The sequence below is a fragment of the Streptomyces sp. N35 genome, from assembly GCF_016464295.1.
Taxonomy (GTDB): domain Bacteria; phylum Actinomycetota; class Actinomycetes; order Streptomycetales; family Streptomycetaceae; genus Streptomyces.
Genome location: NZ_JAEIMH010000028.1, coordinates 38,675 through 96,095, shown reverse-complemented (window position 1 = coordinate 96,095; position 57,421 = coordinate 38,675). Strand labels below are relative to the sequence as shown.

General features: G+C 69.3%; 45 protein-coding genes and 2 pseudogenes. 31 read left to right on the top strand and 16 right to left on the bottom strand.

Translation table 11 applies throughout. The features are described from left to right. Positions 1 to 108 precede the first annotated feature (108 nt). Positions 109 to 297 (bottom strand): DUF5703 family protein, encoded by a 189-nt coding sequence (locus tag JAO81_RS17700; RefSeq protein ID WP_165330904.1) that lies wholly within the window; start codon positions 295 to 297, stop codon positions 109 to 111. A 47-nt stretch (positions 298 to 344) separates the two neighbouring features. Between JAO81_RS17700 and JAO81_RS17695 the strand changes: the two genes are divergently transcribed. Continuing rightward, entirely contained in the window at positions 345 to 1,037 is a 693-nt protein-coding gene (locus JAO81_RS17695; protein ID WP_199548825.1) for a hypothetical protein, read from the top strand. A 92-nt stretch (positions 1,038 to 1,129) separates the two neighbouring features. On the opposite strand, the gene JAO81_RS17690 is transcribed toward JAO81_RS17695, so the two are convergent. Then, positions 1,130 to 3,436, bottom strand: a complete 2,307-nt coding sequence (locus JAO81_RS17690) for a helix-hairpin-helix domain-containing protein (RefSeq protein ID WP_374194310.1) — start codon at positions 3,434 to 3,436, stop codon at positions 1,130 to 1,132. Next, positions 3,433 to 4,416 (bottom strand): aldo/keto reductase, encoded by a 984-nt coding sequence (locus JAO81_RS17685; protein WP_199548824.1) that lies wholly within the window; start codon positions 4,414 to 4,416, stop codon positions 3,433 to 3,435. The genes JAO81_RS17690 and JAO81_RS17685 overlap by 4 nt, the downstream gene beginning before the upstream one ends. Positions 4,417 to 4,614: 198 nt before the next feature. Between JAO81_RS17685 and JAO81_RS17680 the strand changes: the two genes are divergently transcribed. Then, positions 4,615 to 5,670, top strand: coding sequence for an LLM class F420-dependent oxidoreductase (locus JAO81_RS17680; RefSeq protein WP_199548823.1), 1,056 nt, complete (start codon positions 4,615 to 4,617; stop codon positions 5,668 to 5,670). Between the two features lie 251 nt (positions 5,671 to 5,921). Next, positions 5,922 to 6,710, top strand: a complete 789-nt coding sequence (locus JAO81_RS17675) for a ferritin-like domain-containing protein (RefSeq protein ID WP_199548822.1) — start codon at positions 5,922 to 5,924, stop codon at positions 6,708 to 6,710. Between the two features lie 12 nt (positions 6,711 to 6,722). Here the strand turns inward: JAO81_RS17675 and corA are convergent, their stop codons facing one another. Next, on the bottom strand, positions 6,723 to 7,715 hold the full coding sequence (gene corA / locus JAO81_RS17670; RefSeq protein WP_199548821.1) for a magnesium/cobalt transporter CorA: 993 nt from the start codon (positions 7,713 to 7,715) through the stop codon (positions 6,723 to 6,725). Between the two features lie 62 nt (positions 7,716 to 7,777). On the opposite strand from corA, the gene JAO81_RS17665 reads away from it, so the two are divergent. From JAO81_RS17665 to JAO81_RS17645, 5 genes are all read left to right on the top strand, one after another. Further along, positions 7,778 to 8,473: a histidine phosphatase family protein gene (locus JAO81_RS17665; RefSeq protein WP_199548820.1), complete on the top strand. Its 696-nt coding sequence runs from the start codon at positions 7,778 to 7,780 to the stop codon at positions 8,471 to 8,473. 88 nt (positions 8,474 to 8,561) lie between these two features. Then, entirely contained in the window at positions 8,562 to 9,152 is a 591-nt protein-coding gene (locus JAO81_RS17660; RefSeq protein WP_199548819.1) for a DUF3090 domain-containing protein, read from the top strand. Continuing rightward, a complete protein-coding gene (locus JAO81_RS17655) occupies positions 9,116 to 9,952 on the top strand; it encodes an SCO1664 family protein (protein WP_199548818.1) in 837 nt (278 codons plus the stop codon). Before JAO81_RS17660 ends, JAO81_RS17655 begins: the two co-directional genes overlap by 37 nt. A 287-nt stretch (positions 9,953 to 10,239) precedes the next feature. After that, positions 10,240 to 11,469 (top strand): cysteine--1-D-myo-inosityl 2-amino-2-deoxy-alpha-D-glucopyranoside ligase, encoded by a 1,230-nt coding sequence (mshC, locus tag JAO81_RS17650; protein ID WP_199548817.1) that lies wholly within the window; start codon positions 10,240 to 10,242, stop codon positions 11,467 to 11,469. A gap of 106 nt (positions 11,470 to 11,575) precedes the next feature. After that, a complete protein-coding gene (locus JAO81_RS17645; RefSeq protein WP_199548816.1) occupies positions 11,576 to 14,635 on the top strand; it encodes an NPCBM/NEW2 domain-containing protein in 3,060 nt (1,019 codons plus the stop codon). A 63-nt stretch (positions 14,636 to 14,698) separates the two neighbouring features. On the opposite strand, the gene JAO81_RS17640 is transcribed toward JAO81_RS17645, so the two are convergent. Continuing rightward, positions 14,699 to 15,391 carry a hypothetical protein gene (locus tag JAO81_RS17640; protein WP_199548815.1) on the bottom strand — a complete coding sequence of 231 codons (693 nt, stop codon included), beginning with the start codon at positions 15,389 to 15,391 and terminating at the stop codon, positions 14,699 to 14,701. Between the two features lie 84 nt (positions 15,392 to 15,475). Continuing rightward, positions 15,476 to 17,221, bottom strand: a complete 1,746-nt coding sequence (locus tag JAO81_RS17635; protein WP_199548814.1) for a S8 family peptidase — start codon at positions 17,219 to 17,221, stop codon at positions 15,476 to 15,478. A 277-nt stretch (positions 17,222 to 17,498) separates the two neighbouring features. Here JAO81_RS17635 and JAO81_RS17630 point away from each other — a divergent pair, with 277 nt between their 5' ends. Continuing rightward, on the top strand, positions 17,499 to 18,479 hold the full coding sequence (locus JAO81_RS17630) for an SMP-30/gluconolactonase/LRE family protein (protein WP_199548813.1): 981 nt from the start codon (positions 17,499 to 17,501) through the stop codon (positions 18,477 to 18,479). Positions 18,480 to 18,659: 180 nt separating this feature from the next. Here JAO81_RS17630 and JAO81_RS17625 read toward each other — a convergent pair whose 3' ends face one another. After that, entirely contained in the window at positions 18,660 to 19,670 is a 1,011-nt protein-coding gene (locus JAO81_RS17625) for a PAC2 family protein (RefSeq protein ID WP_199548812.1), read from the bottom strand. 271 nt (positions 19,671 to 19,941) lie between these two features. On the opposite strand from JAO81_RS17625, the gene JAO81_RS17620 reads away from it, so the two are divergent. Genes JAO81_RS17620 through JAO81_RS17605 form a run of 4 tightly spaced genes read left to right on the top strand, consistent with a single transcriptional unit; the run spans position 19,942 to position 24,909 of the window. Next, a complete protein-coding gene (locus tag JAO81_RS17620) occupies positions 19,942 to 21,255 on the top strand; it encodes an enolase C-terminal domain-like protein (RefSeq protein ID WP_199548811.1) in 1,314 nt (437 codons plus the stop codon). Continuing rightward, positions 21,252 to 22,292 carry a sugar ABC transporter substrate-binding protein gene (locus JAO81_RS17615; RefSeq protein ID WP_199548810.1) on the top strand — a complete coding sequence of 347 codons (1,041 nt, stop codon included), beginning with the start codon at positions 21,252 to 21,254 and terminating at the stop codon, positions 22,290 to 22,292. The genes JAO81_RS17620 and JAO81_RS17615 overlap by 4 nt, the downstream gene beginning before the upstream one ends. A gap of 5 nt (positions 22,293 to 22,297) precedes the next feature. After that, positions 22,298 to 23,881 carry a sugar ABC transporter ATP-binding protein gene (locus JAO81_RS17610; protein WP_199548809.1) on the top strand — a complete coding sequence of 528 codons (1,584 nt, stop codon included), beginning with the start codon at positions 22,298 to 22,300 and terminating at the stop codon, positions 23,879 to 23,881. Next, positions 23,878 to 24,909, top strand: coding sequence for an ABC transporter permease (locus tag JAO81_RS17605; RefSeq protein ID WP_199548808.1), 1,032 nt, complete (start codon positions 23,878 to 23,880; stop codon positions 24,907 to 24,909). Before JAO81_RS17610 ends, JAO81_RS17605 begins: the two co-directional genes overlap by 4 nt. An 18-nt stretch (positions 24,910 to 24,927) precedes the next feature. Here JAO81_RS17605 and JAO81_RS17600 read toward each other — a convergent pair whose 3' ends face one another. From JAO81_RS17600 to JAO81_RS17580, 5 genes are all read right to left on the bottom strand, one after another. Beyond that, on the bottom strand, positions 24,928 to 25,599 hold the full coding sequence (locus tag JAO81_RS17600) for a FadR/GntR family transcriptional regulator (RefSeq protein WP_199548807.1): 672 nt from the start codon (positions 25,597 to 25,599) through the stop codon (positions 24,928 to 24,930). 212 nt (positions 25,600 to 25,811) lie between these two features. Then, positions 25,812 to 27,428 carry a glycerol-3-phosphate dehydrogenase/oxidase gene (locus JAO81_RS17595; RefSeq protein WP_199548806.1) on the bottom strand — a complete coding sequence of 539 codons (1,617 nt, stop codon included), beginning with the start codon at positions 27,426 to 27,428 and terminating at the stop codon, positions 25,812 to 25,814. Positions 27,429 to 27,510: 82 nt separating this feature from the next. Next, positions 27,511 to 29,064: a glycerol kinase GlpK gene (glpK, locus tag JAO81_RS17590; protein ID WP_199548805.1), complete on the bottom strand. Its 1,554-nt coding sequence runs from the start codon at positions 29,062 to 29,064 to the stop codon at positions 27,511 to 27,513. A gap of 56 nt (positions 29,065 to 29,120) precedes the next feature. Next, positions 29,121 to 29,909 carry an MIP/aquaporin family protein gene (locus tag JAO81_RS17585; RefSeq protein WP_199548804.1) on the bottom strand — a complete coding sequence of 263 codons (789 nt, stop codon included), beginning with the start codon at positions 29,907 to 29,909 and terminating at the stop codon, positions 29,121 to 29,123. A gap of 250 nt (positions 29,910 to 30,159) precedes the next feature. Then, positions 30,160 to 30,924, bottom strand: coding sequence for an IclR family transcriptional regulator (locus JAO81_RS17580; RefSeq protein WP_199548803.1), 765 nt, complete (start codon positions 30,922 to 30,924; stop codon positions 30,160 to 30,162). A gap of 257 nt (positions 30,925 to 31,181) precedes the next feature. On the opposite strand from JAO81_RS17580, the gene metH reads away from it, so the two are divergent. The 4 genes and pseudogenes from metH to JAO81_RS17560 form a co-directional block, all read left to right on the top strand. Further along, on the top strand, positions 31,182 to 34,712 hold the full coding sequence (gene metH, locus JAO81_RS17575) for a methionine synthase (protein WP_199548802.1): 3,531 nt from the start codon (positions 31,182 to 31,184) through the stop codon (positions 34,710 to 34,712). 161 nt (positions 34,713 to 34,873) lie between these two features. Next, the gene (locus tag JAO81_RS17570; protein ID WP_199548801.1) at positions 34,874 to 35,569 is read left to right on the top strand and encodes an HAD family phosphatase; all 696 of its coding nucleotides are present in this window, start codon (positions 34,874 to 34,876) and stop codon (positions 35,567 to 35,569) included. A gap of 528 nt (positions 35,570 to 36,097) precedes the next feature. Then, complete coding sequence (locus JAO81_RS17565; protein WP_199548800.1) at positions 36,098 to 37,732, top strand: ABC transporter substrate-binding protein; 1,635 nt, start codon at positions 36,098 to 36,100, stop codon at positions 37,730 to 37,732. A gap of 86 nt (positions 37,733 to 37,818) precedes the next feature. Continuing rightward, positions 37,819 to 39,396: pseudogene (locus JAO81_RS17560) on the top strand (ABC transporter substrate-binding protein); the annotation flags it as partial. A gap of 122 nt (positions 39,397 to 39,518) precedes the next feature. On the opposite strand, the gene JAO81_RS17555 reads toward JAO81_RS17560, so the two are convergent. Beyond that, the gene (locus tag JAO81_RS17555; protein WP_165330877.1) at positions 39,519 to 40,190 is read right to left on the bottom strand and encodes a response regulator transcription factor; all 672 of its coding nucleotides are present in this window, start codon (positions 40,188 to 40,190) and stop codon (positions 39,519 to 39,521) included. Positions 40,191 to 40,235: 45 nt separating this feature from the next. Further along, positions 40,236 to 41,162 carry a RecB family exonuclease gene (locus JAO81_RS17550; RefSeq protein WP_199548799.1) on the bottom strand — a complete coding sequence of 309 codons (927 nt, stop codon included), beginning with the start codon at positions 41,160 to 41,162 and terminating at the stop codon, positions 40,236 to 40,238. A gap of 218 nt (positions 41,163 to 41,380) precedes the next feature. Between JAO81_RS17550 and JAO81_RS17545 the strand changes: the two genes are divergently transcribed. From JAO81_RS17545 to JAO81_RS17535, 3 genes are all read left to right on the top strand, one after another. Continuing rightward, positions 41,381 to 42,868 (top strand): site-2 protease family protein, encoded by a 1,488-nt coding sequence (locus JAO81_RS17545; protein WP_199548798.1) that lies wholly within the window; start codon positions 41,381 to 41,383, stop codon positions 42,866 to 42,868. 61 nt (positions 42,869 to 42,929) lie between these two features. Then, complete coding sequence (locus tag JAO81_RS17540; protein WP_165330874.1) at positions 42,930 to 43,835, top strand: tRNA (adenine-N1)-methyltransferase; 906 nt, start codon at positions 42,930 to 42,932, stop codon at positions 43,833 to 43,835. Between the two features lie 250 nt (positions 43,836 to 44,085). Next, complete coding sequence (locus JAO81_RS17535; RefSeq protein WP_199548797.1) at positions 44,086 to 44,649, top strand: hypothetical protein; 564 nt, start codon at positions 44,086 to 44,088, stop codon at positions 44,647 to 44,649. 138 nt (positions 44,650 to 44,787) lie between these two features. Here the strand turns inward: JAO81_RS17535 and JAO81_RS17530 are convergent, their stop codons facing one another. After that, positions 44,788 to 45,099: a ferredoxin gene (locus JAO81_RS17530; RefSeq protein ID WP_199548796.1), complete on the bottom strand. Its 312-nt coding sequence runs from the start codon at positions 45,097 to 45,099 to the stop codon at positions 44,788 to 44,790. A gap of 253 nt (positions 45,100 to 45,352) precedes the next feature. On the opposite strand from JAO81_RS17530, the gene arc reads away from it, so the two are divergent. The 6 genes from arc to prcA all read left to right on the top strand — a co-directional run bounded on the left by arc (position 45,353) and on the right by prcA (position 51,438). Next, the gene (gene arc, locus JAO81_RS17525) at positions 45,353 to 47,119 is read left to right on the top strand and encodes a proteasome ATPase (RefSeq protein ID WP_199548795.1); all 1,767 of its coding nucleotides are present in this window, start codon (positions 45,353 to 45,355) and stop codon (positions 47,117 to 47,119) included. A gap of 247 nt (positions 47,120 to 47,366) precedes the next feature. Further along, on the top strand, positions 47,367 to 48,878 hold the full coding sequence (dop, locus tag JAO81_RS17520) for a depupylase/deamidase Dop (RefSeq protein ID WP_374194309.1): 1,512 nt from the start codon (positions 47,367 to 47,369) through the stop codon (positions 48,876 to 48,878). A gap of 128 nt (positions 48,879 to 49,006) precedes the next feature. Then, positions 49,007 to 49,225 (top strand): ubiquitin-like protein Pup, encoded by a 219-nt coding sequence (locus JAO81_RS17515; protein ID WP_093608684.1) that lies wholly within the window; start codon positions 49,007 to 49,009, stop codon positions 49,223 to 49,225. A gap of 5 nt (positions 49,226 to 49,230) precedes the next feature. Further along, positions 49,231 to 49,833 (top strand): endonuclease VII domain-containing protein, encoded by a 603-nt coding sequence (locus JAO81_RS17510; RefSeq protein ID WP_199548794.1) that lies wholly within the window; start codon positions 49,231 to 49,233, stop codon positions 49,831 to 49,833. Beyond that, a complete protein-coding gene (gene prcB / locus JAO81_RS17505) occupies positions 49,785 to 50,630 on the top strand; it encodes a proteasome subunit beta (protein ID WP_199548793.1) in 846 nt (281 codons plus the stop codon). The genes JAO81_RS17510 and prcB overlap by 49 nt, the downstream gene beginning before the upstream one ends. Before the next feature lie 52 nt (positions 50,631 to 50,682). Beyond that, positions 50,683 to 51,438 carry a proteasome subunit alpha gene (gene prcA / locus JAO81_RS17500; protein ID WP_165330870.1) on the top strand — a complete coding sequence of 252 codons (756 nt, stop codon included), beginning with the start codon at positions 50,683 to 50,685 and terminating at the stop codon, positions 51,436 to 51,438. A gap of 116 nt (positions 51,439 to 51,554) precedes the next feature. On the opposite strand, the gene JAO81_RS17495 is transcribed toward prcA, so the two are convergent. After that, positions 51,555 to 52,556 carry a LacI family DNA-binding transcriptional regulator gene (locus JAO81_RS17495; RefSeq protein ID WP_199548792.1) on the bottom strand — a complete coding sequence of 334 codons (1,002 nt, stop codon included), beginning with the start codon at positions 52,554 to 52,556 and terminating at the stop codon, positions 51,555 to 51,557. A gap of 192 nt (positions 52,557 to 52,748) precedes the next feature. On the opposite strand from JAO81_RS17495, the gene JAO81_RS17490 reads away from it, so the two are divergent. From JAO81_RS17490 to JAO81_RS17470, 5 genes and pseudogenes are all read left to right on the top strand, one after another. Further along, positions 52,749 to 54,008, top strand: coding sequence for an MFS transporter (locus JAO81_RS17490; RefSeq protein ID WP_199548791.1), 1,260 nt, complete (start codon positions 52,749 to 52,751; stop codon positions 54,006 to 54,008). Positions 54,009 to 54,017: 9 nt separating this feature from the next. Next, positions 54,018 to 55,379: a Pup--protein ligase gene (gene pafA, locus JAO81_RS17485; RefSeq protein WP_052577620.1), complete on the top strand. Its 1,362-nt coding sequence runs from the start codon at positions 54,018 to 54,020 to the stop codon at positions 55,377 to 55,379. Positions 55,380 to 55,513: 134 nt separating this feature from the next. Further along, a complete protein-coding gene (locus JAO81_RS17480) occupies positions 55,514 to 56,479 on the top strand; it encodes an FKBP-type peptidyl-prolyl cis-trans isomerase (protein ID WP_199548790.1) in 966 nt (321 codons plus the stop codon). Positions 56,480 to 56,522: 43 nt separating this feature from the next. Beyond that, positions 56,523 to 56,894: an FKBP-type peptidyl-prolyl cis-trans isomerase gene (locus tag JAO81_RS17475; RefSeq protein WP_199548789.1), complete on the top strand. Its 372-nt coding sequence runs from the start codon at positions 56,523 to 56,525 to the stop codon at positions 56,892 to 56,894. Positions 56,895 to 57,076: 182 nt separating this feature from the next. Next, a pseudogene (locus tag JAO81_RS17470) lies at positions 57,077 to 57,421 on the top strand (WYL domain-containing protein); the annotation flags it as partial.

The window sequence follows — 57,421 nt, the reverse complement described above, 5'->3', positions numbered from 1 at the left end:
GGGGGGGGGGCGGGGGGGGCCGGCCCGGGGCGGGGATGCAGAGGGGGGGGGGCCCCGCGGGTGGGGGGCCCCCACTCCGTTGTCACCAGGTCCTTGCGGTGGGATACGTCACCACGTCGCACGCACTTGACGGATGATCCGTCGGCGCAGCCGCACCCGGCGGCTTCCGTCGCGGCGCAGGGTCAGTCGGTGCAACTCCCAGTGTCCGTACTCGGCATGCTCGGTCAACAAGCGAGTCGTGTCCTTGCGAGAGATCCCGCGCGGCACGTACACGTCGAGAAATTCGTATTCGGCCATCGCATCTATTGTGCGGGCAACGGCCTGGTACGGATAGCGTCTGCACTATGTCTGATGCTGCGCAGGTCACCGCTGCCGAGGTACGTGCCGCCGCCGAGGCGGTCAAGACCGCACTCGACCGCCACCTTGCCGCGGTCGAGGGACGGTCGGGCGAGGACGACCCGGGGGTCTACGAAGCGTTCAACGAGCTTGCGTCGGCGGCCGAGGCGTACGACGAACTGCTCTACGACACCTACGACGAGGTCACCCCCTTCGAGATCCCCGGCACCGAGGACGATCTGCCGCCCTATGCCGGCCCCGCCGATCCCAGCGCGCTCAGCGTGCTGATCCGGCGGGACTACGCGGTGGTGGAACCGCAGCGGCTGCTCGCCCAGGCGCAGCGGGTGGCGGACCTGGACGCGGATACGGCGGGGGATCTGTCCGATGCCGACGAGGTCGGCGGGAGTGCGCATGCGGCGCTCGGGGTGCTGTTCGGTGAGTTCGAGCCGGATGAAATCGCCTCCCGGCACAAGGAGTTCGGCCTGGAGGAGGGCGACTCCACGCTCTGGGTGACGGCGTCGGACGGGACACCGGAGCCGGGGGAGTGGCTGGAGGCACCGTTCGAGACGGTGGATCCGCAGCGGGTGGTGTGCCGGTTCGATGTGAGCGCGGTGTTCGACGAAGAGCTGGACGACGGGCTCGATCTGGTGGGGGAACCGGACCTGGAAGTTGCCTTGGAGCCGCTGGATTCCGAGCGGTAAACGGTTCTGTTGTGCGGGGTGCCGGGTGCGGGGTGCGGGGGGCCGGTGCGGGGAGCGGGGCTTCGGCCCCGCTCCCCGCACCCGCGACAGGCTCAGCCCTGCGTCGGCACCAGCCCCCGAACCAGACGCTCCAGACGGGTGGTTCGCGGCTTCGCCGGCGCCTCGGCCACCGCACGCGGCAGTGCCTGGTCCACGCCGTGCACCACGGACAGATGGCGGTCGGCGCGGCTGAAGGCCGTGTAGACCCAGGGGCGGGTCAGTGACGCGGCAGCGTCCCCCGGCAGTACCGCCACCACCGCGGGCCAGCGCCGGCCGACGGCCTGGTGTGCGGTCAACGCCCAGGCGTGCCGGACGACTTCGTCGACCTTGTCCTTCGGGACGGTGAACTTGATGCCCGCGCACTCCAGCTGAAGGCCCGCCGCCTCGGCGCCCACCACACGCCCCGTCACCGTACGGCCGGGCGCCGGCGCGTAGACGATACGGTCCCCCGGATCGAAGCCGCCGAAGCGGCCGGGTCCGGGGTTGAGCCGCTCCTTGAGCGCCGAGTTGAGCGCACGGGTACCCACGGGGCCGCCGTGCGCCACCGTGACCACCTGGGTGTCCTCGGCGGGAATCGAGAAGGCGCGCGGGATGGAGTTCGCGACCAGCTGGACCGTGCGGTGCACGGCCTCGCCCGGGTCGCGGACCGGGACGATGACCACTTCCTTGTCCGGGGCCTCGACCTGGTTCAGCTCGCCGATGGTGATGCCGGAGGTCAGCTCGCCGATCGGCCCCTCGTCCGGGGTACGCGAAGTGATCTGGGGGCAGACGCGCGCGGCGAGCAGATCGGCGAAGACCCGGCCCGCGCCCGCGGACCACAGCACGGTGGGGTCGCCGCTGAGGACGAGCCGCGCGCCGTCGGGGAGTGATTCGACGAGCATGGCCGCCGTCTCGACGTCCAGCTGCGGTGCGTCCAGAACCACCAACAGGTCGAGATCCAGGGCGCCTTCACCGTCCCGGCCGGGACCTTCGGCGCCGGACAGCAGTCCCGCCACGGTGACCGCGGCGTCGGGCAGCGTCCCGGCCAGGCGGCGGCGCCCGTCCGTGGTGTGGGCCGCCGCGCAGGCCCGCAGGCCCAGCTCTTGCGCGGCGCTCACGAGAGCCGCGGCTTCGGTGCGCGCGGCTTCGCCGCCGGTGTGCAGCACCAGACCGTGCCCGGCCACGGCCCGGATCAGTTCAGCCGCCGATCCCCGTACGGCCGAAGCGGCACTCTCCCAGTCCGCGAGCTCCGAACCCTCTTCCTTGGCCAGCGAGTTCACCACGCGGGCCAGCGCGTCGGCGAGGCTCTCCTCGGCCAGCGAGTACCGTTCGAGCCCGAACAGCACCCGTACCGGACGCTCGACCGGCTCCTCGTCCTCGTCCTCGTCCTGGTCCTGCTGCTGAGCTCCGGGCTGCTGAGCTCCGGGCTGCTGGAGGCCGGGTGCGCCCTCGTCCAAGGCGTCCTGGAAGACGAGGACTTCGCCCTCCGCCACGGCCAGCTCGACCGCGGCATCCGGGTCGGGGACGGCGCGCTGGGCAAGGGCCGACTTGAGCGGGCCGGCATCGAGCGCGGTGTGCCCGGCGACCGCGGCCTGCTCCAGGAGCCACCCGGTCAGGGCACGGCCCCTGCGTTCATCGTCGGGGCGGCAGCCGTCGCCGAGCAGAGCGCGGGCGAATCCATCGGCGTGGTCCGGGCGCACTCCGCCGACCCGCAGCAACTGCCAGGGGTCCTCGCGCAGTTGGTGTTCGGCGCCTTCCCCGAGTACCGCGGTCGCCCGTTCGGCGAGGGACTCGGGGGCACCGCCTTCGGCCAGCACGGCCCGTACCGCCGTGACCTCCTCGGCCGGGGGACCCCCCGCCGGGGGGGGGCCCGGGGGCCCGGGTGCGGGCCTGGGCTGCTCGGCGGCCGGACGGCGCTGCGCGGGCGGCTCGCTGAAGGTGCGGGTCACCGGCTTCTCGCCGCTCTCCACCGCCCGTACGGCCGCGAGCAGATCCGCGGCGGTACCGCTGAGCTTGCCGCCCGCGGCGATCGGCCCGTCCTTGTCGGCCTTGCGCTTCTCGATGCGCTCCCGAAGCTCACGTTGCGCCGCCAACTCGGCCTCGGCCTCCGACGGCCCGTCAGCGCCACCTGCGGACGCCTCCGCGGCGACACCCCCGCCAGCGGCCTCTGCCGACGCTTCCCCAGCAACGCCCCCGTCAGCCGCCTCCACGTCACCGGACACCTCCGCGTCACCGGACACCTCCGAGCCGGCGGCGTCCGAAGCGCCCTCCACGTCCGGAGCACCCTCCACGCCCGCGGCGCCCTCGGTCTCCGGCTCCTCACCGGTCCGCGGCTCCTCGTCGGTCCGCGGTTCCTCCGCGGCTGCGGACTCCGTACTCACAGGGTGCTCCAGTCCTGATCGGGATAGCGGTGCACGGGCGCCGACACATCGTCGAGCGCCTGGCAGATCTCGTCAGGAAGACTAAGGGCCTCCACTGACAATGCGGCGGTGAGCTGCTGCGCCGTGCGCGCCCCCACGATCGGCGCGGTCACGCCGGGTCTGTCGCGCACCCACGCGAGCGCCACCTGGAGCGGTGTCGCGGCAAGCCCGTCGGCCGCCGTGGACACCGCATCCACGATCCGCGAGGCGGCCTCGTCGAGATACGGCGCGACAAAGGGCGCCATGTGATCGGACGCGCCCCGCGAATCGGCCGGCGTCGAGTGCCGGTACTTCCCTGTCAGCACCCCGCGCCCGAGCGGCGACGAGGGCAGCAGCCCGACCCCCAGGTCGAGCGCGGCCGGCAGCACCTCGCGCTCGATGCCCCGCTGCAGCAGTGAGTACTCCATCTGCGTGCTGGCCAGGCGGGTGCGCACCCCCGGCACCGCCAGCTGCCACGTCGCGGCCTTCGCCAGTTGCCAGCCGCTGAAGTTGGACACCCCCGCATAGCGCGCACGCCCGCTCGCCACCGCTATGTCCAGCGCCTGCAGCGTTTCCTCGAGCGGGGTCTCCGGATCGAACGCGTGCACCTGCCAGACGTCCACATAGTCCGTGCCCAGCCGCTGCAGCGAGGCGTCGAGTGCGGCGAGCAGATGGCCGCGCGAACCGTCGAAGCGCCGGTCGGGGTCGGGCACACTGCCGGCCTTGGTCGCGATCACCAGGTCACGGCGCGGCACGAGGCCCTCGATCAGCCGTCCGAGCACGTACTCGGCATCCCCGTCCCCGTACACATCCGCGGTGTCGACGAGCGTGCCGCCCGCCTCCCAGAAGACCTTCAACAGGTCGGCGGCGTCATGCTCGTCGCTGTCACGGCCCCATGTGAGGGTGCCGAGCCCGATCCGGGATACGCGCAGGCCGGTACGGCCGAGATGCCTCTGCTCCATGGGCGCTGAGATTACTGGCCGAAGACCGTCCCGTGGGGGCCTGTGGATAACCCGGGTCCCAGCCGTACCGCGCCCTTGTGGACAGCGCGGACCCCAGCCGTGCCGCGCCCGTGCTCACCTTGGCCCCTGCCGCAATCCGCCCCCACCCGATAGGCTCCCGAGCACATACACGTTACTGATCAGTAAGGGGTGCGGCCGATGCGACTCGGGATCAACCTGGGCTACTGGGGCGCCGGAATGGACGCGGACAACCTGGCCGTCGCCAGGGAGGCCGACAAGCTCGGCTACTCGGTCTGCTGGGCCGCCGAGGCCTACGGCTCGGACGCGGCGACGGTCCTGTCCTGGGTCGCGGCGCAGACCGAACGGATCGACATCGGCTCCGCCATCTTCCAGATCCCGGCCCGTCAGCCCGCGATGACCGCGATGACGGCCGCGACCCTCGACTCGCTGTCCGGCGGCCGCTTCCGCCTCGGCCTCGGCGTCTCGGGCCCGCAGGTCTCCGAGGGCTGGTACGGCGTCAAGTTCGACAAGCCGCTGGCCCGTACCCGCGAATACGTGGAGATCGTCCGCAAGGCGATGAGCCGCGAGCGCCTCAGCTACGAAGGCGAGCACTGGACGCTGCCGCTGCCCGGCGGCCCGGGCAAGCCGATCAAGCTGACCGTGCACCCCGCGCGTGAGCACATCCCGGTCTACATCGCGGCGATCGGCCCGAAGAACCTGGAGCAGACCGGCGAGATCGCCGAGGGCGCCCTGCTGATCTTCCCGTCCGCCGAGCACATCGAGGACACCGCGCTCCAGTACATCCGGGCCGGCCGCCAGAAGGCGGGCCTGACGATGGACGGCTTCGACGTCTGCCCGACGCTGCCGCTCGCGCTCGGCGACGACAGCGATGTCAGCACGCTCGCCGACACCTTCCGCCCGTACACCGCGCTGTACGTGGGCGGCATGGGCAGCCGCAAGCAGAACTTCTACAACCAGCTCGCCCAGCGCATGGGTTACGAGAAGGAAGCCGCCGAGATCCAGGACAAGTACCTGTCAGGCGACAAGGAGGGCGCCGCTGCCGCCGTACCGCAGCAGCTGATCGACTCGACCGCCCTGCTCGGTTCCGTGGACCGGATCGCCGACCGGATGCAGGCCTATGCGGCGGCCGGAGTGACGACGCTGACGCTGGCTCCCGCGGGCTTCACGCTCGACGAGCGGCTTGCGGCGCTGCGGGCCGGTGTGGAAGCGGTGGAGCGCGCCGGTCTGGCGTAACGCGCGCAAAAGAATTTCTGCGGCCGTGGTGGGGGCTCGGGGGGTCTTCCCCGCCACGGCCGTCACGGAGAACAACGCGCCAGAGACGGGACGGTTACGGCGCTGTCCACCGCCAGATGGATGCAAACCGCAAGCGAGCCGGAATACGTCTTTCAGCGCAGTTGTCCGACACAACTGTTGCCTGGCACCTCGCACCGCATTTGACTCGTTCTTTGCGGAACCCTGCAGATCGCTGCATGGAGGTGGCAGTCATGCTTTCGGCCAAGAGCCTGTTCACGGAGATCCTCGACAACGACGAGTCCTTCCGGCTGTTCTGTTCCATCGCGGCGAGCGGGGAGTCCCAGGGCGGCTGGGAGAACGCGCGCATCGCCGCGCTCGTACCGGAGAGCCAGCGCGAGCTCGCTCCCAAGATCACCCGGCATGGCGCGGACGAGGACAAGCACGGGCGGATCTTCAACGCCCTGCTGAAGAAGCGCGGCCTCGAACCGTGCGAGATCCCGCACGAGACCGACTACACGATGCTGCTCGAGAAGAACGGCATCGGGCTCGCGCACGAGCAGCTCAAGGGCGACCAGCCGCTCGGTGAGCAGGACATCATCACGTATCTCGCGCACAGCAGGGTCACCGAGCAGCGCGCTTCCGAGCAGATGGACATGCTGCGCAAGTACTTCGGCGACCATCCCGACATCGGCCGCGCCGTCAAGATGATCTCCAAGGACGAGGACAACCATCTCGCGTACTGCCACGAGGAGTTGCTGCGCTTCGCGTACGCCGGGCACGGCCGTGACATCCAGCGGATCCTGCGCGAGTGCGCCCAGGCCGAGATCCGTATCTACCGCGATGTGAGCCTCGCCGTCATGGACCACATGGGCCGCATCCTCGGCTGGCCCAAGGCCAAGGCCGGGACGCTCGCCGCGGGCATCCACGCCGTCCACGCGTACGAACGGGCCGGCGGCTGGCGGCGGATGGTGTCCCTCAAGATGCCCGAGCGGCGCGACGCGCTCGGCGGCCCCGCCGCCTCGGCCCCCGAATTCGCCTGACCCGGGGGCGGTTCACAGCCAGCCGCGCCGTTTGAAGGTGCGGTACAGGCCGTACACCGCCCCCGCCATCACCAGCAGAGCGCCCGGGTAGCCCCACCACTGGTCGAGCTCCGGCATGTGCGTGAAGTTCATGCCGTAGACACCGGCGACCATGGTCGGCACCGCGGCCATGGCGGCCCAGGCGGAGATCTTGCGCATGTCGTCGTTCTGCCGCACGCCCGTCTGCGCCAGATGCGCGGCGAGGATGTCCGAGCACAGCCGGTCGAGCGACTCCACGCCCTCGTTGGCGCGCGTCAGATGGTCGTTCACATCGCGGAAGAACAGCCGCGAGTGCTCGTCCACGAACGGCACGCCCGCGCCCGTGAGCCGGAGCATCGGTGTCGTCAACGGCACGGTGGCACGGCGGAATTCGAGGATCTGCCGCTTGAAGTTGTAGATCCGCGCGGCGAGCGTCCTGGTGTCCGAGGTGCCGGGCGCGAAGACCTCCTCCTCCAGGGTCTCCAGGTCCAGATGGAGCTCGTCGGCCACGTCCATGTAGTGGTCCACGACGGCGTCGCTCACCGCGTAGAGCACGGCGGTGGGCCCGTGCTGCAACACCTCGGGCTGCTCCTCGAGGCGGCTGCGCACGACCCCGAGCGGCGCGCTCTCGCCGTGCCGCACGGTCACCACGAAGGAGTCGCCGACGAAGAGCATCAGCTCCTCCGAGGTCACTTCGTCCCGCTGGACGTCGTACGCGATGGGCTTGAGCACCACGAACAGCGAATCGTCGTACACCTCGAGCTTGGGCCGCTGATGCGCCTTCAGCGCGTCTTCCACGGCCAGCGGATGGAGTCCGAACTCGGAGCTGACGAGGGCGAACTCCTCCTCGGTCGGCTCGTGCATCCCCAGCCAGAGAAACGCGTCCCCACTCGTGCGCGCCTCGTCCAGGGCATCGGAGAAGTCCTCCGGGCCCTTGGTCCGGCGGCCTTCCCGGTAGATGGCGCAGTCCACGATCACGGTGGGCATCTTTCCCGGATACGGCGGAGCATGCATTCTGTGCGGCGCTTTCGGGCGCCTACCCTGGCCGCATGCCCACCTTGATTCTCGTGCGTCACGGACGGTCCACCGCCAATACCGAGGGGCTGCTCGCCGGGCGGATGCCCGGGGTCGCGCTCGACGAGCGGGGCAGGGCGCAGGCCGGCGGGCTGCCCGGGCGGCTGGACGGGGTGCCGCTCGCGCTGGCCGTGACCAGTCCGCTGCAGCGGTGCCGGGAGACGGTCGCGCCGCTGCTGTCGGTACGGGACGGGCTCGAACTCCATGAGGACGAGCGGATCGTCGAGTGCGACTACGGGGACTGGTCAGGCCGCAAGCTGGCCGAACTCGCCGGTGAGCCGCTGATGGAGGTCGTCCAGCAGCATCCGACCGCCGCCGCCTTCCCGGGCGGTGAATCAATGCGCGAGATGCAGCACCGGGCCGCGGAGGCGGTACGGGAATGGAATGCGCGGGTGGAACGGGACTTCGGACCGCAGGCCGCGTATCTGATGTGCTCGCACGGCGACATCATCAAGTCCCTTGTGGCGGACGCCCTCGGCCTCCATCTGGACCTGTTCCAGCGCATCTCCGTGGAGCCCTGCTCGGTGACCGTGATCCGCTACACGCGGCTGCGCCCCTTTCTCGTACGCCTGGGAGACACCGGGGACTTGAGCTCCCTGGCGCCGCCCGCCGCGCCTTCCGGGCCCGAGCAGTCGGACGCCACAGTGGGGGGAGATGCGGGCGCACCGTGATCGTCGGCCGCAGTAGGGTGGCACCGTTCCGCGTACAAGCTTCCGTTTCCGTTTCCGAAGACGCCGATCGCAGGGAGAGGCAGAGTCCGTGACCCGTCAGGTGTTCCTGTACGACCCGCCGGAGCGCTTCGTGGCCGGCACGGTGGGTCTGCCCGGACGCCGTACGTTCTTCCTGCAGGCCTCGGCCGGCGGCCGGGTGACCAGCGTGGCGCTGGAGAAGACCCAGGTGGCGGCGCTGGCCGAGCGGATGGACGAGCTGCTCGACGAGGTCGTACGGCGCAGCGGCGGCAGCGCTCCGGTCCCGGCGGTCGCCCCTTCCGAGAACGCCGACACCGCTCCGCTCGACGCCCCTGTCGAGGAGGAGTTCCGGGTCGGGACCATGGCGCTGGCCTGGGACGGGGACGCCGATCGCATGATCGTCGAGGCGCAGGCCCTGGTCGAGCTGGACGCCGAGAGCGAGGACGATCTCGCCGCCGCCGAGGAACAGCTGCTCCAGGACGAGGAGAACGGCCCGCCGATGCTGCGGGTCCGCCTCAGCGGTGCGCAGGCGCGGGCCTTCGCCAAGCGCGCCCTTGACGTGGTGAACGCGGGCCGTCCGCCGTGCCCGCTGTGCTCTTTGCCGCTCGATCCGGAAGGACACGTATGTCCGCGCCAGAACGGATACCGCCGCGGGGCGTGAGCTCCTCCAAGCTTTCCGCCGAGCTCCTCACCCACGGCGAGCTGACCGTGCGCGGCCGGATCCGTGAGGCGTCCAACGCGGTGCTGCTCTGCGATCTCTCGTACGAGGGCGACTCGGCCGCGTGCGTCTACAAACCGGTCGCGGGCGAGCGCCCCCTGTGGGACTTCCCGGACGGCACGCTCGCCGAGCGCGAGGTCGCCGCGTACGAGGTCTCCGAGGCGACCGGCTGGGGCCTGGTGCCGCCGACCGTGCTGCGCGAGGGCCCCTACGGCACGGGCATGTGCCAGCTGTGGATCGACGCCCCGGAGGAGCCCGGGCCCGGGCTGCTCGCGCTCCTGGACACCGAGGAGCCGGGCGAGGGCTGGAAGGCGGTGGCCTTCGCCGAGGTCGGCGAGGGGCGCCAGGCGCTGCTGGTGCACGCGGACGACGAGCGGCTGCGGCGGCTCGCGGTCCTGGACGCGGTGATCAACAACGCGGACCGCAAGGGCGGGCATCTCCTGGCCGCGCCCGAGGGGCACCTGTACGGAATCGACCACGGGGTCACGTTCCACACCGAGAACAAGCTGCGGACGCTGCTGTGGGGGTGGGCGGGGGAGCCGCTACCGTCCTGGGCCCTGACCGCTCTGACCGAGCTGTCGGCCGCGCTCGCGCCCGAGGGCGCGCTGGCGGTCCGCCTCGGCGAGCTGCTCACTCCGGCCGAGGTCGACGCGACCCGGGCGCGGGTGCGGGGGCTGCTGCGGTCCGGGGTGCATCCGGTGCCGTCGGGGGAGTGGCCGGCTATTCCTTGGCCGCCCGTGTAGGTGGCAGCTGTGCCGGGGGTGCAGGGGGCAGAGCCCCCGCCCGGTGCGCGTCGTCGGGTGCCGCTTGTCGCGGGTGCGGGCCCGTGGCGCCTGCCGCGGCCTGTTTCCCCCACCCCGCCCCTTCCCGAAACCGGGGAGCTCTGCCCCCGGACCCCGGCATCCGAACTTCGTTCGGATCTGCTCAAGCGCCGCAGGGGCTGTGTGTGCCCTACCCGCTGAGTGCGCGATCCGGACAAGATCGGAAACCCGGGTCGTAAGCAGAACACCCCTCCGGTTACGCTCAATGAATGCATGCCTGGCCCGCTTCCGAGGTCCCCGCCCTGCCCGGCAAGGGCCGCGACCTCAGCATTCACGACACCGCGACCGGTGGGCTCATCCCCCTCGACCCCGGTCCCGTCGCCCGTATCTACGTCTGCGGCATCACGCCGTACGACGCGACCCACATGGGTCACGCGGCGACCTACAACGCGTTCGACCTCGTGCAGCGCGTGTGGCTCGACACGAAGCGGCAAGTCATCTACGTGCAGAACGTGACGGATGTCGACGACCCGCTGCTCGAGCGCGCGATCCGCGACGGCGAGGACTGGGTCGGACTCGCGGAGCGCGAGACGGCGCTGTTCCGCGAGGACATGACCGCGCTGCGGATGCTCCCGCCGCAGCACTACATCGGCGCGGTCGAGGCCATACCCGGCATCGTTCCGCTCGTGGAGCGGCTGCGGGACATGGGCGCCGCCTATGAGCTCGAAGGCGACATCTACTTCTCGGTCGACTCCGACAAGAACTTCGGCAAGGTCTCGAACCTCGACACCGCCGCCATGAAGCTGCTCTCCGCCGAACGCGGCGGCGACCCCGAGCGGCCCGGCAAGAAGAACCCGCTCGACCCGATGCTGTGGATGGCCGCCCGCGAGGGCGAGCCGAGCTGGGACGGCGGCTCGCTCGGCGCCGGTCGGCCGGGCTGGCACATCGAGTGCGTGGCCATCGCCCTCGACCACCTCGGCATGGGCTTCGACGTCCAGGGCGGCGGCTCCGACCTGGCCTTCCCGCACCACGAGATGGGCGCCTCGCACGCCCAGGTGCTGACCGGCGAGTTCCCCATGGCCAAGGCGTACGTGCACGCCGGCATGGTCGCGCTCGACGGCGCGAAGATGTCCAAGTCCAAGGGCAATCTCGTCTTCGTCTCCAAGCTGCGCCGCGACGGAGTGGACCCGGCGGCCATCCGGCTCGCGCTGCTCTCGCACCACTACCGGGCCGACTGGGAGTGGACCGACCAGGTGCTCGCCGACGCCGTGGCCCGCCTCGGCCGCTGGCGCGCCGCGGTCTCGCGTCCCGACGGACCGGCTGCCGAGGCCCTCGTCGAGGAGATCCGCGAGGCCCTGTCGGATGACCTCGACGCGCCCGCCGCGCTCGAGGCCGTGGACCGCTGGGCCGAGCTGCAGAGCTCGGCGGGCGGTACGGACGAGAGGGCTCCGGGGCTCGTATCGCGGGCAGTGGACGCGCTGTTGGGCGTGGCTCTCTAGGCGGCACGAAGAACCGCGGATCCACGAGGAAGGCCGCTTCGGAAAGTCCAGAAGCGGCCTTTCCCAGTCCATGGTGGCGCCTGTGCACAGCTGCTACACACGCGCCATGAGATCTCCAAAGTGGTTCAGGGCAACGGCAGTTGCCGCCCTGTTAGGTCTGTTCGCGGTGCTCGCAGGACCCGGCGGCGGGCAGGCCGCGCGGGCCGAGCCGGCGGACACCACCGTCGGCGACATCACCGGCTTCGCCGCCGACGGGTCCGTCTACCGCCTGGCCGCGGGAGCCGCCGAGGTCCGCGTCTCCTTCGTGACGGCCGAGACCTTCCGTATCGAGCTCGCGCCGGACGGCGCGTTCACCGACCCCACCGGCACCGACATCGTCCTGCCGCAGGGCACCCCGCCCGCCACCAAGTGGCGCGACAGGGGCGACCGCTACGAGCTCTCCACATCCCAGGTCACCTTGCGCGCCTACAAGAAGCCCCTGCGCTTCGCGCTGCACCGGGCCGACGGCAGTCAGGTCTGGGCGGAGACCAAGGGCCTCACCTGGAACGGTGAGCGCACCACACAGAGCCTCGCGCGCGGCGCCGACGAGCAGTACTACGGCGCCGGAATGCAGAACGGCCACGGCAACACCTCGCACCGCGGCAAGACCGTCGAAGTCGGCGTCGACTACAACTGGGACGACGGGGGCCACCCGAACTCCGTGCCGTTCTACCTGTCTTCGTCGGGATACGGCGTCTACCGCAATACGTACGCCCCGAACACGTACTCCTTCGCCGACCCCGTGACGGCCTCGGCGAAGGAACAGCGCTTCGACGCCTACTACTTCACCGGCGACGGCGCGGACAGCGCGAAGGATGTCATCGGCTCCTACACCCGGCTGACCGGGAAGCCGTTCCTGCCGCCGGTCTACGGTCTGGAGATCGGTGACGCCGACTGCTATCTGCACAACGCCAACCGCGGCGAGCGGCACACCCTCGACGCCCTGAAGGTGGCCGACGGCTATCTCGAGCACGACATGCCGAACGGCTGGATGCTCGTCAACGACGGCTACGGCTGCGGCTACGAGAACCTCGCCGAGACCGCCGAGGGCCTGCAGGACCGCAAGATGCAGCTCGGTCTGTGGACCGAGGACGGCATCGACCAGCTCGCCGACCAGGTGAAGGCCGGACAGCGGGTGGCCAAGCTGGATGTCGCCTGGGTGGGGGAGGGCTACAAGTTCGCCCTCGACGGCTGCAAGGACGCCTATCAGGGGATCGAGGACCACAGCGATGCCCGCGGTTTCACCTGGGCACCCGAGAGCTGGTCGGGCGCGCAGCGCTGCGGTGTGCAGTGGTCAGGCGATCAGTCGGGCAGCTGGGAGAACATCCGCTTCCAGATCCCGACGTACGCCGGTGCCACCATGTCGGGTCTCGCCTACACCACCGGTGACGTGGACGGCATCTTCGGCGGGAGCGCCAAGACGTACACGCGTGATCTGCAGTGGAAGGCCTTCCTGCCGACCCTCATGACGATGAACGGCTGGGCGGCGAGCGACAAGCAGCCCTTCCGGTACGGGGAGCCGTACACCTCCATCAACCGCAAGTACCTCAAGCTCAAGGAGTCCTTGCTGCCCTACATGTACTCGTACGCGCACGAGGCCACCAAGACCGGTGTGGGACCGGTCCGGCCGCTCGCGCTCGAGTACCCCGAGGATCCGAAGGCCGGGACGGACGCGGCCAAGTACGAGTTCCTGACCGGTGAGGACTTCCTCGTCGCACCCGTGTACCAGGACTCCACCGTGCGCGACGGCATCTATCTGCCGAAGGGCACCTGGATCGACTACTGGAGCGGGCGCGTGCACCAGGGCCCGGTCACCCTGGACGACTACAGTGCGCCGCTCGACACGCTGCCTCTGTTCGTACGGGCGGGGGCCTCGGTTCCGATGTGGCCCGGAATCCGCTCGTACCAGGACCGCACGGCCGAGTCGCCGCTCGCCTGGGATGTCTATCCGCAGGGGAAGTCCTCCTTCACGCTGTACGAGGACGACGGCGTGACGCGGGAACACCGCGCCGGGAAGTACGCCACCCAGCGTGCGGACGTCGCCGCCCCGCGCCAGGGCGCCGGTGACGTGTCCGTCCGGATCGGGGCGAGCGAGGGCGAGTTCAGCGGAAAGCAGCGCAGCCGTCCGTACCGCTTCACCGTGCACACCGGGGACGCGCCGAGCCGAGTGGAGCTCGGCGACCGTGGGCTGCCGCGGCTGGCATCGAGGGCCGCGTTCGACGCGGCGGCCGAGGGCTGGTGGTACGACCGGGACGACCGCGCAGGCGTGGTCCAGGTCAAGACCGCGAAGCTGCGGACCGACCGGGCTTTCGTGCTCGAACTGGAGGACACCAGCGCGGTCGGCGGTGCGGTGCCCGGCGCCCAGGCCGCTCTTTCGGCGCCGGTGGAACAGGAGTTGGGTGCCGGAGTGGGCGGCAAGGTGTCCGTCGACGTCACGGCGGGCAGCCGGGACGCGACCGGGGTCCAGGTGGGGATCGAGGCGCCGGACGGCTGGCATGTGACCTCCGCACCGGTCGTCGACCGCATTCCCGCCGGTACGACCCGCCGGGTGGAGGTGGCCGTCACCCCGGACAAGGACGCGCGGCACGGCGAGGCCTCACTGACCGCGACCGCCCGCTACCGGGCGGCGGGCCAGGACCGCACCTCCGTACAGCGGTTCGCCGTGGCGGTGATGCCCCCGCCGCCGACCGCCGATGCCTGGGCGAGCGATCTGCCGTGGCTGAAGGCCACCAACGGCTGGGGCCCGCCGGAACGCGACCGCAGCAACGGCGAATCCGGCGCCGAGGACGGCCGGGCGCTGACGCTCGCCGGGACCACGTACGAGAAGGGCATCGGCGCGCACGCCGACTCGGACATCGAGGTCTATCTCGGCGGCCGCTGCTCCAAGCTGACCGCCGACGTCGGCATCGACGACGAGATCAACGGCTATGGAGAGGTGGCCTTCTCGGTCGAGGCCGACGGCAAGGTCCTGTGGACCTCGCCCGAGGTGACCGGGGCGTCGGCGACCGTGCCGGTGGACGTGGACCTGGACGGCGCACGCCATGTCCAGCTGAAGATCACCGACACGAACGGCTCGAAGAGCGGTGACCACGGGGACTGGGCTGCGGCCAGGTTCCACTGCGCGTAAGGAACACAGGCAGGTGCAGGGCGGGAGAGTTCTCCCCGCCCTGCACCTGCCTGCTTGCGCTGCCTACTTGTTGACCACGATCGCCTGGATCTGGTGCGGCGAGGCGCTGTCGAAGAAGGCCAGAACCTGGTGGCCCGCGATGAACGCGCGCTGCACCACGTCCTGGATCACCTGGCTGGGGTTGTGCAGCTCCCGCCAGAGGTTGTCGACCAGGAGGAACAGGACCGGCGGCTGGCCGGGCAGCGGGTCCACGACGTCCCAGTAGCGGGTCGCCACACCGCTCTGGATGGCCTCGGCACCGATCTGGCCCATCTGGCCCATCTGCTGGAGCAGCTGCTGGATGTTCGGCTGCTGCCCCATCTGCTGGAGCTGCTGCTGCAGCTGCGGCGGGAACTGCTGCTGACCGAACTGCTGCAGTTGCTGCTGTGCCTGCGGAGGCGCCGTGCTCGGCCCCTGCTGTCCTTGCTGCCCCTGCCCCTGCCCCTGCTGCTGGCCGTACTGCTGCTCGGACTGCTGCCCGTACTGCTGCGGGCCGAACTGCCCCTGTCCGTAGGACTGCTGCGGTTGCTGGCCGAAGCCCTGCTGCTGCCCGTAACCCTGCTGCCCGAAGCCCTGCTGTCCGGGCTGTTGTCCCTGCTGCTGCGGGAACTGCTGCTGCGGGAACTGCTGCCCGGGCTGCTGGAACTGCTGGCCGCCCTGCTGGGGCAACTGCTGTCCGTACTGACTCTGCTGACTCATCTGCGGGGTGGTGCTCATGCGGGTGCCACCTTCCCTCGGTGATGGAGTGCTGTGATCGATGGATGCCGTCGATGGATGCCGTCGTACGGGGATCGCGCGGCCTCAGCCGGTGACGACCAGGCCCACGATCTCGTCGTCCGCGTACCAGACACGGATGTCCGGCCGGCCGCCGGCGAAGGCGGAGTGCACCGCCTGGCGGACCTCCGGTGCCGGATGGTTGAGGTTGCGCCAGGCGCCGGCCACGAACAGCCGGAGCCGGGGCGGGAGTTCACGGGGATAGGGGACCAGCTCGTCCCAGTACCGCTCGGCCTGGCCCGAGCCGATCGCCGACGGGAGCAGCCGGGTCAGCGCCGACTTGATGTCGGGCCGGTTGCCGATGCGCTGGGATGCGGGGCGGCCGGGCGTGTCCTGCTGGGGTGTGCCCGAGGCGCGCAGGACCTCACGCGCCTGCTGCGGGGACATGGGTGCCGACCCGGAGGCCTTCAGCATGCCCTGCAGCGAGGCGAGCGCTCCGGTCACCACCGGGGAGGCCGACGAAGTGCCGGAGAACGTGTCGGTGTACCAGGCGATTTCCTCGGCACCGCCCTGCAGGTCACCGGGCCGGTTCCACGAGCCGCCGGTCGTGGTGGTCTCACGGCCCCAGCCCTGGGCGTCCACGCGCGCACCGTAGTTGGAGAACGCCAGACGGGAACGGTCGGGTCCGTGATCGCGGCCGTGGGTCCCGGGCGGCGGTGCGCCCGCCCCGACCAGGACCGCGCCGGAGGGCTGGTTGGACGGGTTGAAGGGGTTGCGCCACCACTCGGGGAACTCGTCCGGCTTGCGCTCGTACACCGCGTCGTCGAGCGACTCGGCACCGTTGCCCGCGGCCTCGACCACGATGACGCCCTTGGCGGTGGCCCAGCGGATCGCCGCATAGTCGTCCGGCCACCATTCGAGCGGGAGGTAGCCGCGCTGGTCGTCGCGTGTCTCGTAGTCGAACTGCGGGCCCGGGCGGTGCAGTTCGATCAGGACGATATCGCCGTACGTGAGCTTCTCGGCCGCCGCGTGGATGGCCGCGGCGGAGCCGATGCCCTGGAAGGACGCGGCCGCGGTCACGGCCTCGGGCACGATCCCGGTGATCCCGCGCCGGCTGCGGTCGCCGCCGAGGACGCCGAGCACGGCGGTGCCGTGGTTGCGCCAGGCGATGTCCTGCACGGGGGTTCCGAGCACGACGCCGGCGAGTTTCGCCGACAGGTCCTCATGGCCGAGCTGCCAGGCGCCTTCGATATCGATGATCGTGACGCCCTCACCGCTGCCGCCGGGCCGCTGCCAGGCCCAGTGGGCGTCGATGCCTTCGGGGGCCGGGCGCAGATACCCCTGGCGCGAGGTGAAGTCGGGTGTCTCGGGAGCGCCTTCCTTCAGGCGCTGACTCTCCTCGGTGGTCTGCCGTACGGGCCCGAGCGTCGCCGGTACGGCGCCGGGCTTGACGTAGGCCGTATCGATCTCGGGCAGCGCGGCCATCCGCGACCGCAGTTCCTGGGCCCGCTCGCGGCCGCCGCGCACCCGGTAGAACAGGGTGAGATCGGGGCCCGGCTCCTGGATCCGCTGAGGGGGAACGGCGGCCTGGATGCGCTCTTCGTTGCCGAACAGCGGCTCCAGAGCCAGCTGTTCATCGCTGAGGAACATGTTGAGGGCGGATACATCGGCCCCGGCCGCCGAGCGCACCGAGGCCCCTTCGGCGCGCAGCAGGGCCTCGGGCCGTGCGACCACGATCAGTTCCTGCTCGGCGCCTCGATAGGTGAATCCCGCTCCGTCGGGTCCTGGGCCTGTGCTGCCCGGTCCCTGCGGCGGCTGTACCTGGTCGGTCATCGCTGTGCGCTCCCCTCGGACGAGTCCTGCTGCCGTCGTACGCCGGGTGCTGCTCCGCGGTTCTCCGGGGCCCACCCTGCTACGGCTGTGCGGATCCGTCCACCCCCCGTCGCCCCAACTGAGTTTGAAAACAAGTTGAATAGGGAACCCCCTGCAATTCGCCTTGAATCCGATGTCACGTCTCAATTCGGCCAAACCCTGCGGCGACAGACGTCATGTGATGGGGTATGAGCGACTGTTGACCGTTTCTGGCGACTTCTCCACGAGAGGATGCGCAATGGCATTCAGCAACAGACCAGGCCGTCCGTTAGCACGTCGCGGACTGCTCGGTGCGGGAGCGGCGCTCGGTGGCGCGGCACTCCTCGGAGGTCTCGGCGGCACGGCGCAGGCGGCCGAAACCCGTGACAAGGCGGCGTGGCCACGGCAGTTCCCGCTGCCGGACGGCTTCCAGCCGGAGGGCGTCACCATCGGCCGCAGCCCGCACGCGTACTTCGGCTCCATCGCCCACGGGGGCGTCTACCGCGTGGACCTGGCCACCGGGCGCGGCCGGACCGTCGTCCGAGGCCAGGGCGCGGACCACCCCACCATCGGGCTGAAGATCCTCGACAGCGGCGATCTGCTCCTGTGCGGCGGCCCCAGCAGCGAGCTGCGGATCGCCGACCCGCGCACCGGCGCGCTGCGCACGCTCGCCACCGTGGACGGCATCTTCGTCAACGACGTCATCCCCACGCCGGGCGCCGCCTGGTTCACCGACTCCTTCAAGCCGCAGCTCTACCGCCTCGCCCTCGACCGGCACCAGCGGCCCGGCGCGGTCACGACCGTGCCGCTCTCGGGTGACTGGGTGCAGGGGCCGGACTTCACGGCCAACGGCATCGAGCGCACCCCGGACGGCACGGCCCTGCTCGTGGTGAACGCCTATGCCGACGGTGGCACTTTGATGCGCGTGGACCCGCGTACCGGCCGTGCGGCCGCCGTCGATCTCGGCGGCGCGAAGATTCCCAACGGCGACGGACTGCTGCTGCTCGGCCGCACGCTCTACTGCGTGCAGCAACAGCAGAACGCGATCGACGTGTTCACCCTGAACAAGGCGGGCACGCGCGGCCGGGCGATCACCCGCATCACGGATCCGGAGCGGTTCCGCATCCCCACGACAGCCGCGGCCTGGGGTAACCGCCTCTATCTGCCCAACGCGCGCTTCGACGTGCCGGAGCCCGGGCCGGACACGACGTACGACGCGGTCGCGGTCGACCAGGTCTGAGGGGTCGTACGGACTCGAGGGTCTCGACGGACTCGACGGACTCGACGGTCTCGACGGACTCGGTGGTCTCGACGGTCTCGGTGGAAGAGCAGGACGGGGCGGCACCCACCAGGTGCCGCCCCGCACGTATGCCGGAGAGCTCGGCCGTACGCCGGTGCGCTCGGCCGCAAGTCCCGTAGCTCAGTCCGACGCGTCCTCGCCGCCGGCATCCTCGGTGTCGTCGTCCTCGGCCTTCTCGCCGGGCCGCGGCCCCGGGTCCGCCGGCGGATAGGGCGGCTTGGTGCGGTCGTGCGGGGTGTCCCTTTCCCGCAGGAACTGGCCCTCGCCGCTCTCGGTCGCATGCCCGGGGCCGCCGTCGCGCCGCCGCAGATACCGCTCGAACTCCCGCGCGATCGCCTCACCGGACGCCTCGGGCAGCTCGGCGGTGTCGCGGGCCTCCTCCAGCGTCTGTACGTACTCGGCGACCTCGCTGTCCTCCGCGGCCAGCTGGTCCACGCCGAGCTGCCAGGCGCGGGCGTCCTCGGGCAGTTCACCGAGCGGGATCCTGAGGTCGATCAGGTCCTCGAGACGGTTGAGCAGTGCCAGCGTGGCCTTGGGGTTCGGCGGCTGCGACACATAGTGCGGAACGGCCGCCCACAGCGAGACCGCGGGAACGCCCGCGTGCGTGCAGGCCTCCTGCAGCACGCCCACGATGCCGGTGGGACCCTCGTAACGGGTCTCCTCCAGATTCATCGAGCGCGCCAGATCCGCGTCCGAGGTCACACCGCTGACCGGCACGGGCCGCGTGTGCGGGGTGTCGCCGAGCAACGCGCCCAGGATGACGACGAGTTCGACGCCCAGCTCATGGGCGAAGCCGAGCAGCTCGTTGCAGAACGAGCGCCAGCGCATGGACGGTTCGATACCGCGGACGATCACCAGGTCGCGCGGCTTGGCGCCGCCGACTCGGACCACCGAAAGCCGGGTCGTCGGCCAGGTGATCTTGCGGGTGCCGCCGTCCAGCCAGACGGTGGGGCGGTTGACCTGGAAGTCGTAGTAGTCCTCGGCATCGAGCGCGGCGAAGACCTCGCCCTTCCACTCCTTGTCGAGGTGCGCGACCGCGGTGGAGGCGGCGTCGCCGGCGTCGTTCCAGCCCTCGAACGCGGCCACCATGACCGGGTCGACCAGCTCGGGAACCCCTTCGAGCTCGATCACCCAGCGCCTCCTTCCGACGTTCCTCTGTGCACGCCCCAACCTTACGGCTTGTACGGGGGCCTTCCGCAGCCCCCTTGCACGGCCCTGGTGTGGTGTGGTCAGGGTGAGGGGAGTTTGTCTTGGGGACATCGCCTCCAAACCACCACCTCGGAATTCATCCGAGCTGTAACCCGTAAGTTGCGTCAGAACTCTGGACGACCCCCGTTCCAAGGGCTATACATCGGATGTCCAGCAAAGATCCGATGTCCGGCGCGACGTTACGGGGGCGTGCATGAGCGAGACCGTCACCGGCTTCGAGGTGGAGGACATACGCTTCCCGACCTCGCGGCAGCTCGACGGCTCCGACGCCATGAACCCCGACCCCGACTACTCGGCCGCGTATCTGGTGATCCGCACCGGCACCGGAGCCGAGGGCCATGGTTTCTGCTTCACCATCGGCCGCGGAAACGACGTCATGGCGGCCGCCATCCAGTCCCTGCGTCCGTACCTCATCGGCCGCAGGGCACCGCGGGACGCGGCGGATCTGGCCGCACTGCACCACGAACTCACCCACGATTCACAGCTGCGCTGGCTCGGCCCCGAGAAGGGCGTCATGCATATGGCGGCCGGCGCCGTCGTCAACGCGGCCTGGGACCTGGCCGCCAAGCAAGCCGGCCTGCCCGTCTGGGAGTTCCTCGCGGCCATGAGCCCCGAAGAGCTCGTCTCCCTCGTGGACTTCCGGTACTTGAGCGACGCGCTCACCCCCGACGAAGCCCTCGGCATCCTGCGCGCCGCCGAACCCGGCAGACGGGAAAGAGCGGACCGGCTGCGGGCCACGGGCTATCCCGCGTACACCACCTCGGCCGGCTGGCTCGGCTATGACGACGCCAAGCTGGTGCGGCTCGCCAAGGAGGCCGTCGCCGAGGGGTTCGAGCAGATCAAGCTGAAGGTCGGCGAGAACCTGGCCGACGATCTGCGCCGGATGCGGCTTGCCCGCGAGGCGGTCGGCCCGTCCATACGGATCGCCGTCGACGCCAACCAGCGCTGGGACGTGGCCGACGCCGTCCGCTGGATGGAGGCGCTCGCACCGTTCGACCCGTACTGGATCGAGGAGCCGACCAGTCCCGACGACATCCTCGGCCACGCCGCCGTACGCGCCGGACAGCCGGTGAAGGTCGCCACCGGTGAACACATCGCCAACCGCGTGGTGTTCAAGCAGCTCCTGCAGGCCGGCGCCGTCGACTTCGTCCAGATCGACGCGGCCCGGGTCGCGGGCGTGAACGAGAACCTCGCCATCCTGCTGCTCGCCGCCAAGTTCGGGGTGCCGGTCTGCCCGCACGCGGGCGGGGTCGGACTGTGCGAACTCGTCCAGCATCTCGCCATGTTCGACTACGTGGCGGTCTCCGGCTCCCTCGAAGGCCGGGTCATCGAGTACGTGGACCATCTGCACGAGCACTTCACGCACCCCGCGGTCGTCGCATCGGGTCGCTACCAGGCACCCGCCGCACCGGGCTTCTCCGCCCGGATGCACCCCGAGTCGATCGCCGCCCACCGCTATCCCGACGGGCCGGTCTGGCGGCCTGGCACCCCAGGGAGGACCTCATGAGATTCCGTACGACGAGTGTGGCGCTGGCCGCCGCACTGACAGCCGCCCTCGCGCTGTCGGCCTGCAACCGGGACTCCGCGAACGGCGCGGGAGGAGGCGGCGGCAAGGTCGGGATCGATCTGCCGCGCAGCGACACCGACTTCTGGAACTCCTACCAGCAGTACATGGAGAAGGGCGTCAAGACGGAGAAGCTCGGCCATCTGCCGTTCACCAACTCGCAGAACGACATCGGCAAGCTCGCCGCCAACGTGCAGACCTTCCAGGACCAGGGCGCCAAGGCCGTGATCATGGCGCCGCAGGACACCGGAGCGGTCGCCGAGACCCTCAACAACCTTGCCGAGAAGGACATCCCGGCGATCAGCGTCGACACCCGGCCCGACCAGGGCGACGTCTACATGGTCGTCCGCGCCGACAATCGTGCGTACGGCGAACAGGCCTGCAAGTACCTCGGCGAACAGCTCAAGGGCAAGGGCAAGGTCGTGGAGTTCCAGGGCGACCTGGCCTCCATCAACGGCCGTGACCGCTCCGAGGCGTTCAAGGAGTGCATGGACAAGAGCTACCCGGACATCAAGGTGTTCGAGCTGGCCACCGAGTGGAAGGGCGAGGTCGCCTCGGCCAAGCTGCAGACCACGATGGCCGCCCACCCGGACATCGACGGGATCTACATGCAGGCCGGCGGCGCGTTCCTCGAGCCCACCCTCGCGCTCCTGGAGCAGAAGAAGCGGCTCGTCCCCGCGGGCGAGAAGGGCCACATCACGATCATCTCCAACGACGGCATCCCGCAGGAGCTGGACGCCATCCGCAAGGGGACGATCGACGCGACCGTCTCCCAGCCGGCCGACCTCTACGCCAACATCGCGCTGTACTGGGCGAAGAAGGCTCTGGCGGGCGACAAGGTCAAGGAGGGTCCCACCGACCACGACTCCACCGTCATCAAGATCCCCAACGGGTACGAGGACCAGCTCCCCGCACCCCTGGTGACCAAGGAGAACGTGGACGACCCCAAGCTCTGGGCCAACCAGCTGGACAAGAAGTAGCCGCCATGACCGAGCAGTTGGATCCGCCTCCCGCCGTCCACGCGGAAGGAGTCGTCAAGCGCTTCGGGCCCACCCTGGCGCTCGACGATGTCGGCCTGACCGTGCGCCCCGGCGAGTCCCACGCACTCGTCGGGCGCAACGGCGCGGGAAAGTCGACCCTCGTCAACGTACTGACCGGGCTGCACAAGCCGGACGCGGGCACCGTCCGCTTCCACGGTGAACCGGCGCCTGATTACGGCGACATGGCGGCCTGGCAGTCCAAGGTCGCCTGCGTCTACCAGAAGTCGATGGTCGTACCCGAACTGACCGTCGCCGAGAATCTCTTCCTGGGCCGCTTCGAGCCGGGCGAGCGCTATATCCGCTGGTCACGGCTGCGGCAGAAGGCACGTGAACTGCTCGCCTCGTACGGAGTGGACGTGGACCCGGCGGCGAGGGCGAAGGATCTCGCGGTCGAGCAGCGGCAGTTCGTGGAGATAGCCAAGGCGCTGTCCTTCGGCGCCAAGCTCATCATTCTCGACGAGCCAACGGCCCAGCTCGACGCCCGCGGCATCCAGCGCCTCTACGCCAAGCTGCGCGAACTCCAGGCGCAGGGCGTGGCGTTCCTCTACATTTCGCACCACCTCCAGGAGGTCTACGACCTCTGCACCGCCGTCACCGTCTACCGCGACGCCCGCCATGTGCTGACCGAGCAGGTGGCCGAGCTGTCCAAGGCGGATCTGGTCGAGGCGATGACGGGGGAGGGCAAGGGCGGTGCCTCCTCGTGGCACGCCGTCTCCGTGGGCGCCTCGGACCACGCGCTGGGCGAGACGGTGCTTCGGACCGAACGGCTCGCCCTGGACGGCGAGTTCGATCCGATCGACCTGTCCGTACGCGCCGGCGAGGTGGTCGGACTCGCGGGCGCGACGGCCAGCGGCAACACCGCGCTGGGCGAGGTGCTCGCCGGCATGCGGAGCCCCACCTCGGGCGCCGTGAACGTGGCGGGCCGCGATGTCCGTACCGGCAGCGTGCCGCACGCCCTGGACGCCGGCATCGGCTACATCCCCGAGGACCGCCACCGCCAGGGCCTGGTGCTCGGCCGCAGCGTCGCCGAGAACGCCACGCTCACCGTGGCCGACCAGCTGGGACCGTGGGGGACCGTACTGCCGTCCCGGACAAGGGAGTTCGCGGGCGGGATGATCGCCTCGCTCGACATCAAGACCCGCGGCCCCGAGCAGCTGGTGAGCGGCCTGTCCGGCGGCAATCAGCAGAAGGTCGTCGTCGCCCGCGCGCTCGCCCGCGACCCCAAGGTCCTGGTGGCGCTGCGGCCGACCGCGGGTGTGGACATCAAGTCCAAGGACGCACTGCTCGGCGTGGTGCGGCGGGTCGCGGGCGAGGGCAGCGCGGCGGTGATCGTCTCCGACGAGCTCGACGATCTGCGGGTCTGCGACCGGGTGCTCGTGCTTTTCCACGGGCGGGTGGTCGCCTCGTACGACAGCGGGTGGAGCGACCGCGAACTGGTGGCCGCGATGGAGGGCGTGGGGGAGACCACCTCGGCGGATGCGGAGGTCGGTCACGAAGGAACGGCCGGGAACAAGGAGCAGACGTCATGACCGAGACCTTGCGGCCCGTGCAGGTCGACGAGGCCAAGTCCGGTGGCGGGGCGCGCAGTCGGCTGGATCTGATCCGGTGGAGCGACTTCTCGCTCGTGCCCGTGATCCTGGTCCTGATGGTGATCGGCTATATCGTCTCGCCGGTCTTCCTGACCTCCGACAACCTCATCAACGTCGTCCAGCAGTCGAGCGAGCTCTCGCTGCTCGTGCTCGGGCAGGCGCTGATCCTGATCGCCGGCCGGATGGACCTCTCGCTCGAATCGACCATCGGCATCGCGCCGGTGATCGCGATGTGGCTCGTCCTGCCCACAGAAGGCGGGCGGTTCGCGGGTCTGGAGTGGTTCCCGGTCTGGACCGCCGTACCGATCTGCCTCCTCGTCGGCGCGCTGATCGGCACGTTCAACGGCTTCATGATGCTGAAGCTGCACGTCAACGGTTTCATCGCGACCCTCGGCATGCTGACCATGCTGCGCGGTCTGCAGATCGGCATCACCGAGGGCAAGTCCATCACCGGAGTCCCGGAGTCCTTCCGGTACCTGGGCAAAGCCGACTGGATCGGTGTCCCCGCCTCGGTGTGGATCTGCCTCGCCCTGTTCGCCGTCGGCGGCGCCGCGCTCGCGTGGCTGCGGCACGGACGCTCGCTGTACGCGATCGGCGGCAACCCCGAAGCCGCGCGCGCGGCCGGTATCCGGGTCGACCGGATCACCTGGATCGTGCTCGCCGTCGGCGGTGTCCTCGCCGCCCTTGCCGGCATCCTCTACACCGGCCACTACGGCTCGGTCGCGGCGAATCAGGGCAACGGCTGGATCTTCCAGGTGTTCGCGGCCGCCGTGATCGGCGGGATCAGCCTCAAGGGCGGCAGGGGCACCTTGTTCGGCGCACTCACCGGTGTGCTGACCCTGCAGCTCGTGGTGAATGTGATGACGCTCGGCGGGGTGCCCCAGCTGTGGAACCAGTTCCTCAACGGCGCGATCATCATCGTCGCCCTGATCATCTCCCGCTTCGCGAGCGGCGAGAAGCAGGACTGACCGCGCCCGGGCGGGTGCTCAGAGTGTGGTGCGCAGCCACTGCTCCACGCTCGCGATGTGGACGGTCGCCCAGGAACGGGCGGCCTCCGCGTCACGGTCCCGCAGCGAGCCCAGGATCATCCGGTGCTCGTGCAGCGTGCGGCTGACCGCGTCCTCCTGGGTCAGCCCGCGCCAGACCCGGGCCCGGGTCGTGGGCCCGGACAGGCCGTCGAGCAGCGAGCAGAGCACCGAGTTGCCGGAGGCCTGCACGATGCCCCGGTGGAACTCGAGGTCGCACGCGACAAGTTCCTCCACCGAGGGCGCCGGGCCCAGCGCGTCCAACTGGGCGCTGAGCGCTTCCAGTTGATCGTCGTCGATCAGGGCGCTGGCCATCGCGGTCGCGGCCGGCTCCAGGATCCGGCGGACCGCGAGGAACTCCAGGACCGTGTCGTCGCGGTGGAAGTCCACGACGAAGCTGAGCGCTTCGAGCAGCAGCTGCGGGTCCAGGCTGGTGACATACGTACCGTCGCCCTGGCGGACGTCGAGGATCCGGATCAGCGACAGCGCCCGTACGGCCTCGCGCAGCGAGTTGCGGGACAGGCCGAGCTCGGCGGCGAGCTCGCTTTCCTTGGGGAGGCGGTCGCCGGGGCGCAGTGCCCCGGAGACGATCATTCCCTTGATCTTCTCGATGGCCTCGTCGGTGACAGCCATGGCGCCCTCCCTGATACCTCCGATGTATCCGGCCATTATGGGGGCGCCGAGCCGCCGGGGAAGGCGTTCTCGCAGATGAAGCGCTTGCCATGACGGTACGTAGGGCCGCTCGCGCGCTCCGTGACCACCGGACATGCAGGTGTGAGGGACGGCCGCCGCGGCGACCGCCCCTCACATCCCCCGATTCCCCCGTGTTCCGGGGCCGCTCGGTCCTACTTGGCGTCGAGCAGCCCCTGGACCTTGCCCCGCACCTCGTCGGAGGCGAGACCGCGGATCGTCAGCGTCGTACGGCGGCGCAGCACGTCGTCCGCCGTCTCGGCCCACTCGTGATCGCGGGCGTAGACGACCTGGGCCCAGATCTCCGGGGCGTCCGGGTGGATCCGCTGTGCGAGCTCCGGGCTCTCGTTGGCGAGGCGCGCGATGTCGAAGGCCAGCGAGCCGTAGTGCGTGGCGAGGTGGCGCGCCGTGTCGGCGGCCATCCGCGGGCCGGGCGCCGGACCGTCGACGAGCAGGCGGTGGGCGACCGCGCGCGGGTTGGCGATCCCCGGCAGCGGCAGCTTCTTGGGCAGCCGGCCGACCGGCTCCAGGTCCTCGCCGAGCGGGTGGCCGGGCAGCTGCGCCAGCTTGTTCATCACGGTGCGGCCGATGTGCCGGAACGTCGTCCACTTGCCGCCGGCCACCGACAGCATGCCGCCCTTGCCCTCGGTCACGACCGTCTCGCGCTTGGCCTTCGCGGTGTCGCCCGGGCCGCCGGGCAGCACGCGCAGACCCGCGAAGGAGTACGTGATCAGGTCGCGCGACAGCTGCTGGTCGCGGATGGAGAACGCGGCCTCGTCCAGGATCTGCTTGGTGTCCTGTTCCGTGACGGACACTTCGCGCGGATCGCCCTCGTACACCTCGTCCGTGGTGCCGAGGAGCAGCATGTCCTCCCACGGCAGGGCGAAGGTGATGCGGTACTTGTCGATCGGGGTCGCGAGCGCGGCCTTCCACGGCGAGGTGCGCTTGAGGACCAGGTGCGCGCCCTTGGAGAGCCGGATCGAGGGCGCCGCGTTCGGGTCCTCCAGCGTGCGCAGGTGGTCGACCCAGGGGCCGGTCGCATTGAGCACGAGCCGGGCGTCGACCCCGAACTCCGTACCGTCCAGGCGGTCCTTGAGCTCGGCGCCCGTGACCCGGCCGCGCGTGAAGCGCAGCCCGGTCACCTCGGCGTGGTTGAGCACCACGGCACCCGAGTCGACGGCCGCGCGGACCGTCATCAGCGCCATCCGCGCGTCGTTCATCTGGTCGTCGCCGTACACGGCCACGGCCTTGAGGTTCTCGGTCCGCAGCTCCGGTACGTCCTGCGCGGCCTTCGACGGGCTCAGCAGATGCCCTACACCGTCGCCGAACGCGGAGAGCGCGCTGTACGCGAACACACCCGCGCCCAGCTTCGCCGCACCGTGCGGACCGCCCTTGTAGACGGGCAGATAGAAGGTCAGCGGGTTGGCGAGGTGCGGCGCCACCTGACGGGACACCGCACGCCGCTCGAAGTGGTTCTCGGCGACCAGCTTCACCGCGCCGGTCTGCAGATAGCGCAGCCCGCCGTGGAGCAGCTTGGAGGAGGCCGAGGAGGTGGCGCCGGCGAAGTCGCCGGCGTCCACGAGCGCCACCCGCAGCCCGGACTGCGCGGCATGCCACGCAGTGGAAATGCCCAGGATCCCGCCGCCGATGACCAACAGGTCGTACGAGGCACGGCTCAGCTGCTCACGGGTTTCGGCGCGCCCGGGATTGATGCCCGAGGCCGCGTGCGTCCCGAGCGAAGGGAGGCTCTGCAGGGTGGTGCTCATGGTCAACTCCTCGTCGGCGCCGACCGGTTGAAGTGACCGGCCGACGCCATCCAGTAAGGCCCGTCAGGCCTCTGTGTTTCCCGGCCTGTCAGGCCTCGTCGGAATCCTCGACCCAGCCCATGGTCCGCTCCACGGCCTTGAGCCAGCTCTTGTACTCGCGGTCCCGCTGCTCCGCCGGCATGCGGGGGGTCCATTCCGCGGCGCGGCGCCAGTTGGCCCGCAGCGCGTCGGTGTCCGGCCAGTAGCCGACGGCGAGACCGGCGGCGTAGGCGGCACCGAGGCAGGTCGTCTCGGCCACCATCGGACGCACCACGGGCGCGTCCAGGAAGTCCGAAAGGGTCTGCATCAGCAGGTTGTTGGAGGTCATGCCGCCGTCGACCTTGAGCGCGCTCAGCTCGACACCGGAGTCCTTCGTCATGGCGTCGGTGATCTCGCGGGTCTGCCAGGCGGTGGCTTCCAGGACGGCGCGCGCGATGTGCGCCTTCGTCACGTACCGCGTGAGACCGGCGATCACGCCGCGGGCGTCGGAGCGCCAGTACGGGGCGAACAGACCGGAGAAGGCCGGCACGAAGTACGCGCCACCGTTGTCCTCGACGGACGAGGCGAGGGTCTCGATCTCGGCGGCCGAGTTGATCAGACCCATCTGGTCGCGCATCCACTGCACCAGCGAACCGGTGACGGCGATGGAGCCTTCCAGGGCGTAGACCGGCTTCTGGTCGCCGATCCGGTAACCGACTGTGGTGAGCAGTCCGTTGTACGAGTTGACCGGCGTCTCACCGGTGTTCATCAGCATGAAGGTGCCGGTGCCGTACGTGGACTTGGCCTCGCCCTCGGCGAAGCAGGTCTGGCCGAACAGCGCCGCCTGCTGGTCACCGAGCGCCGAGGCGACCGGCACACCCGCGAGCACGCCCGCCTTGGCGTGCCCGTACACCTCGGCGGAGGAGCGGATCTCGGGCAGCACGGCGGCCGGGATGCCCATGGAGTGCAGGATGCGCTCGTCCCAGGCCATCTCGTGCAGGTTCATCAGCATGGTGCGCGAGGCGTTGGTGACGTCCGTGACGTGCACGCCGCCGTCCACGCCGCCGGTCAGGTTCCAGATGACCCAGGAGTCCATCGTGCCGAAGAGGATGTCGCCGGCCTCGGCGCGCTCGCGCAGGCCCTCGACGTTGTCCAGCAGCCAGCGGACCTTCGGACCCGAGAAGTACGACGCGAGCGGCAGACCGGTCTCGCGGCGGAAACGGTCCTGACCGACGTTGCGGCCGAGCTCCTTGCACAGCGCGTCGGTGCGGGTGTCCTGCCACACGATCGCGTTGTGCACCGGCTCACCGGTGTTCTTGTCCCACATCAGCGTGGTCTCACGCTGGTTGGTGATGCCGATCGCCTTCACGTCGGCGGAGGTGATGCCCGCCTTCGAGATGGCGCCCGCGACCACGGACTCGACGTTCGCCCAGATCTCCTTGGCGTCGTGCTCGACCCAGCCGGGCTTGGGGAAGATCTGCTCGTGCTCGCGCTGGTCGACGGAGACGATCCGGCCGTCCGTGTCGAAGACGATGCAGCGGCTCGAGGTCGTGCCCTGGTCGATGGCCGCGATGAACGGCCCTGCGCCGTGGGAGGAAGTCCCTGCGGTGTGTGCGTCGGTCATTTCTGGTGCTCCAAGAAGTCTGTGTACGGCGGCTCTTGCGTCCTCGAAGGGGTCGGTCAGGCGAAGGCGAGCTTGTAGAGGCCGCCCGCGATCACACCGCCGATGATCGGTCCTACGACCGGGATCCAGGCGTAGGACCAGTCCGAACCGCCCTTGTTGGGCAGCGGAAGGAGCGCATGGACGATACGCGGACCGAGGTCGCGGACCGGGTTGATGGCGTACCCGGTGGGACCGCCGAGCGAGAGACCGATGCCGACCACGACGAGCGAGGTGATCAGGGCGCCGAGCACCCCGAGGCCGTTGCCCTCGTTGTTGAGGCCCTGAGTGAGGATCGCGAGGACCAGGACGACCGTGGCGATGATCTCCGTGGCCAGGTTCTGCGCGACGTTACGGATCTCCGGGCCGGTGGAGAAGATGCCGAGGACCGGGCCGGGCGCGTCCTTGGAGACGGCCTTGACGGAGTCCTGCGCGCCGGGACCGCCGACGATCTCGCGGTGGGTCAGATGGGCCTGGAACTGTCCGTAGTACGTGACCCACACCAGGACCGCGCCGATCATGGCGCCGATCAACTGCGAGAAGAGGTAGAGGGGAACGTCGCCCCACTCGGTGCCGCCCTCTATCGCCAGGCCGATCGTGACGGCCGGGTTGAGGTGGGCGCCCGAGACGCCGCCCGCGAGATACGCGCCGGTCAGCACCGCGAAGCCCCAGCCGAAGGTGATGGCGAGCCATCCGGCGTTGCGGGCCTTCGAGTGCTTGAGCGTGACGGCGGCACAGACACCGCCGCCGAGCAGGATGAGCACGGCGGTACCGATGGTCTCGCCGATGAAGATATCCGAGCTGGACACCCGCGACTCCTTTGTCCTTCGTCCAGGTGACTACCGGGCAGAGCCGGGTAGCTGGTTGCGGTGCTCGATCCGCGTTGCCACACCCTACCCCGTATTGCCGGTAGCTGTTCGACAATGCCGACCGATGAACGGAAGTCTTGTTCCCGTGTTCGCTTGACGTCAAGACTTGTGTGAGGGGAATTGCGATCGTTACGCGAGGGTGGTGACGGATCTGTGGGGGTGCGGTTGCGGGAGGTGAGCGTGAGGGTGCTCAGAACCTGCCCGCGCCGAGATCCCGCGACACCGCGCGGGCACAGTCCCGTACCGCCGCGATCAGCTCGTTGCGCAGCTCGCCGCCCTCGCAGACCCGCTCGACGGCGCCCGTGATGCCGACCGCGCCGACCGGCATCCGCCGCCGGTCGTGGATGGGCGCGGCCACCGAGGCCACACCGTCCCAGGTCTCCTCGACATCGGCGGCCCACCCGCGCGCGCGGGTCAGATCGAGCACCGACTCGAAGTCGTCAAGACCGGTGATCGTGCGGGGTGTGAACTCCTTGCGCTCCACCTCCACGACCTCGCTGTGCGCCACCGGGTCGTAGGCGGAGAGCACCTTGCCGAGTGCGGTCGAGTGCAGCGGGTGCATCGCCCCGACCTCGAGCACCTGACGTGACTCGTCGGGTCGGAAGACGTGGTGCACGATCAGGACGCCCTGCTGGTGCAGGACGCCCAGGTAGACGCTTTCGCCGCTGGAGCGTGCCAGGTCGTCGGTCCACACCAGGGCGCGGGCGCGCAGCTCGTGGATGTCGAGATAGCTGTTGCCCAGGCGCAGCAGCTCGGCGCCCAGCTGATAGCGGCCGGACGGGGCGTCCTGCTCGACGAAACCCTCGGCCTGCAGCGTGCGCAGGATGCCGTGCGCGGTGCCCTTGGCGAGACCCAGCGAGGAGGCGATGTCGGAGAGGCCGAGGCGCCGCTCGCCGCCGGCGAGCAGCCGCAGCATCGCGGCGGCACGCTCGAGCGACTGGATGTTCTTCGCCATCGCCTAAAGCCTCCTGGTCGTTCGACAATGCTGAACACTATCGGCCGTTGTCGACCTTGTCCTCATGTCCAGCCCCGCAGATTTCGGTATCCGGCCGACATAGTGGCGCACGCCTGTGCGACCCAGGCCCCCGCCCCGTCGTCCGTCCCCTGGGACGCCCCTCACCCCGGGACCTTGGTCCCGGCTACCCTGACCGGGTGCGCCCTCCGCCGGGAGGACGTAAAGCCGACAGCCGTCGCACTCCAGGGAGCAGATCCATGGCCTCGCAGCCGACGCCCATCACGTCCGCAGGCACCCCGCAGGGACAAGCCGCCCGCATCGCAGCCCTCAGGGAAGCGCTCGCCACCCGAGTCGTGGTGGCCGACGGGGCGATGGGGACCATGCTCCAGGCGCAGGATCCGACCCTTGAGGACTTCCAGCAGCTCGAGGGCTGCAACGAGATCCTCAACATCACGCGCCCCGACATCGTGCGCTCGGTGCATGAGGAGTACTTCGCCGTCGGTGTCGACTGCGTGGAGACCAACACCTTCGGCGCCAACGCCACGGCCGCCAGCGAGTACGAGATCGCCGACCGGATCTTCGAGCTCTCCGAGGCGGGCGCCCGGATCGCCCGTGAGGTCGCCGACGAGTTCGCCGCCAAGGACGGCCGGCAGCGCTGGGTGCTCGGCTCGGTGGGTCCCGGTACCAAGCTGCCGACGCTCGGCCACACCACGTACCACTCGATCCGCGACGGCTACCAGCAGAACTCCGAAGGTCTGCTCGCCGGTGGCGCGGACGCCCTGATCGTGGAGACCACGCAGGACCTGCTGCAGACCAAGGCCGGACTGATCGGCGCCCGTCGGGCGATGGACGCGCTCGGCATCGACGTCCCCCTCATCTGTTCGCTGGCCTTCGAGACCACCGGTGTGATGCTGCTCGGCTCCGAGATCGGTGCCGCGCTGACCGCCCTGGAGCCGCTCGGCATCGACCTGATCGGCCTCAACTGCTCGACCGGGCCTGCCGAGATGAGCGAGCACCTGCGCTATCTGGCCCGCCACTCGCGCACGCCGCTGATGTGCATGCCGAACGCCGGTCTGCCGATCCTGACCAAGGACGGCGCGTACTTCCCGCTGACCCCGCCGGAGATGGCGGACGCGCAGGAGACCTTCGTCAACGACTTCGGCCTCCAGCTGGTCGGCGGCTGCTGCGGCTCCACGCCCGAGCACCTGCGCCATGTGGTCGAGCGCGTACGGGACATGACGCCTGCCGAGCGCAACCCGCAGCCCGAGCCGGGTGCCTCCTCGCTCTACCAGACGGTGCCGTTCCGCCAGGACGTCTCGTACATGGCGATCGGCGAGCGCACCAACGCCAACGGCTCGAAGAAGTTCCGCGAGGCCATGCTCGAAGGCCGCTGGGACGACTGTGTGGAGATGGCCCGCGACCAGATCCGCGAGGGCGCCCACATGCTCGACCTGTGCGTGGACTACGTGGGACGCGACGGTGTCGCCGACATGCACGAGCTGGCGGGGCGATTCGCCACCGCGTCCACGCTGCCGATCGTCCTCGACTCCACCGAAGTCGACGTGATCCAGGCGGGGTTGGAGCACCTCGGCGGCCGCGCGGTCATCAACTCCGTGAACTACGAGGACGGTGACGGGCCCGAGTCCCGTTTCGCCAAGGTCACCAAGCTGGCGCAGGAGCACGGCGCCGCGCTGATCGCGCTGACCATCGACGAGGAGGGCCAGGCCCGTACCGTCGAGAACAAGGTGGCCATCGCCGAGCGGATCATCGACGATCTGACCGGCAATTACGGGATCCTCGAGTCCGACATCCTGATCGACATGCTGACCTTCACGATCTGTACGGGTCAGGAGGAGTCCCGCAAGGACGGCGTCGCCACCATCGAGGCGATCCGTGAACTCAAGCGGCGCCACCCGGACGTCCAGACCACGCTGGGTCTGTCGAACATCTCCTTCGGCCTCAACCCGGCTGCCCGTATCCTCCTGAACTCCGTCTTCCTCGACGAGTGCGTCAAGGCGGGCCTCGACTCGGCGATCGTGCACGCCTCGAAGATCCTGCCGATCGCGCGCTTCGAGGAGGAGCAGGTCAAGGTCGCGCGCGACCTGATCTACGACCGCCGCGAAGAGGGTTACGACCCGCTGCAGAAGCTGATGGAGCTCTTCGAGGGCGCCACCACCAAGTCACTGAAGGCCGGCAAGGCCGAGGAACTGCTCGCCCTTCCGCTCGATGAGCGGCTGCAGCGGCGGATCATCGACGGCGAGAAGAAGGGCCTCGAAGGCGATCTCGACGAGGCGCTCGCCGACACCCCCGCGCTCGACATCGTCAACAACACGCTGCTCGCGGGCATGAAGGTGGTCGGCGAGCTGTTCGGCTCGGGCCAGATGCAGCTGCCCTTCGTGCTGCAGTCCGCCGAGGTCATGAAGACCGCGGTGGCCTACCTCGAACCGCACATGGAGAAGACGGACGACGACGGCAAGGGCACCATCGTCCTCGCCACCGTCCGCGGCGACGTCCACGACATCGGCAAGAACCTCGTCGACATCATCCTGTCCAACAACGGCTACAACGTCGTCAACCTCGGCATCAAGCAGCCCGTCTCCGCGATCCTGGACGCAGCCGAGGAGCACAGGGCGGACGTCATCGGCATGTCCGGTCTCCTCGTGAAGTCGACGGTGATCATGAAGGAGAACCTGCAGGAGCTCAACTCCCGCAAGCTCGCCGCCAAGTTCCCCGTCATCCTCGGTGGCGCCGCCCTCACCCGTGCGTACGTGGAACAGGACCTGCACGAGATCTACGAGGGCGAAGTCCGCTACGCACGGGACGCGTTCGAGGGCCTGCGCCTGATGGACGCGCTGATCGGCGTGAAGCGCGGCGTGCCGGGCGCGGTCCTTCCCGAACTCAAGCAGCGCCGGGTCAAGGCCACCGGCACCCAGGTCGTCGAGGGCGCGGAGGAGGAGCCGAAGGGCCGCTCCGACGTCGCCGTCGACAACCCCGTGCCGGAGCCGCCCTTCTGGGGCACCCGCGTCATCAAGGGCATCCAGCTCAAGGAGTACGCCTCCTGGCTGGACGAGGGCGCGCTGTTCAAGGGGCAGTGGGGCCTCAAGCAGAACCGCAAGGGCGACGGACCCACGTACGAGGAGCTCGTCGAGACCGAGGGCCGGCCGCGGCTGCGCGGCTGGCTGGACGAGCTGCACACCAAGAACCTGCTCGAAGCGGCCGTCGTGTACGGCTACTTCCCCTGTGTCTCCAAGGGCGAGGACCTGATCCTCCTCGACGAGCAGGGCAACGAGCGCACCCGCTTCACCTTCCCGCGCCAGCGCCGCGGCCGCCGTCTGTGCCTCGCGGACTTCTTCCGCCCCGAGGACTCCGGCGAGATCGATGTCGTGGGCCTGCAGGTGGTCACGGTCGGCTCGAGGATCGGCGAGGCCACGGCCGAGCTCTTCGAGTCCAACTCCTACCGCGACTACCTCGAACTGCACGGCCTGTCCGTGCAGTTGGCGGAGGCGCTCGCCGAGTACTGGCACGCGCGGGTCCGCTCCGAGCTCGGCTTCTCGGGCGAGGACCCCTCGGCGATGGAGGACATGTTCGCCCTGAAGTACCGGGGCGCCCGCTTCTCGCTCGGCTACGGGGCCTGCCCTGACCTCGAGGACCGCGCGAAGATCGCCCGGCTCCTCGAGCCCGAGCGGATCGGCGTGCACCTCAGCGAGGAGTTCCAGCTCCACCCCGAGCAGTCCACGGACGCCATCGTCATCCACCACCCGGAAGCCAAGTACTTCAACGCCCGCTAGGGCGTCCGGGGTACCCGGCAAGCCCCGCGCAGATCTCCCGCGCGCTTCGCGCGGACGGGACGTACACTGGTCGGTCCAGTGCAGGCCGGTCGCCTTCACCAGCGGAAAATCCCGCGGGTCAAGGCGACCGGCCTTCTCGTCCCTTACGGAGGTGTGACCGAATGACCAGTACGGTCCCCGCAGTCGGCACTCGTACGGCTCAAAGCGACAACCTGCAGGCCGTGCTGCTCGACATGGACGGCACTCTCGTGGACACCGAGGGCTTCTGGTGGGACGCCGAAGTCGAGGCGTTCGCGAAGCTCGGCCATGCCCTCGACGACTCCTGGCGCGACGTGGTCGTGGGCGGGCCCATGAGCCGCAGTGCCGGGTTCCTCATCGAGGCCACCGGCGCCGACATCACGCTGCCCGAGCTGACCGTGCTGCTCAACGACGCGTTCGAGGACCGCATCAGCCGCGCCCTGCCGCTGATGCCCGGCGCCGCCCGGCTGCTCGCGGAGCTCTCCGCGCACGAGGTGCCCACGGCCCTCGTCTCGGCCTCGCACCGCCGCATCATCGACCGCGTACTCGAATCGCTCGGCGCGCACCACTTCGCGCTGACCGTGGCCGGCGACGAAGTGCAGCGCACCAAGCCGCACCCCGACCCGTACCTCCACGCGGCCGCCAGACTCGGCGCGGACCCCGCCCGCTGCGCCGTGGTCGAGGACACCGCCACGGGCGTCGCCGCGGCGGAGGCCGCCGGCTGCCAGGTCGTCGCGGTCCCCTCGGTCGCGCCGATCGCTCCCAGCCCCGGCCGTACGGTCGTCTCCTCGCTCGAAGAAGTCGACCTTCCCTTCCTGCGGGCATTGATCCGTCTCTGATCCCGCGGGCATTGATCAGCCACCGGTCGATTGACGGTTCCCGGCCACCGGCCGAAAACCCGGCATCCGCCGATTACGGGAATGCACCGGTCGTTCACCGAGCGTGCAGCGGCGAATGCGCGGGAAACGCAGCGCATTGGCCCGTGCCTTTTCCGTGACCCGGGAACCGCTAATTCCCTTCCCCGGCAATCGAGTTGGCGGAGTGATGTTTATCACGTCGAGGCCCGTCGACAGGGGGTCGCGCCTGTGCTGCGACCCGCGTAGGCGGCGGCCTCGTCCTGACGTTGTGTCCCGATTGATGGGCCGGTGCACGAAACATTCCGTACCCCGGATTTCGGTGTGTCCGCATCCGCTCCCGCTGTGTGATTACGCCCAACTCCGGGTCACTGCAACCGAGCTGACCCCGCGGACTAATGTCTTCGCGAGAACCCAGTCGGGACCACTGAGAACACCGTCATTACCTCCATGCCCTGCGCACCCACCCCTTGGCGCAGGCGCCTTGGGATCGATCGTTGGAGTACTTCGCGCATGAACCGCAAGACACTGGTGCTGCCGGTCGCCATCGGCCTGCTCGCCCCTGTCCTCGCCGCTTGCGGCGGCAGTGACGGTGGCGGCGACAGCGACGATGCGATCGTCATCGGTACCACTGACGCGTTCGCCGCCACCTCCGACGCCCCCGCGCCGTTCGACCCCGCGTACGCGTATGACGCCGGCTCCTGGAACGTGCTGCGCCAGACCGTGCAGACGCTGATGATCGCCCCGCGCGGCGGCGGCGAGCCCGAACCCGAGGCCGCCGAGAGCTGCCGGTTCAGCGACAACATCAACAAGCGGTACGAGTGCACCCTGCGCGGCGACATGAAGTTCGCCAACGGCAACGCGCTGACCGCCGAGGACGTCAAGTTCTCCGTGGAGCGCACCCGCGCGCTCGGTGAAAGCCTCCCGGAGGCGCAGAACAGCGGAGTCTCCGGGCTGCTCGCGGGCATCGACACCGTCGAGGCCGTGAGCGACGACAAGGTGGTCTTCCACCTCAAGGCCTCGGACGCCACGTTCCCGCACAAGCTCGCCACGCCCGCCGCCGGCATCATCGACGCCGAGACCTACGGTGCGAAGAAGCTCCGCAACGGCTTCCAGGTCGACAGCTCGGGCCCGTACACCCTCGAGACCGAGACCAAGAAGGTCGACGGTGGCGAGGAAGTCGTCAAGGCTGTCTTCACCAAGAACCCGAACTACAAGGGCTCGCTGAAGGTGAACAGCGACAAGCTCGAGATGCGGACCTTCGCCCAGGCCTCCCAGATGAGCACCGCGCTCAAGAGCGGCGACATCGACGTGATGGGCCGCACCGTCGAGCCCGCGCAGATCAAGGAGTTCTCGGCCGGCGGCGTCGATGGCGTCGAACTCGTCGAGATGCCAGGCCTCGAAATCCGCTACCTCGGCTTCGACACCGATGCCCCGGTGGCCAAGGAGAAGGCCGTCCGCCAGGCCATCGCGCAGCTCGTCGACCGTGCCGCGATCGTCTCCGAGGTGTACGGCACCTCCGCCGAGGCGCTGTACTCCCTGGTGCCCACCGGCATCACCGGGCACACCAACTCCTTCTTCAACAAGTACAGCGAGCCCGACAAGGCGAAGGCAGCCCAACTGCTCGGCAAGGCGGGCATCAAGAGCCCGGTCGAGCTGACGCTGAACTACTCGACCGACAAGTACGGTGCGGTCACCAAGCAGGAGTTCGAGGTCCTGCGCGACCAGCTCAACAGCAGCGACCTGTTCGATGTGACCATCAAGGGGACGCCCTGGAAGAAGTACCGGTCCGCCGAGCTCAAGGGTGAGTACGCGGTGTACGGCATGGGCTGGTTCCCCGACTTCCCCGACGCGGACAACTTCCTGGCGCCGTTCGTCGGCGAGGGCAACTTCCTCAACTCGCCTTACCGGAACAGCAAGATCAACAACACGCTCATTCCGCAGTCCCGCCAGGAAGCCGACCGGCTCGCCGCCGGTGACTCGCTCAAGCAGATCCAGGACATCATCGCCGAGGACGTCCCGGTGCTCCCGCTGTGGCAGGGCAAGACCTATGTCGCCGCCCGCGATGACATCACCGGGGTGGAGTGGGTGCTCAACTCCTCCTCCAACATGCAGCTCTGGGAGCTCGGGCGCGGTATCGGCGAATAACGCCCGCACTCGCTCGGCCGCCTGCCGACCATACGGGCACGCCCCTCGGGGCGTGCCCGGCTCTACACACCTCCGGGGAACCACCAGTGAACATACGTAAGTCCTGGCCTGCGCCGATCCTCGCGGCCGGACTCGCCGCGGGCCTGCTGAGCGGCTGCGGTTCGGAGCAAGGCTCCAGCGGCGGCGAAGACGGCGAGATCGTGGTCGGCATGTCCGACGACGTCCTCGCCACGGACCCGGCGTCCGGTTACGACCCGGGTTCCTGGCTGCTGTTCAACAACGTCTTCCAGTCGCTGCTCGCATTCCCCAAGGGTGGTACGGAGCCGGAGCCGGAGGCCGCCGAGTCCTGCACGTTCACGGACTCCGCGACCAAGGAACTGACCTGCACGCTGCGCGACGGTCTGAAGTTCAGCAACGGCAACGAGCTGACCTCGAAGGACGTCAAGTACTCCTTCGACCGGACGCTGAACATCGACGACCCGGACGGCCCCGCCGTCATGTTCAGCTCGCTCGGCAAGGTCACGACCCCCGACGCCAAGACGGTCGTGTTCCACCTCAAGGTCCCCGACGCGACCTTCCCCAGCAAGATCGCCTCCGGCGCCGGCTCGATCGTCGACCACCGCGAGTACCCCGCCGACAAGCTCCGCAAGGACGGCAAGGCCTTCGGCTCGGGTGCCTACACCCTCGACTCGTATGGCGAGAGCGAGGCCGTGTTCAAGGTGAACGGCTCGTACAAGGGCAGCGCCGAGACCCACAACTCCGGTGTGACGCTGCGCTTCTTCCACGACGACCGCAAGAAGCTGAAGCAGGCGATGCTCGCCGGCGACATCGACATCGCCTACCGAGGCCTGTCGGCCGGCGACATCGCCGATCTCGAAAGCAGCACCGACGCCGAGGCGAAGGCCGAGGTCATCGAGGGCACCAGTGCCGAGGTCCAGCACATCGTCCTCAACATGAACGATCCGGTCGTCGGAAAGCTCGGTGTGCGCAAGGCACTCGCGTATCTGATCGACCGCGAGAAGCTGGTCTCCGAGGTGCACGACCAGACCGCCTCGGCGCTGTACTCGATCATCCCGGCGGGCATCGAAGCCCACAACACGGCGTTCTTCGACACCTACGGCGGCCGTCCGCAGCCCGACAAGGCGGCCCAGGCGCTGCGCGAAGAGGGCATCACCGGCAAGGTGAAGCTCACGCTGTGGGCCACGCCCTCGCGTTACGGTCCGGCCACCGTCGAGGAGTTCAAGGCGATCGCCGAGCAGCTCAACGCCAGCGGCCTGTTCGAGGCCGACGTGAAGTCGGTGCCCTTCGACCAGTACGAGAAGGACGTCGAGGCCGGCAAGTACGGCTTCTACGTGAAGGGCTGGGTCCCGGACTACCCGGACCCGGAGAACTTCACCCAGCCGTTCTTCGGCAAGGACAACGTCCTGATGAACGACTACACCAACGAGACGATCACCGGCGAGATCGTCCCCGGTACGGCCGCGCAGACCGATCGCTCCGGTACCCAGGACCAGTTCCACCGGCTGCAGGACATCGTCGCCGAGGAGCTCCCGATCATCCCGCTGTGGCAGGGCAAGCAGTACGCCGTCGTCGGCGAGGAGATCTCCGGCGTGGAGTGGTGCCTGGACGCCTCGACGGTCTTCCGCTTCGGGGAGGTGAAGAGGGGCCGCCCGCCGGGGCACAGCGGGGGGGCCCGCCCCGAGCGGGGGCGCCCCTCACTGCGTTGTTCCGCAGGTGCGGCTACTGCTGTTCCGAGGGTGCGGTTACCGCTGTTCCGCGGGTGCGGCTACTGCGCACCCGGCCGTACGAGACCGCTCTCGTACGCGTACACGGCGGCCTGTACGCGGTCCCTGAGCCCCAGCTTGGTCAGCACATGGCCGACGTGGGTCTTCACGGTGGTCTCGCTCACGAACAGGTCGGCGGCGATCTCGGCGTTCGACAGACCGCGCGCCACCAGCTTGAGCACCTCGACCTCACGCTCGGTCAGCGTGTTCAGCGTGTCCGGCACGGGCTCCTCGCCGGACGGCAGGTGATCCGCGTACTTGTCGAGCAGCCTGCGCGTGATGCTCGGCGCGAGCATCGCCTCGCCGGCCGCGACCACCCGGATCGCCTGCACCAGCTCATGGGCGGGCGCGTCCTTGAGCAGAAAGCCGCTCGCGCCCGCCTTCAGCGCCTCCACCACGTACTCGTCCAGATCGAACGTCGTGAGCACGAGGACCTTCGCCGGGCCGTCCCGCTCGGGCCCGGTGATCTGCCGGGTCGCCTCGACACCGTCCATCCGCGGCATCCGGATGTCCATGAGCACGACATCGGGCTGCAGCGCACGCACCTGGTCGAGCGCCTGCAGACCGTCCCCGGCCTCGCCGACGACCGCGAGATCCTGCTCGGCCTCCAGAATCATCCGGAACCCGGTGCGCAGCAGCGGCTGGTCGTCGACCAGCAGGACGCGGATCGCCACGGCATATCTCCTTCGCTCGGCGCCGCCAAGCCCTCGCGACGAGGACTAGACCGGCCCCATTGTGCCTTGAGCGTCCCCCGCGGCACGCGGCGGGCGGATCTGCAGCGGGTACGGCGGGGGAGTGCCCCCGAATTCCGGACACACCGCCTGGTGGTCGCACCAGCCGCACAGCTTGCTCGGCCGCGGCCGCCACTCGCCGGTCTCCGTGGCCTCGCGGATCGCCTCCCACAGCGCGTGCAGCTTGCGCTCCACCCGCTCCAGATCGGCCATCACCGGGTCGTACGTCAGCACATCGCCGCTGCCGAGGTACACGAGCTGCAGCCGACGCGGGACCACGCCCTTCAGACGCCACACCACCAGGGCGTAGAACTTCATCTGGAACAGCGCACCGTCCGCATACTCCGCCCGCGGCGCCTTGCCCGTCTTGTAGTCGACGATCCGCACCTCGCCGCTCGGCGCGACGTCCACGCGGTCGATGATGCCGCGCAGCTTCAGACCCGAGTCCAGGCTGGCCTCGACGAACAGCTCCCGCTCGGCCGGCTCGAGACGCGTGGGGTCCTCGAGCGTGAACCAGCGCTCGACCAGCGCCTCCGCCTCGGTGAGCCACTGGGCGAGCTGATCGCCCGCGGTCCGCTCGTCACTGTCCCTGAACAGCTCGGCCAGCTCCGGCTTGGACTCCTTGAGCCGGTCCCACTGCCCGGGCACGAGCGACTTGGCGCGCGGCGCGGTGCGCTCGGCGGCAGGGGCGTCGAAGAGACGCTCGAGGACGGCATGCACCAGGGTGCCGCGAGTGGCGGCCGGGCTCGGCTTCTCGGGCAGCTTGTCGATGACCCGGAAGCGGTAGAGCAGCGGGCACTGCATGAAGTCGCTTGCCCGTGAGGGCGAAAGCGACACGGGGGGCGTGGCCCTCACCCCGCCGGCGGGACCGGCGACGGTCGCTGCGGTCTCGCCGGCCTCGGTGCTGTTGTCCATGGAGAAGACCCTACGGCCCGTGACCGACAACGGACGCATACCATCGACGGCAGGCCGTACGGCACCGCATGATCGTGAGAGAGTGACGCACGCGCAACGCCCCGTCGACACCTGCCTGTCGAGCCGGTGCGGCGCACGCGGGACGGCGGCACGGACGGCCTCGCAGAGACGTTGGACGACGGGTACCACGGGCACGACGGGGACTGAAGGGGCGCACAGTGGACGAGAGCGGCGCGAGCGGACTGCCGCGGACCGGCGGCGGGGACAGCGGCCCCACGTCCGGGAAGGATGCCTCGGTGACGCCCGCCGAGCCGGAACGCACCGACTCCGCGAAGCCCACGGCGCAGGCCGAACAGCCCGAGCGCACCGAAGCCGACACCCCCGCCCCTGACAAGCCGTCCGCGCCCGCACAGGCCGGCCACGTCGACAACAGCGGCGACAAGAACGGCGACAAGAACGGCGACAAGAACAAGGAGAGCGGCGCCGAGCAGCAGCAGAAGGACGGCGCCACCGCGCCGGAGAACAAGGACGGCGCCGGCGCGCAGGACAAGAAGGCCCCGGGCGGCGGCCTCCTCATGGGCCGCATCTTCGGCGTGCCCATCTATGTCGCACCCAGCTGGTTCCTCGTCGCCGCCCTGATCACCTGGGTCTTCGGCAACCAGCTCGACCGCGTCCTGCCCGAACTCGGCGGCGCCCGCTACCTGGTCTCCCTCTTCTTCGCCGTCGCCTTCTACGGTTCGGTGCTCGTCCACGAGCTCGCCCACACCGTCGCCGCGCTCCGCTTCAAGCTCCCGGTGCGCAAGATCCAGCTCCAGTTCTTCGGCGGTGTGTCGGAGATCGAGAAGGAGTCCGAGACCCCGGGCCGCGAGTTCGTGCTCGCCTTCGTCGGCCCGCTGCTCTCCCTCGTCCTGGCCGCCGTCTTCTACGGCGGGATGCAGGCCGTCGAACCCGGTACCGTCCCCGGCGTCCTGATGGCCGGCCTGATGATCTCGAACCTGATCGTGGCCGCCTTCAACCTGCTGCCCGGCCTCCCGCTGGACGGCGGCCGGATGCTGCGTGCCGTCGTCTGGAAGATCACGGGCAAGCCCATGAGCGGCACGGTCGCCGCCGCCTGGGTCGGCCGCGCGCTCGCCGTCTCCGTACTGATCGGCCTGCCGCTGCTCACCCAGTCCGGCGTGCTGGGCGCCGAGGCCACCGACTCCGTCGGCATGGACACGGTCATGGACGCGCTGCTCGCCGCGATCCTGGCCGCGATCATCTGGACCGGCGCCGGCAACAGCCTGCGCATGGCCCGCCTCCGCGAGCGTCTGCCCGAGCTGCGCGCCCGTTCGCTCACCCGCCGCGCCGTCCCCGTCGAGTCCGCGACGCCGCTCTCGGAAGCCCTGCGCCGCGCCAACGACGCGGGCGCCCGCGCGCTCGTCGTCGTCAACGGCCACGGCGATCCCGTCGCCGTCGTACGGGAGGCGGCCATCGTGGGCGTCCCCGAGCACCGCCGACCGTGGGTCCCGGTCAGCGGTCTGGCCCAGGACCTCACCGAGGGCATGAAGGTCTCGGCGGAGCTGTCCGGCGAGGAGCTCCTCGACACGCTCCGCGCCACCCCGGCCACCGAGTACCTGGTCGTCGAGGACAGCGGTGAGATCTACGGAGTCCTGTCGACCTCGGACGTGGAGCGCGCCTTCGTCAAGGCGATGGACCGCACCGGCTGAGCTCCGCAGGGCCCTCCCGGCCGTGGTGAGCGGGCCCCGTCACGGCCGGTAGGCTGTTCACATGTCCGAACCGACCGGTGCCGCCCGCCGACGCGGGCCCTTCAAGGTCGGGGACCAGGTACAGCTGACCGACCCCAAGGGCCGCCACTACACGTTCACGCTCGAAGAGGGAAAGAACTTCCACACCCACAAGGGTTCCTTTCCTCACGACGAGCTGATCGGCGCTCCCGAGGGCAGCGTTGTCCGCACCACCGGCAACGTCGCCTACCTCGCGCTGCGCCCCCTGCTCCCCGACTATGTCCTGTCCATGCCCCGCGGCGCCGCCGTGGTCTACCCGAAGGACGCGGGCCAGATCCTCGCCTTCGCCGACATCTTCCCCGGCGCACGCGTCGTGGAGGCCGGTGTCGGCTCCGGTTCGCTCAGCAGCTTCCTGCTGCGCGCCATCGGCGATCAGGGCATGCTGCACAGCTACGAGCGCCGCGAGGACTTCGCCGAGATCGCGAAGGCGAACGTGGAGCGCTACTTCGGCGGTGAGCACCCCGCCTGGCAGCTCACCGTCGGCGACCTCCAGGACAACCTGTCCGACACCGACGTCGACCGCGTCATCCTCGACATGCTCGCCCCCTGGGAGTGCCTGGACGTCGTCAAGAAGGCGCTCGTCCCCGGCGGCATCCTGTGCTGCTACGTGGCCACCACCACGCAGCTCGCCCGCACCGTCGAGTCCATCCGCGAGATCGGCTGCTTCAACGAGCCGACCTCGTGGGAGTCGATGATCCGCAACTGGCACGTGGAGGGCCTCGCGGTCCGCCCCGACCACCGGATGATCGGCCATACCGGCTTCCTGCTCACCGCCCGCCGCCTCGCGGACGGCGTCGAGCCGCCCATGCGCCGCCGCCGCCCCGCCAAGGGCGCGTACGGCGAGGACTACGACGGCCCGAACGCCGAGGGCGGCTCCCGCGGCCGCTGAACGCCCGCTGGCAGGCAAGGTCTCAACACATCGGCGCCGCCGCCGAGTTCCAGAAGTGCGAAACGGAACTCGGCGGCGGCGCCGTCGTCTTGGCCGTGCCGCAGTGGCCGGGGTGGATCGACCGCGCTTTGCCCGGCAATTGACCGAGGCTTTACGCGGCCGCGCCACACCCCGCCGTTCCGTACCTCTGTGAGGTGTGACACCATTCCGGACACCCCCACCGGCACAGCCCTCACAGGAGACACTCCTCGTGCAGCACTCCGCCGTACCGGAGCTCGCCCACACGCGCACCAGCCCCATGCACTGGCTCGCCACCGCCGCGGCCCTCGCGGCCGTCGTCGGCGGCTCCTCGTTCCTTCAGCCCGAGGACGCCACCGCCGCGCAGCACGGACCGCCTCCGGTCACCGCCCAGGCCGCCCCTGACCCCACCGCGGCGACGATCCCGATGAACTGTGCGGGAGAGCGCCCCCAGATCCTCAAGCACGCCTCCGGGGATCTCGACGGCGACGGCAGACCCGAGACGGTCGCCGTGGCCCGCTGCGTCGCCGGCTCCGGTACCCCGCCGAGCGGCGTCTACGTCCTCACCCGGCCCGCCTCGGGCAAGCCCCGCGTCGTCGCCACCCTGGTCGACCCCAAGGACAGGCTCAGCGTCACCGACTTCGCCGTCACCAACGGCGTCGTCACGGCCACACTGCTCGGCTACTCGTCCTCGGCCGTGCCCCGCTGCTGCCCGGACAAGACCGAGAAGGCCACATGGCAGTGGCGGGACAGTACGTTCGTCCGGTCCGAGCAGAGCGCCGCGGTCGGCGTCTGAGTCCCGTACGGGCAGGACTCGATCCCGGACAAACCGGAACGTAACGCGAGCATCCCGCAAAACGTCCGAAAAAAGGAGCCCGCACCCGCCGACCTTCGGCAGGTACGGGCCCTTTCGTCACGCTCAGAAGCCTTACGGCTACTCCGCGTCCGGACCGAAGACTTCGACCTTGTCCGAAATGCGCCGTACATGGATGCAGTCGCCCGGGCACTCCTTGGCCGAGTCGGCCACATCGCGGATCAGCGGCAGCGGCACCCGCGTTGTGGCACCCGGCTGCTGCAGGAGCTCGTCGCCCGAGTCCTTCACATACGCCAGTCCGTCGATGTCGAGCTCGAAGACCTCGGGCGCGTACTGCGCACAGATGCCGTCGCCGGTGCAGAGGTCCTGGTCGATCCAGACCTCGAGCTCCTCTCCGCCGTCGGTGGAGGGGGCCTCGTGCGTCACGGTCATGTCTCCTGCCATTTCTCCTGTCGAGCGGCCCAACACAGTGCAAGTCAGGCCAGGCCTGACGGGTGTTGAACGTTTCGACGATACAACCGCTCGCTTTTCGATGTTGTTCCGTGGGTAACAAGCTGGCGTGAGGGAGAACGCAAGGGTGAAGATCAGACACACCCCGGACGTCTTTGTGATCTAGGGGTTTCAATCAGTACCTGCCCAGGTAGGGTCAGGAAGCGTCCAGCTCCCCCCGGAGGAGGTGAGGACCGTGGCAGCCCACGACGACGACATGAACCGCGGCATCCGCCCGGCTCGAGGGTCCGATGACCCGGCCGGCCAGATTGCCTATCTCGAGCAGGAGATCGCCGTCCTGCGACGCAAGCTCGCCGACTCTCCGCGTCATACGAGGATTCTCGAAGAGCGGATCGTCGAGCTGCAGACCAGCCTGGCCGGAGTCTCCGCGCAGAACGAACGACTCGCCAACACGCTCCGCGAGGCCCGCGACCAGATCGTGGCCCTCAAGGAAGAAGTCGACCGGCTCGCACAGCCACCGGCCGGCTTCGGTGTCTTCCTCAGCGCCAACGAGGACGGCACGGCGGACATCTTTACCGGCGGCCGCAAACTGCGCGTGAACGTCAGCCCCAGCGTCGACCTCGACGACCTGAGGCGCGGTCAGGAACTGATGCTCAACGAAGCGCTCAACGTGGTCGAGGCCATGGAATTCGAGAGCGTCGGCGACATCGTCACCCTCAAGGAGATCCTCGAGGACGGCGAGCGGGCCCTCGTACAGGGCCACACCGACGAAGAGCGCGTGGTCCGCCTCGCCGAGCCCCTGCTCGACGTGGTCATCCGCCCCGGCGACGCCCTGCTCCTCGAACCACGCTCCGGATACGTCTACGAGGTCGTGCCCAAGAGCGAGGTCGAAGAACTGGTCCTCGAAGAGGTCCCGGACATCGGCTACGAGCAGATCGGCGGTCTGGGCAACCAGATCGAGATGATCCGCGACGCGGTCGAGCTCCCGTACCTCTACCCGGACCTGTTCCGGGAGCACGAACTGCGCCCGCCCAAGGGCGTCCTGCTCTACGGTCCGCCCGGTTGCGGAAAGACCCTCATCGCCAAGGCAGTCGCCAACTCCCTTGCCAAGAAGGTCGCCGAGGTCACCGGACAAGCCCAGGGCAAGTCGTTCTTCCTCAACATCAAGGGCCCCGAGCTCCTCAACAAGTACGTCGGCGAAACCGAGCGGCAGATCCGCCTCGTCTTCCAGCGTGCTCGTGAAAAGGCCAGCGAAGGCACTCCCGTCATCGTCTTCTTCGACGAGATGGAGTCCCTGTTCCGCACCCGAGGATCCGGCGTCAGCTCGGACGTGGAGAACACCATCGTCCCCCAGCTGCTCGCCGAGATCGACGGTGTCGAGGGCCTGGAGAACGTGGTCGTGATCGGCGCCTCCAACCGCGAGGACATGATCGACCCGGCCATCCTCCGACCCGGCCGGCTCGACGTGAAGATCAAGATCGAGCGTCCGGACGCCGAAGCGGCCAAGGACATCTTCGCCAAGTACCTCACCCAGCGCCTCCCGCTGCACTCCGACGACCTCGGCGAGCACGGCGGCGACAAGGGCGCCACGGTCGGCCGGATGATCCAGACCGCCGTGGAGCACATGTACGCCGAATCCGAGGAGAACCGCTTCCTCGAGGTCACGTACGCCAACGGCGACAAGGAAGTCCTGTACTTCAAGGACTTCAACTCCGGCGCCATGATCGAGAACATCGTCGGCCGCGCCAAGAAGATGGCCATCAAGGACTTCCTCGACAAGAACCAGAAGGGCCTTCGCGTCTCCCACCTCCTCCAGGCCTGCGTGGACGAGTTCAAGGAGAACGAGGACCTGCCCAACACCACCAACCCGGACGACTGGGCCCGTATCTCCGGCAAGAAGGGCGAGCGGATCGTCTACATCCGTACGCTCGTCACCGGAAAGCAGGGCGCGGACACCGGACGTTCCATCGACACGGTGGCCAACACCGGTCAGTACCTGTAAATGGCAGGGCGGCTGCGGGTGCCCATTTCGGGGTACCCGCAGCCGACTGTTTTTCAGGACGACGCCCCAGCACCAGCACTGCACAGGCAATGACGCAATTGATCTCCCCACCAGCGCAAAGCCGTTCTAGGCTCTTCCGTACCGCCGAGTCGCGCAGTGCGGGGACGGGCACCGCACACGACCCGGAGAACCAGCGGTACTTGAGCGCCGCTCCCACAAGGGAGCGCCGCCGGGCAAGGAGGGCCGCATGACCGTACGGCGAGTAATGGGCATCGAGACCGAGTACGGGATCTCCGTGCCCGGGCACCCCAACGCCAATGCCATGCTCACCTCGTCCCAGATCGTCAACGCCTACGCGGCGGCGATGCACCGGGCGCGGCGCGCCCGCTGGGACTTCGAGGAGGAGAACCCGCTGCGCGACGCGCGAGGCTTCGACCTCGCCCGCGAGGCCGCCGACTCCAGCCAGCTCACCGACGAGGACATCGGCCTCGCCAACGTCATCCTCACCAACGGCGCACGCCTGTACGTGGATCACGCACACCCCGAGTACAGCTCGCCCGAAGTCACCAACCCCCGCGACGCCGTCCTGTGGGACAAAGCCGGCGAACGCATCATGGCCGAGGCCGCCGAACGCGCAGCGAACCTGCCCGGCGCCCAGCCCATCCACCTCTACAAGAACAACACCGACAACAAAGGCGCCTCATACGGCACGCACGAGAACTACCTGATGAAGCGGGAGACCCCCTTCTCGGACATCGTGCGCCACCTCACGCCGTTCTTCGTCTCCCGCCAGGTCGTCACCGGCGCGGGCCGCGTCGGCATCGGCCAGGACGGCCACGAACACGGCTTCCAGATCAGCCAGCGCGCCGACTACTTCGAGGTCGAGGTCGGCCTCGAGACCACGCTCAAGCGACCCATCATCAACACCCGCGACGAACCGCACTCCGACGCGGAGAAGTACCGCCGGCTGCACGTCATCATCGGCGACGCGAACCTCTCCGAGATCTCGACCTACCTGAAGCTCGGCACCACGGCCCTGGTCCTGTCGATGATCGAGGACAACTTCATCGCCGTGGACCTCGCCGTCGACCAGCCCGTACGCACCCTCCACCAGGTCTCCCACGACCCCACACTCAAGCGCCTGGTCACGCTGCGCAGCGGACGCACACTCACCGCCGTACAGCTGCAGATGGAGTACTACGAACTCGCCCGCAAGTACGTCGAAGAGCGCTTCGGCTCCGACGCGGACGACCAGACCAAGGACGTACTCGGCCGCTGGGAGGACACCCTCAACCGGCTCGAGAACGACCCCATGAGCCTGGCCGGCGAACTCGACTGGATCGCCAAGAAGGAGCTCATGGAGGGCTACCGGCGCCGCGACAACCTCGACTGGGACGCCGCACGCCTGCACCTCGTCGACCTCCAGTACGCCGACGTACGCCCCGACAAGGGCCTCTACAACCGTCTCGCCGAGCGCGGCAAGATGAAGCGGCTCCTGGACGAGACCGAGGTCGAGCGCGCCGAGACCAAGCCCCCGGAGGACACCCGCGCCTACTTCCGCGGCCGCTGCCTCGAGCAGTACGCCGACGACGTCGCCGCGGCCTCCTGGGACTCCGTCATCTTCGACCTGCCCGGCCGCGATTCCCTGCAGCGCGTCCCAACCCTGGAACCGCTACGCGGAACGCGTAATCACGTCAAAGAGCTCCTGGACAGGTGCCGGACCGCGGAAGACCTGGTGCGGGTGCTTTCCGGCGGCTGATACATGCCTCTTGTGGGAATCACAGGGGTAGGTCTCGCACGTTGAACCAACTGCGGGGCCGATGTCGGACCCTCGGCGTAGGGTCTGATCAAGAACGGCGAACGTCGACACCGAGCGGGGTGAGGGACATGGCGACCAAGGACACCGGCGGCGGACAGCAGAAGGCCACGCGTTCTACCGAGGAGACCGAGGAGCAGGTGCAGGATGCACAGGGCTCCGAGGACCTGGCGGAACGCCAGGAGAAGCTGAGTGAGGATGTCGACTCGGTTCTGGACGAAATCGACGACGTACTCGAGGAGAATGCCGAGGACTTCGTGCGCTCATTTGTGCAGAAAGGTGGGCAATAACGGACATGGCGGACGCCGAGCTGAAGCGGTGTCCCAAGTGTTCCCGGACGTTGCCACCGTCCTCGTTTGCCGCTGACCGGAATCGGCAGGACGGCTTGCAGGCGCACTGTCGGGAGTGCGTGGCGGAATACAGTGCCGCGCACTACCGGCGGCGTCGGGAAGCGCTCGGGAAGACAGTCCGCGAGAAGGTCGATGTGCCAGACGGCCACAAGCTGTGTCGCACCTGTGGCGAGATCAAGCCGCACAGCGAATGGCACCGGAATGCCACCGCGTCCGACGGCTTGTCGACTCGCTGTAAGACCTGTCGAGCGGTCCAGGGGCGCGCCGACCACCTGAAGCGTCAGTACGGCCTCACTGAAGCCGAGCGAGACGAGCTGATCGCGCAGCAGAAGGGCCTCTGCGTGATCTGCCTGGCGGCTCCGGCCGTGCATGTGGATCATTGCCACGAGACGGGTAAGGTCCGAGGCGTACTGTGCTTCAACTGCAATTCAGGCATCGGCAAGTTGGGGGATGACCCTGACAAGACCCGCCGGGCCACTGCCTACTTGGAAGGAAACCCGTGGAAGCCAATCCTCGTAGCACCGGGCGTCTACCGGCTGCCTTCCTGACGCCCGGCTCGTCGTCCTTCGTGGACTTTCTCGGCGAGCACCAGCCGGACATGCTGCCCGCGAACCGTCAGCTCCCGCCCGTGAAGGGTGCGTTCGAGGCGCCGCACGGTACGACGATCGTGGCCGTGACGTTTCCCGGAGGCGTCGTGCTTGCCGGTGACCGGCGGGCCACGATGGGCAACATGATCGCTTCGCGCGATATGGAGAAGGTCTTCCCCGCGGACGAGTACTCGGCGGTGGGTATCGCCGGCACCGCGGGTCTGGCCGTCGAGATGGTGAAGCTGTTCCAGCTGGAGCTCGAGCACTTCGAGAAGGTCGAGGGCGCCCAGCTGTCCCTCGAGGGCAAGGCCAACCGGCTGTCCACGATGATCCGTTCGAACCTCGCCATGGCGATGCAGGGCCTCGCGGTGGTGCCGCTGTTCGCCGGGTTCGATCTGGATCGCGAGCGCGGCCGGATCTTCAGTTATGACGTGACCGGTGGCCGTACCGAGGAGCAGGGCTTCGCGGCGACGGGTTCCGGTTCGATCTTCGCCCGGGGCGCGCTGAAGAAGCTGTTCCATGACCAGTTGAGCGAGCAGGATGCCACGACGCTGGTCGTCCAGGCGCTGTACGACGCCGCGGACGACGACTCGGCGACGGGTGGTCCGGATGTGGCCCGCCGGATCTTCCCGATCGTCACCGTGATCACCGATGAGGGCTTCCGGCGGCTGTCCGAGGAGGAGTCCTCGGCGCTCGCTCGCGCGGTCGTGGAGCACCGCCTCGAACGACCCGATGGCCCGCGGGCCGCGCTGCTCTGAGAGCGGGTGGACCGGAATGCACTTGTCACTGACAGAAAGGGACGGATAGCCGGTGTCGACGCCGTTCTATGTCTCACCCCAGCAGGCCATGGCCGACCGGGCGGAGTACGCCCGTAAGGGCATCGCCCGTGGACGCAGCCTTGTGGTGATGCAGTACGCCGACGGGATTGTGTTCGTCGGAGAGAATCCGTCCCGAGCGCTGCACAAGTTCAGCGAGATCTATGACCGGATCGGTTTTGCCGCGGCCGGTAAGTACAACGAATACGAGAACTTGCGTATCGGCGGCGTCCGTTATGCGGATCTGCGCGGCTATACCTATGACCGTGACGATGTGACGGCGCGCGGGCTCGCCAATGTGTACGCCCAGACGCTCGGTACGATTTTCTCCAGCGCCGCGGAGAAGCCTTATGAGGTGGAGCTGGTCGTCGCCGAGGTGGGTCATGAGCCCGCCGGTGACCAGATCTACCGGCTGCCGCATGACGGTTCGATCGTGGACGAGCACGGCTCGGTCGCGGTGGGCGGTAATGCGGAGCAGATCAGTACGTTCCTCGATCAGCGTCACCAGGACGGGATGACCCTGGCGGAGGCGCTGAAGCTGGCGGTGCAGGCGCTGTCGCGCGAGGCCAACGGGAGTGAGCGGGAGATTCCCGCGGAGCGCCTTGAGGTGGCGGTCCTCGACCGTACGCGGCCGCAGCAGCGGAAGTTCAAGCGCATCGTCGGGCGGCAGCTGAAGCGGCTGCTCGAGGCGGATGGCGCGGCTGCCACGCCGACCGATGCGCCGTCGGACGAGGAGGAGGGCGAGTCCTGAGCCCGCCTGCCTGAGCGGGACGAGGAGGGGGGCGGGCCCTGCCCCCCCCGCCCCCCCCCTGTCCCCCCCCGCCGCGGGATCCCGGCGGCGGGGGCGTGGTGTTTCCGCGGGAGCCGCTATGCAGTGGGCGGCGCCGTGGAGTCGCGGACGACCAACTCGACGGGGAGTGCGTCGCTTTGGGGTTCTTTGCCGTCCAGTACGTCCAGGAGGGCTTGCATGCCGCGTTCCCCGACCAGTTCGGCGGGCATGCGGATCGTGGTGAGTTCGGGGTCGACGGCGGTGGCCAGGGCCAGGTCGTCGAAGCCCGTGACGGAGATGTCCTCCGGGATGCGCAGGCCGAGGCGGCGTACGGCCTTGCAGGCGCCCGCCGCGATGATGTCGTCGTCGCAGATGACGGCGGTGGGGCGGGGGCCGGTGGCGGTCAGGGCGCGCTCTGCGGCGGCACGGGCGCCGTGCACGGTGAGGGGAGCGTGCTCGGTGCGCCGCGTGGCGTCTGGGGCGGTGCGCAGGGCGTGGGCGATGGCGTCGGCTCGTACGGCGAAAGTCCATGAGTCGACATCGGCGGCCAGGTGCAGGAAGCGGCGGTGGCCGAGTGCGAGGAGGTGCTCGGTCATCTGGCGCATGCCGGCGGCGAGGTCGACGTTCACGTGGGCGGCGGCCGTGGTGTCGGCCGGGTCGCTGTCGAGCATGACGAGGGGCAGGTCGGCGCCGCGGATGTCGGCGAGTGCGCCGGCCGCCATGGACGAGGCGATGACGCCGTCGAGGGCCGAACGGGCCGAGGCGAAGGGGTCCTTGGCGGGTCCGATGCCGTCGGGGGAGGGGTAGAGGACCACGCCGAAGTCGTGGGCGGCGGCGATGCGGGCGGCGCCCGTGTAGACGCGGGCGAAGAAGTCGTTGGTGAGCGCCGGGACGACCAGGAGCACGGTGCGCGTGGAGCCGAGGCGCAGGTTGCGGGCGGCGAGGTTGGGGCGGTAGCCGAGGTCGCGGGCGGCGGCGCGGACGCGTTCGGCGGTGGTCTCGGAGACGCGGCCGCGCCATTTGTCGCCGAGGACGAGGGAGACGGCGGCCTGGGAGACCCCGGCGGCGTGGGCCACGTCCTTGCTCGTGGGCCGGGCCACGGCTGCTCCTCGCTGGGTCGGTCGGGGTCCGTGCGGGACCGGTGGGCTGGGTCGTGCGGGACCGGTGGGCTGGGTCCGTGCGGACCGCTGGAACGGTTGGCGGGCTGGACCGTCGGGCTGGGCTCATGGTACGTATAACCACGGACGTTATACGTAAAACTTCATCGTGGAACGAGCGAGAGGAGCCCGCCGATGGCCGCGGGATACGCGGAGCTGCTGCGCACACGGCATGCGGCGCGGCTGCTCACCGGCACCCTGGTGGGCCGGCTGCCGAGTGCCACCGGGCATATCGCGATCGTGCTGTTCGCACGCGCCGAGGGCGGCAGCTACACGCTGGCCGGCGCCCTGGCCGCCGTGTACGGGCTCGCCACCGCCGTCGGCCAGCCGCTCCTGGGCCGGGCCGTGGACCTGCGCGGACAGCCGCGGGTGATGCTGCCCGCGGCGATCGTGTCCGCGCTCGGGATGGCGCTGTTCGCGTTCGTGGGCATCGACTCGCTGCTCCTCGCGTATGTGGCCGTGGCGATCGCGGGACTCTTCACGCCGCCGCTCGAAGGCGGCCTCAGGGCCCTGTGGCCGGGGGTGCTCAAGCGCGAGGACCGGGTGCACGCCGCGTATGCGATGGACGCGGTGGCGCAGGAAATCATGTTCACCGTCGGCCCGTTGATGGTCACGCTGATCGTCTCGCTGTGGTCGGCCGCCGGGGCGCTGCTCGTCATCAACGTGATCGGTGTCGCGGGCGCCCTGTCGGTGGTGGTCTCCGAGCCGTCGCGCACCTGGCGTTCGGCGCCGCGCGAGGCGCACTGGCTGGGAGCGCTGCGCTCGCCGGGACTGCTCGCGCTGCTCGGCTCGTTCTTCTTCGTCGGCCTCGCGCTCGGCTCGATCACGGTGGCCGGTGTCGCGTACGCCGACGACCACGGGCAGGAGTCGGTGTACGGCTGGCTGATGGCCGCGCTCGGTCTCGGTGCCCTGCTCGGCGGCGCGTTCTACGGCGCGCGGAAGTGGACGGGGGCTCCCGAGCGCAGGCTGCGCATCCTCGTAGGGCTGCTCGCGCTCGGCTACGTACCCCTCGCCTTCACGCCGGACGTGCCGGCGATGTGCGTACTCGCCGCGGTCGCCGGCGTGTTCCTCGCGCCCTCGCTCGCGTGCGCGTTCATCGTCGTCGACCGGCACGCCCCGCGCGGCACCGTGACCGAGGCGTTCTCGTGGCTCGTGACCACCTTCGGGGTCGGCGCGGCGGTCGGAACGGGCGTTGCGGGCCCGGCGATCGAGAACGGTTCGACGGCCTGGGGCTTCGCCGTCGCGGGCGTCGGCGGATTCGCCGCGCTGTCCGTGCTGCTCGCGACCGTGAAGGTGCTCGCCGTTCCCGGACGCACCACGGATATCACCGGCTCGTCGGAAAGTGATCGAAAAGGTGCCGTCGAACCCGGTTTCAGCACGGAGCATCAGGCGTAATGTTCAGTCATGGACCGCCGAATTTTCGGGCTGGAGAACGAGTACGGCGTCACATGCACGTTCAGGGGACAGCGCCGTCTGTCGCCTGACGAAGTGGCGCGGTACCTCTTCCGCCGTGTCGTGTCATGGGGCCGCAGCAGCAATGTCTTTCTGCGGAACGGCGCCCGCCTCTATCTCGACGTCGGGTCGCACCCGGAGTACGCAACTCCCGAATGCGACAACGTGACCGAGCTGGTCACGCACGACAAGGCCGGCGAGCGCATTCTGGAAGGCCTCCTCGTCGATGCCGAACGACGCCTGCACGAGGAAGGAATCGCGGGCGACGTCTATCTCTTCAAGAACAACACCGACTCGGCGGGCAACTCGTACGGCTGCCACGAGAACTACCTGGTGGCACGGCACGGCGAGTTCTCCCGGCTCGCGGACATCCTGATCCCGTTCCTGGTGACCCGTCAGCTCCTGTGCGGAGCCGGCAAGGTGCTGCAGACCCCACGCGGCGCCGTGTACTGCGTGAGCCAGCGCGCCGAGCACATCTGGGAAGGCGTCTCGTCGGCGACGACACGCTCCCGGCCGATCATCAACACCCGCGACGAACCGCACGCGGACGCGGAGCGCTACCGCCGTCTGCATGTCATCGTCGGCGACTCCAACATGTCCGAGACGACCATGCTGCTCAAGGTCGGCGCCACCGACCTGGTGCTCCGCATGATCGAGGCGGGCACCGTGATGCGGGACCTGACCCTGGAGAACCCGATCAGGGCCATCCGCGAGGTCAGCCACGACATCACCGGCCGGCGCAAGGTGCGCCTCGCCTCCGGACGCGAGGCCTCGGCGCTCGACGTGCAGCGCGAGTACTACGAGAAGGCCGTGGACTTCGTCGACCGGCGCGGCATCCGCACCGGCACGGTCGCCCAGGTACTCGAACTGTGGGGCCGCACCCTCGACGCCATCGAGGCGGAGGATCTCGACCGGATCGGCACCGAGATCGACTGGGTCATGAAGTACAAGCTCATCGAGCGCTACCGCGCCAAGCACAACATGACCATGTCGCACCCCCGGGTCGCGCAGATAGACCTCGCGTACCACGACATCCACCGTCGGCGCGGGCTGTACTACCTGCTCGAGAAGAGGGGGCAAGCCGCCCGTATCTGCAACGACTTGAAGATTTTCGAGGGCAAGTCCGTGCCCCCGCAGACCACCAGGGCGCGGCTGCGCGGCGACTTCATCCGCCGTGCGCAGGAGCAGCGCCGCGACTTCACGGTCGACTGGGTGCACCTCAAGCTCAACGACCAGGCGCAGCGCACCGTGTTGTGCAAGGACCCGTTCCGCTCCGTGGACGACCGGGTGGAGAAGCTCATCGCCGGGATGTGATCCGGCGGCAATCCGGACTGCGGGCCCGTACCGAATCATCGGTGCGGGCCCGCAGGCATGCCCTACATGGACGGCGTACGGCTTGGCCGTAAGGTGGCGGGCACCGAACACTCCTGCAACCCCAGAGGACCACTGTGCGACGCCGACTTGCCGGCCTTGTGCTCGTACCGCTGCTGCTGCTGTCGACAGCGGCCTGCGGCGACGACAAGGGCTCCGACTCCGACTCCTCCTCGTCCGCCGTGACCAAGGGCGGGCTGCCCACCATCACCGCCGGTGCGAAGTTCGGCGAGAAGCCCACCCTGGCCAAGGGCAAGGGCACTGCTCCGAAGGACCTGAAGGTCGAGGTCATCAGCGAGGGCAAGGGCGAGCCGCTGGCCGACGGCGACAAGGCCCAGGTGAACTACCTGGGGCAGCTGTGGGATGGCGACAAGCCGTTCGACAACAGCTTCGACCGGGGCCAGCCCTTCGACGTCACCCTCGGCGGCGGCGGTGTGATCGAGGGCTGGCAGCAGGCCCTCAAGGGGCAGAAGCAGGGCAGCCGCCTCGAGGTCTCGATCCCGCCGGAGCTCGGCTACGGCGACCAGGGCCAGGGCGACATCCCGCCGGGCGCCACGCTCGTCTTCGTGATGGACGTCGTGAAGGCGACGAAGGGCACCCCGATCCCCAAGAAGATCGAGGGCGGCAAGGTCGTCGACCAGACGGACGCGAACCTGCCCAAGATCGGCACCAATGAGGACGGCAAGGAGCCCGAGGTCACCATCCCGAGCGACAAGACCGCTCCGGCGAAGCTGGTCTCGAACTACGTCATCGAGGGCACCGGCGACGAGCTGAAGGCGACCGACACCGTCGCCGTCTCCTACGTCGGCAAGCTCTGGAAGGACGGCAAGACCTTCGACAGCAGCTACAAGAACGGCCAGCCGGTCACGTTCCCGCTGAACCAGGTGATCCCGGGCTGGTCGAAGGGTCTCGAGGGCAAGAAGGTCGGCAGCCGCGTGCTGCTCGTCGTGCCGCCGGCCGACGGCTACGGCGACCAGGCGCAGGGCCCCATCCCCGCCAAGTCGACGCTGGTCTTCGCCGTGGACATCCTGGCGAAGATGTAAGACTGTCCGGGTTGCCCATCCGTAGAAATCAGGAGCAATACACGTGAGCATCGAGAAGCCCGAGGTCGACTTCCCCGGTGGCGAGCCGCCGAAGGACCTTGAGATCAAGGACATTTGGGAAGGCGACGGCCCCGAGGCCAAGGCCGGAGACACGGTCCAGGTCCACTACGTGGGCGTGTCCTTCTCCACCGGCGAGGAGTTCGACTCCAGCTGGAACCGTGGCACCCCGCTCGCCTTCCACCTCGGTGCCGGCCAGGTCATCGCGGGCTGGGACCAGGGCGTGCAGGGCATGAAGGTCGGCGGCCGCCGCCAGCTGATCATCCCCGCCCACCTCGCCTACGGCGACCGTGGCGCCGGCGGCAAGATCGCCCCGGGCGAGACGCTGATCTTCGTCTGCGACCTGGTCTCGGTCTGATCCGGTCCGGTTCGAACATTTGAGGGCCCTTGCCTGCTGGCAAGGGCCCTCTCGTCGCCCGCCACCACCCTCAACCGGATCCCTCCGGGATGCACCTCTTGCCCTCGGCTTTTGCCCCGCTACCCCGGGACGGTACGGTCGAGCTTCGTAGAAGCAGTCCAGGAGGGGTGGAGAGGGCGTCGATGGCGATTGCCAAGGCAGAGCGGCTGATGAATCTGGCGCTGTGTCTGCTCGGGACCCGGCGACCGCTGAGCAAGCGTGAGCTGCGCGGTTCCATCGAGGCCTACCTCGAAGCCAACTCGGATGACAGCTTCAACCGGATGTTCGAGCGTGACAAGGACGATCTGCGCGAACTCGGCCTGGTCATCGAGACGGTGGAGAACCTGGACGGCGAGGTCGGCTATCTCGCCCGCCGCGACTCCAACCATCTGCCGCCCGTCACCCTCGACGCCGAGGAGGCCGCCGCCCTCGGCGGCGCCGCCAAGGGCCGGCAGCAGGCCCGGGTCGCCGGGGCGGCCCGGGGGGCC

Coding starts and splice junctions, on each gene's coding strand:
- JAO81_RS17700 (WP_165330904.1), bottom strand. CDS start 297: ATGGCCGAATACGAATTTCTCGACGTGTACGTGCCGCGCGGGATCTCT.
- JAO81_RS17695 (WP_199548825.1), top strand. CDS start 345: ATGTCTGATGCTGCGCAGGTCACCGCTGCCGAGGTACGTGCCGCCGCC.
- JAO81_RS17685 (WP_199548824.1), bottom strand. CDS start 4,416: ATGGAGCAGAGGCATCTCGGCCGTACCGGCCTGCGCGTATCCCGGATC.
- JAO81_RS17680 (WP_199548823.1), top strand. CDS start 4,615: ATGCGACTCGGGATCAACCTGGGCTACTGGGGCGCCGGAATGGACGCG.
- JAO81_RS17675 (WP_199548822.1), top strand. CDS start 5,922: ATGCTTTCGGCCAAGAGCCTGTTCACGGAGATCCTCGACAACGACGAG.
- corA (WP_199548821.1), bottom strand. CDS start 7,715: ATGCCCACCGTGATCGTGGACTGCGCCATCTACCGGGAAGGCCGCCGG.
- JAO81_RS17665 (WP_199548820.1), top strand. CDS start 7,778: ATGCCCACCTTGATTCTCGTGCGTCACGGACGGTCCACCGCCAATACC.
- JAO81_RS17655 (WP_199548818.1), top strand. CDS start 9,116: ATGTCCGCGCCAGAACGGATACCGCCGCGGGGCGTGAGCTCCTCCAAG.
- mshC (WP_199548817.1), top strand. CDS start 10,240: ATGCATGCCTGGCCCGCTTCCGAGGTCCCCGCCCTGCCCGGCAAGGGC.
- JAO81_RS17645 (WP_199548816.1), top strand. CDS start 11,576: ATGAGATCTCCAAAGTGGTTCAGGGCAACGGCAGTTGCCGCCCTGTTA.
- JAO81_RS17640 (WP_199548815.1), bottom strand. CDS start 15,391: ATGAGCACCACCCCGCAGATGAGTCAGCAGAGTCAGTACGGACAGCAG.
- JAO81_RS17635 (WP_199548814.1), bottom strand. CDS start 17,221: ATGACCGACCAGGTACAGCCGCCGCAGGGACCGGGCAGCACAGGCCCA.
- JAO81_RS17630 (WP_199548813.1), top strand. CDS start 17,499: ATGGCATTCAGCAACAGACCAGGCCGTCCGTTAGCACGTCGCGGACTG.
- JAO81_RS17620 (WP_199548811.1), top strand. CDS start 19,942: ATGAGCGAGACCGTCACCGGCTTCGAGGTGGAGGACATACGCTTCCCG.
- JAO81_RS17615 (WP_199548810.1), top strand. CDS start 21,252: ATGAGATTCCGTACGACGAGTGTGGCGCTGGCCGCCGCACTGACAGCC.
- JAO81_RS17610 (WP_199548809.1), top strand. CDS start 22,298: ATGACCGAGCAGTTGGATCCGCCTCCCGCCGTCCACGCGGAAGGAGTC.
- JAO81_RS17605 (WP_199548808.1), top strand. CDS start 23,878: ATGACCGAGACCTTGCGGCCCGTGCAGGTCGACGAGGCCAAGTCCGGT.
- JAO81_RS17600 (WP_199548807.1), bottom strand. CDS start 25,599: ATGGCTGTCACCGACGAGGCCATCGAGAAGATCAAGGGAATGATCGTC.
- glpK (WP_199548805.1), bottom strand. CDS start 29,064: ATGACCGACGCACACACCGCAGGGACTTCCTCCCACGGCGCAGGGCCG.
- JAO81_RS17580 (WP_199548803.1), bottom strand. CDS start 30,924: ATGGCGAAGAACATCCAGTCGCTCGAGCGTGCCGCCGCGATGCTGCGG.
- metH (WP_199548802.1), top strand. CDS start 31,182: ATGGCCTCGCAGCCGACGCCCATCACGTCCGCAGGCACCCCGCAGGGA.
- JAO81_RS17570 (WP_199548801.1), top strand. CDS start 34,874: ATGACCAGTACGGTCCCCGCAGTCGGCACTCGTACGGCTCAAAGCGAC.
- JAO81_RS17565 (WP_199548800.1), top strand. CDS start 36,098: ATGAACCGCAAGACACTGGTGCTGCCGGTCGCCATCGGCCTGCTCGCC.
- JAO81_RS17550 (WP_199548799.1), bottom strand. CDS start 41,162: ATGGACAACAGCACCGAGGCCGGCGAGACCGCAGCGACCGTCGCCGGT.
- JAO81_RS17540 (WP_165330874.1), top strand. CDS start 42,930: ATGTCCGAACCGACCGGTGCCGCCCGCCGACGCGGGCCCTTCAAGGTC.
- JAO81_RS17530 (WP_199548796.1), bottom strand. CDS start 45,099: ATGACCGTGACGCACGAGGCCCCCTCCACCGACGGCGGAGAGGAGCTC.
- dop (WP_374194309.1), top strand. CDS start 47,367: ATGACCGTACGGCGAGTAATGGGCATCGAGACCGAGTACGGGATCTCC.
- JAO81_RS17515 (WP_093608684.1), top strand. CDS start 49,007: ATGGCGACCAAGGACACCGGCGGCGGACAGCAGAAGGCCACGCGTTCT.
- JAO81_RS17510 (WP_199548794.1), top strand. CDS start 49,231: ATGGCGGACGCCGAGCTGAAGCGGTGTCCCAAGTGTTCCCGGACGTTG.
- JAO81_RS17490 (WP_199548791.1), top strand. CDS start 52,749: ATGGCCGCGGGATACGCGGAGCTGCTGCGCACACGGCATGCGGCGCGG.
- pafA (WP_052577620.1), top strand. CDS start 54,018: ATGGACCGCCGAATTTTCGGGCTGGAGAACGAGTACGGCGTCACATGC.